Source organism: Paenibacillus sp. FSL L8-0663, assembly GCF_038008125.1.
Taxonomy (GTDB): domain Bacteria; phylum Bacillota; class Bacilli; order Paenibacillales; family Paenibacillaceae; genus Paenibacillus; species Paenibacillus polymyxa_D.
Genome location: NZ_JBBOYM010000001.1, coordinates 415,687 through 473,357, shown reverse-complemented (window position 1 = coordinate 473,357; position 57,671 = coordinate 415,687). Strand labels below are relative to the sequence as shown.

Sequence of the window (57,671 nt, the reverse complement as noted above, 5' to 3'; positions counted from 1 at the left end):
TAAATTCAGGGATAAACTGCACAGTCTGATTAGTGGTGCTCACAACCGGACGCACTTGAGATTGAGAGTTAGTCACGTTCCACTCGCGATTTTTCTTTTCTAGGCTCAGGTCAATGATACCCAGATCCTTGCCCCATGAGGAAGCTTCCACGGCTGGTACGCCATTAATGGTTCCCTTATCCAGATCTACACCCTTCATATCTTTAAAATCAGGGCCAGGGAAAGATTTATGAGCATGCCCAAACAGAATAGCGTTAATTCCGTCCACCTGGCTCAAATACTTAACGGCATTCTCCATCAGTGGCGTTTGTGGCACATCCTCATAACCGGTATGCGCAAGCACGACAATAATGTCAGCACCTTCCGTCTTCATTTGAGGAATAAACTTTTTCGCCGTTTCCACAATATCCTTCGTAACGACTTTATCCTTCAAATTGGCTTCATCCCACTGCATAATTTGAGGTGTGACCAGACCGATCACACCCACTCTGAGTGTATGCTCTTCGCCCTTCTCGTCCGTTACTGTTTTATCAAGAATCTGATAAGGGGTAAAATAATTCTTAGTAGCTTGGCCCCCTTTATCAACATAAACGTTCGCATTTACATAAGGAAAATCAGCTCCCTTGAGCGATTTGTCCAGAAAGTCGAGACCGTAGTTGAATTCATGGTTGCCCACTGTAGCTGCATCATAGCCCATCAGGTTCATCATCTTGTAGACCGGATGGACACCGCCTTCTTTCTCAAAGGTTTTGTTGCGGGCCATATAATCGCCTAATGGGTTGCCCTGCAGCAAATCACCATTATCGAACAGCATACTGTTTCTTGTTTCACTACGTGCCTTCTGGATCAAGCTAGCTGTACTAACCAAGCCATACTCGTTGGTTTCTTTGTCCGAATAGTAATCGTAGTTCATCAGGGACGCATGGATATCCGTTGTTTCCATGATCCGCAAATTCACCGTAGCGCTATCACGAGAATCACTAGCTGCCCAGGATGGAGCGGCTGAAAACACCAGCATGCTACAAGCTACAACTGCTGCTGTAAACCCTTTAAACCAATTTTTACGAAATAACAAAATATACCCCTCCTCATTAAGGTGTATGCCTCATATACATACTTTTGCACATATATGTAAGCCTTGAACCCACCATTTCTATTTTAATCCAACGCCAGACAAAAGAGTAGTCATTTACTTAAAATTATTTATGAAAAAATAATTAATTTTCTCAAACATAAAAAAACCAGCAAACCTCCTAATAAAAACTCGGAGATTCACTGGTTTATCCATTTATATTCGTACTATTTCTTCCACACCTGGCGCTCCGTTTGCTGACCCACATACTCAATGCAAGTCGGATTCACGTCCAGAATGACATAATCGGGATCGTCCGGTCCGGAGAACCATTCCTTCAAGGAATCGTTCCACACTTGTTTGCGCAGCCCCTCATCAGCTGTAATCTGGACGGTAGCCTCCACTTCTACAACTTCCTTCGTACCGCCAACCTCATAACCCAGCAGCAGGTAAGCATTCGGATTGTCCTTTAGCTCATCCACTTTATGCGTTTTGCGATCTGTCGCCAGATGAATGTTCATTCCATCGTTAAAAAGGGCCATATAGCGTACTTTCGGTTTGCCACCCTCTACCGTACCTAACGAACAAAATTTGTTGTTATCCAAAGCCTTCACAATGGCTTGTTCCAGTTGGTTGCGATCCAATGTTTCCGTTTTACCCACAGTACAACAACTCCTTTTCACGAATTAGAATTCTCTACGGCCATACCATTGGGCACCAGCCCATCTGAACCTACCTGCGCAGCTGTTCTGAAAATAACATGACCGGATCGAATCGGTTTGATTCATACTCATTTTCAGATCAAAGCTCACAGTAAAAGTGTACCCTGTCGTTCGGCAAATGAACCGTCATCTCTCCCTTCATGCTGGACAGACCCGCATTCAAAGCATATAATCGTCGTAGTAAACCCGAATAAATGACCCATTAAACCATACAATGCAGGGGTGCTGGAATCGGCCGGCTGAGAGTGTGTCCCAAGACACTGACCCTTACAACCTGATCTGGGTAATGCCAGCGTAGGAATGCTTAAGCAAGATGTGCCTTTTTTACATAGGACCATCCCTTACTTTGGTATATACAAGCGCAAGCGTCCCGGAAACTCGGGGCGCTTTTTTTGTTGAGGATTAAGTTGTTGGAAAGATCGCGTCCGGCAGATGTTATTTTTATGAAAATGGGAAACTTAAGCTGTCTGATTGGATGGATAACGGGTAATCAAAAGGAGAGAACACTAACGATGAAGCGCATGAAAATATTAACCCTGGGACTGATCAGTCTGTGGCTCATGGCCCTGACCCTGACCGCTTGCGGTGGAAGTCCCCCTACATCCCAAGAAGCGGCTTCCGCTACCGACACTCAAACGTCTACTCCGGCAAAGGGGCTCAAAGATGTTAAAATCGTGCTCGACTGGACACCCAATACGAATCATACGGGACTCTATGTCGCCAAGGACAAAGGATTTTACGAAAAAGCAGGTTTGAATGTCCAAATTGTTCAACCTGGTTCAGGCGGAGCCGATCAAATGGTTGCTTCTAATGCTGCACCTTTTGGTATCAGCTACCAAGAAGGCGTCACACAGGCTCGCACGCAAGGTGTGCCGCTTGTATCCATCGCTGCGGTGATTCAGCATAATACCTCAGGCTTCGCAGCCCCGGTAGATCGCGGAATTAAAAGCCCGAAAGATTTTGAAGGTAAAAAATACGGCGGTTGGGGCTCTCCCGTAGAAGAAGCGGTCATGAAATCCATCATGGATTCAGACAAAGGCGATGTGAGCAAAGTGAAGATCGTCAACATGGGCAATGCAGACTATTTTACAGCCGTGAAGCGGGATATCGACTTTGCCTGGATTTTCTACGCATGGACCGGAATCGAGGCCCAACTTCGAGATGAGCCATTGGATATGCTGTATGTAAAAGATTATTCCAAAAGCCTCGACTACTATACGCCTGTAATTGTGAGCAACGAACAAACGATAAAAAATGATCCCGAGCTGGTTAAAGCGTTCATGGATGCTACCGCACAAGGCTATGAATACACTATCGCTCATCCGGAAGAAGCCGCAGACATTTTAAGCAAAGCTGTACCGGAGCTGGATAAAAAACTGGTACTTGCCAGCCAAAAATGGCTGAGCCCGCGTTATCAGGACGATGCCGCACAATGGGGTGTGCAAAAAGCGGAGGTATGGCAAAACTATTCGGACTGGATGTACGAACGCAAGCTGCTCAGCAAGCCTTTGGAAGTCGATAAGGCCTTCACAAACAACTTCTTGCCCAAGCGCTGACCATTTGTTAAAACGCTAAATAAGACTGAACTAGAGAAGTGAACGAAGCCCTACTACGCAGTCGGATGGTGCTTCCCATCGCTGTTGTACCCAGATTTCTTTTATGAATATCCAGAGGTTGAAATCTGGGTACAAAGGCGAACGCTAACGCTTGACAGCACCATTCCGCCCACTTCGTTCTCGTTCAACTTGGTTTATTCTTTAGTTTCATATTATCTAAGCGCTAAGTAGGTGCGCTTGTGTGTTAAAAATGCCGCACAAACCAGCTTTAAAAATAGGGTGCTTTTAAGGCGGGCAGCAGCGGAGCGGTTCATTTGAATCTGGAGAAGCGGAGCGTTCGCCTTTGCAGGGGAATTCTTACCTTTGAAAACTTAAATAATCCAAGAATCCCCCTGCAACAGCGATCGTAAGACCAAATGAAACGCGGAGCGGTCTCAAACGCCTTAAACCACCCTATTTTCTCTAAAACACTCCAAATGAAGGACAGGTGAATTTGCATGGCTAATACACTGCTCAGTATTCAAGTAATCCCTAAAACTCCTAATAACGAGGACTCTTACCCGTATGTAGATAAGGCGATTGAGGTCATTCAGCGCTCCGGTGTCAAACATCAGGTGAACCCATTGGATACGACCATGGAGGGCGAGCTCGACGAGTTGCTGAAAGTGGTTAAAGAAATGCATGAGGCTTTGACGGAAGCGGGCAGTCCCAGCGTCATTTCACAGATCAAAATCGCACATAACCCACAAGGCATCAGCATGAACAAGCTGACCGAGAAATATCGCCCATGAATCCGAAAGGCAAGAACGCATCCTGGTGGAAAAGCGTATGGCCGCCCCTTGTGGCGGTCCTCTTCTTTTTAGCAGCCTGGCAGGGGGCGGTTTCCTATTTACATATTGAATCCTGGCTACTGCCAGCTCCATCCCTCATCGTACAGGAGGGCATGGCCCAGACGGCGCTGCTTGGTGCCCATACATGGGCTACAATTCGCCTGACACTTGTGGGATTCGCTATAGGGACAGCAACGGGACTGTTGATCGCCATCGTTCTTCATACCATTCCTTTTCTCAAATCCGCCCTGTATCCGCTGCTTATCCTGAGCCAAAACATTCCGATCATCGCCCTGGGGCCGCTGCTCATGGTGTGGTTTGGTTTTGGCATGCTGCCCAAGCTGATGGTCATTACCTTAGTATGCTTTTTTCCCGTGGCTGTAGCGACCATGGACGGGCTGACACGGACGGACCGTATGATGATGAACTATATGCAGATGTCGGGTGCAGGTCGCATGGCTATTTTTATGAAGCTGGAGTTGCCACACTCGTTGCCGCAGGTATTCTCCGGCATCAAGATTGCTGCCACCTACAGTGTGATGGGCGCAATTATTGCCGAATGGATTGGTGCGAGCGAAGGAATCGGATATTATATGCTGCTGCAAAAATCGGCCTATCGCACGGACCTCATTTTTGCCGCCATCGGCATCATTGTCGCGCTCAGTTTACTGATGTTTGTCATCATAGTACTACTGGAAAAATGGCTGGTTCGCTGGAAACCGGATCAGGAATAGCTTCCTCCTTGAATTAAATACAGCAAAGAAAGGACGTGGCACATATGAGTCTGCATCCGACTGACTTATCATCACACAACGTGGCTAATGAACAACGAGCCGGGGACCAGCAGAGTCCTTCGACTGCCCCTTCTGCTCTGGAATTGGACGGGATCAGCCTCGCCTTCCGCGAAAAGCGAAGCTTACTGCCCGTGCTGCAGGATGTATCCCTCACAGTCAAGCCGGGAGAATTCGTTTCTCTCATCGGTCCGTCAGGCAGCGGCAAAAGTACGCTGTTTCACATCATCGGCGGGCTACTCAAACCACAGCAGGGACGTATCCGTATGCACGGACGAGACATGACTGGTGAACGTGGGCATATCAGCTATATGCCACAGCAGCCCGCCCTTTTCCCGTGGCGCACCACGCTGGATAATGTACTGCTTGGGCAGGAAAATGCTCCACGTAAAAATACAGCAGTCCCCCCTCAGTACGCCAGTGAACGCGAACGTCGCAAAGAAGCCCTGCAATGGCTCGAGCAGGTTGGACTAGGCAAATTCGCCAAGGCGTATCCACATACGCTGTCTGGTGGAATGCAACAGCGTGCAGCCTTTCTTCGCGCACTGCTCAGCCCGCAGGAATTAATGCTGCTGGATGAGCCGTTCAGCGCACTCGACGCGCTGACACGTGCAGATATGCAGCAATGGTTACTGCGGATGTGGGAGAAGAACCGCCGCTCTGTGCTGTTCATTACCCACAGCATTGAAGAAGCGCTGCTGCTCTCCGACCGCATTTATGTGCTGTCAGCGCGACCTGCTTCGGTGGTGCATGTCGTAGATGTCCCTTTTCCCCGCCCGCGTAGGGAAGAAATCACCCTCGATCCTCTCTTTATTGAATGGAAGCGAACCATGACCGGCTGGATGCGTGAGGAAAAGTACAAACTGGACGGCGACATGGACAATGCTCAGAGCGTTCACAAGAATATCCCGGAAGATGGATTGAATCGGCATGAGTGACGTAAAAGTTCGATGTGCATCGAAATGGAACAGCCAAACAAAGCTAGGCTTGGATTTGACCACAACAAGACCCGCTCCATTAATCGACGCGCACATTCATGTAGACAGCTACCCGCCCGAACAACAGAAGCTATTGCTCGCTTCACTTGCTGATAGCAGCGTCCAAGCTGTGATAGCCGTGTCGATGCATCTGGACTCCAGCCGAGCCAATCTACGGTTAGCCGAGCGTTACCCTGGGCTAGTACGGCCAGCCTTTGGCTTTCATCCCGAACAGGCCCTTCCACCGCAAACTGAGCTTGACCTCTTGTTCGACTGGATGGACGAACATGTACAGCAGATGGTCGCCGTGGGTGAAGTCGGCTTACCCTATTACAATCGGCTAGAAGCCTCGCAGAGCGGAGCTCCTTTTGACCTCGCTCCCTACATAGTGCTACTGGAGCGTTTCATCCAGTTTGCAAGCAAGCATAGCAAGCCCATTGTCCTGCACGCCGTTTATGAAGACGCAGACATCGCCTGTGACCTTCTGGAACGTCACGGCGTCACGCAGGCGCATTTTCACTGGTTTAAAGGCTCTGCCGCCACGACCGAACGTATCGCCCGGAACGGCTATTATGTCTCCTTCACACCGGATCTCCTGTACGAAGAAGAGATCCGCAGCTTGGCAAGGCAGTATCCGTCTGATCAGATCATGGCAGAGACAGACGGTCCCTGGCCGTTTGAGGGTCCTTTTACCGGACAACAGACACATCCACGGATGACTGCCGACGTCATTCGCACGTATAGCAAGCTGACGCATCAACCTGAATCTGCCGTCCGTCAACTATTTTATGAAAATACGAGACGTTTTTACTCACTATCTGATTGATAAAGTCTTATCAGCAAAGAACCTCCTTATTTACGTATGTTGGAGTTCCGCGTAAATAAGGAGGTTCTTGTATTTTGTAGAGTTCTCTTGTCGCTACTCAGATTTTATTGCTTCAGGAAACCCTTCTGTTCCAAAAATGGCTTCAACTGCAAGCGTGCTGGCTCGGTCAATCTTCCGGCCATTTGCTCAGACCATGGCGTAGAGCGTTGACCGCCCGTACGTTCCTTCAAATATTCCGCTGATGTGTGATCGTATACCTCTACAGCTTTCATCGTCTGATTTTTGTCGTAGCCGTTCATATGCAAAACACCGGACAGCGGAAGGCGTGGACGCAAGCCCGTTTCCTGATCCGGTACACCAATACACATACCGAATACTGGATACACCAGCTCTGGCAACCCTAACAACTCAGACACCTCTGCTATGTTAGTACGAATGCCGCCAATGTAGACGATGCCCAAGCCCAGTGATTCAGCGGCTACCGCTGCATTTTGTGCAGCTAACGCGGCATCAATGGTCGCAACCGTATAATTTTCAACGGACCCCTCATAGGAAGGCTGACCTGGCTGATGGTGGAGCGTGACCTGTTTCAAGCGATACAGGTCTGCGCACCATACCAAAAACGCAGGGCATTGCTCAACGTAAGCCTGCCCTCCTGCCAACTCCGCCAGTTTTGTTTTCAAAGAAGGCTCGGTAACGGCGATAACGGTATATGCCTGCACATTGCTGGACGAGGAAGCCATTTGGCCAGCTGCCACAATAGCTGCGAGCTGCTCGTCGGTAATGGGGGCTGACTTGAATTTTCGCACAGACCGGTGATTCATCAACAAGGAAATCGTATCATTCATGACTGCTTCACTCCTAATCCATAATATAAGCTCTTTATCTACTTCAAGCTGTGAGTATACGAAGAAGTTCTTGCATGCTTGCATGGCACTCCTACAAATATTATGGAACTTTCGCGAATGATAAGCAACCTGACGTAATGAAAGTTGAATGGTTTTAAAAAACCAAACACAACAAAAAGCAAGCACGCAGAGAAACCAACCAATTGCGCGTACTTGCTCTATACTCTGATAATAACTTTATCTCGATACAGAAGTCCGACAGCACGTTATCCTGCCGATACATCCATACACTTACAGCTTTACTCGTTGGAGACGCAGCGCATTCAGCACAACTGAAACAGAGCTAAATGCCATGGCCGCTCCCGCCAACCATGGGGCAAGGAAGCCCAAAGCAGCTATCGGAATACCGATCACGTTATACCCGAGCGCCCAAAACAGATTTTGCCGTATGTTTGTCATGGTCCGGCGGCTCATTTCAATCGCGTCAGGAATGCTGTTCAGGTTGCCGCGCATGAGGGTAATATCCGCCGCCTCCATGGCCACATCCGTTCCCGTACCCATCGCCATCCCAATATTAGCAGTAGCCAGCGCAGGCGCATCGTTAATACCATCCCCAACCATAGCTACGATCATGCCTTGTTCCTGAAGCCGTTTCACTTCCTCAGCCTTTCCTTCAGGTAGCACCTCCGCCAGCACTCGTTCAATTCCGGCCTCGGCGGCAACAGCCCGCGCAGTCCGTTCATTGTCACCCGTAATCATGATGACTTCAATGTTCATCGCCCGCAGACGAGCAACGGCCTCCCGTGACGTTTCTTTAATCGTGTCCGCTACGGCCACCAGTCCGGCATAGGAACCGTCCACAGCGACCAGCATCGCGGTTTTCCCTTCTTTTTCCAGATTGTTCATATACTGCTCAGCTAAGTCATCTATTGCGATGCCTTCCCTGCTCATCAATCGGCGTGTACCGGCCAATACCTGTTTACCTTCCACATGTGCCTTCACACCATAACCCGGAATATTTTCAAAATCTGTCGGTCCTACCAGCTCAATGCCTCGATCTGCAATCCCCTTTACAATGGCTTCCGCCAGCGGATGCTCTGAGCTTTTTTCTGCCGCACCGAGCAACCGCAGCATATCCTTTTCAGCCATGCCGCTTGCTCCAACCATAACATCCGTCAGCTCGGGCTTGCCATTCGTAACTGTACCTGTCTTATCCAACACCACTGCGTTGACTGAACGGGTCATCTCCAAATGCTCGCCGCCCTTGAACAGAATACCATATTCAGCGGCACGTCCCGATCCTGCCATAATGGACGTTGGAGTTGCCAATCCGAGCGCACAAGGGCAAGCAATGACGAGAACTGCAATCATTTTCTCCAGTGAGCCTGCAAAATCAGTCGGCGTCACAAGGAAAAACCAGACGATAAAGGCCAACACAGCGATAGCAACAACAATGGGGACAAAAATACCGGAAATCTGATCCGCAATCCGCTGAATGGGAGCCTTGGAGCTTTGCGCATCTTCCACGACCTTAATAATACGGGACAACGCCGTATCACCACCCACACGCTCAGCCTGGATACGTAGAACCCCGTTTTTATTGAGCGTCGCCCCTGTAACTGCGGAACCGGCTTCTTTTTCAACCGGAAGACTCTCACCACTTAACATGGATTCGTCCACTGCCGAACGTCCGTCTACGACCACACCATCGACAGGAATTTTCTCGCCGGGTCGTACAATAAAGATATCCTTCACACGTACCTGTTCAATCGGAATATCAAGCTCTTGCCCATCACGTACTACACGTGCCGTTGTCGCCTGTAGACTCATCAGGCTCTTGATCGCCTCGGACGAACGCCCTTTGGCTACCGCTTCGAACCATTTACCAACCAAAATAAGCGTAATTAGCACCGCGCTTGTCTCGTAATACAGCTCTGGCATGGTCATGACAGGCATTCCCGCCATCCCCTCCATAACATCAGCCGGACGCAGAGTAAGGTACAAGCTGTAAAAATAAGCCGCAGACGTACCCAGTGCAACTAACACATCCATATTCGAACTGCCGTTACGAAGCGCTTTGTACGCGCCCACATAAAACTGCCAACCAATGACGAACTGAATCGGCGTTGTCAGCACTAGTTGGAACCATGGATTCAAGAACAGTTCTGGCACATAAATCCATGATGTAAAGGAAAAATGAGCCACCATCGCCCACAACAACGGCAACGACAGCACTGCGGACACAATCCACTTCCATTTTTTACGATGGATATCCTTACTGCGCACATCCGCAATGTTGTCCTCTGCGCTCTGCGGGATCGCTCCGTAGCCCAGCTGTTCGATCTTGCTCACCAGATCACCGACCGCAATACTCCCCGCGGCATATTCCACATGAGCGGTTTCCATCGCCAAATTTACCGTGGCACCTGTTACACCAGGCATCCGATTCAATCCCTTTTCAATCCGGGTTGCACAGGCCGCGCAAGTCATGCCCGTTACATTCAGATTGGCTTCTTCACTTACAGTTCCAAACCCAAGAGAAGCAATTTTGTCGCGGAATTCAGCGATCTCCACCTGCTTGGGATCATAGGATATCGACGCCTGCTCCAAAGCCAAATTCACATTAGCCTGTGCCACACCATCTATTCGCTTTAAACCTTTCTCAATACGGCTTGCGCAGGCGGCACAGGACATCCCTGTAATGTGAAGCGTTGTCTGCTTGTCACCGTCGGTCGCACGGTTTTCCATGGTATAACCCTCCTCCTATACCCCAGTGGGGTATATCATATCCAAAAAGAAAAAGCTTCTAATACGGAAGCTTCTCCTTCGAAACAAGTCTTTTCACACATAAAACACCTTCATTACTTAAACAACATCATAGCCTTGGTCTTCAATGGCTGTTTTCAGCGCTTCAACGTTCAGCTTGGACTCGTCATATTCTACATTCACTTGTTTCATTTCGAGGCTGACCTTGCCGGTAGCGCCAACTTTCTCCAAAGCTCCTTCTACTGCCTTCACGCAATGATTGCAGCTCATGCCTTCTACATTCAATGTAACTTGTGCCATTTTCTTTTCCTCCTCTGGGGTACTTCCGTACCCATAATGTGTATGAATACTACTCTTAACGGATTAGCTTTTTGACCGTAACCAGCAGCTCGTCAATCACTTCCTGCTCTCCTGCCTGCATGCGCTCAATGACACAGCTTTTCATATGCCCTTCCAGCAGCAGCTTACCGACACCATTCAGCGCGGACTGGACAGCCGCAATCTGGTTCAGTACATCGTCACAGTAGGTATCCTTCTCAATCAAGCCTTTAATTCCGCGAACCTGACCTTCAATACGGTTCAACCGGGATACGAGGCTGTTCTTGAACTCTGCCGAATGATGACTTTTTCTAATTGTCTTTTCCCCGTCTGTTCCACAGTGATTCTCATGGACTTCAGTGTGGGAAGCAGATTGCTCCTCAGCCATACATCAGCCTCCTGTGTGGTGTATATATGCATTTAAACATTTGTTATATCCCCATCATAATATACCCCCACGGGGTATGTCAACATTCCAGGAAAATGTCACTTTTTCGCCTTGATTTTCGCCACTGTTTCTACTCAAGCGAATTAAATTGATCAAAATAAGGCTGTAGCAACTCTAACTGTTCCTCATAATCTTTTCTATCCCTCTCAGATAAACGATCTGGATATAGTACACCTTTGGCCCCTGTAATGCGGGGTACATACTCGTAGAACTTCGTGAACAGTACACGAAACTTTACAAATTCATCCTCAGTCAGAACCTTTTTCGCATAGTCCAGCTCGACCTGTAAATCGATGCCTGCGTGGGCCTTTGCATCTAATGTGCCCGTAATGGCAGAATCACCGCCATCTTTTTTACCATCGTCCGTTTGGGTTAGCGCTTTCCCCTGATTCAACTTGTCATAATACGGCTCCAGCTTGGCAGATATATGATCGTATTCACGCTCTTCCTCTGCGCTTAAGCGCTCCTTGTGGAGTGCGCCGTTTTCATCCGTCATTTTCAGATTATAGGCCCCGAGTTCTCTCAATAACCCTATAAAAACAGTGAACTCCTCTTTCGTTAAATGCCCCTGCACCTGCTGCAACTTGGATTCTACTCTATTATATTCCTCTGACGATCCTCCCATTTCAATTAGCTTTTCCTGTGAACCATATATTGTATCCGCCAAATAAGTGTAAGTAGCAAAAGCACCTGTTGGAATTAGTAATAACACTACGAGAAGAGTTATCACAATATACCTTTTCATAGATTTAGGTCCTCCTTTTTCAAGCCGTTCAATTTGACCCATAATGTTTTCTTTTAATTCAGCCGGAGCCAATATGTGGTCATCATCCTGCTGCATCACCCTACGTAGTTCTTGCTCAAGCTTCATGGATCTTCTCCACCTTTCCGATTAGAAAATGTTCCTGCTGCTCTTTCGATCGAAGCTTTTGCAAAGCCGCGTGAATTCGTGATTTCACCGTGCCTAACGGTATCTCTAAAATATTGGAGATTTCCTCTTGGGAATATTCCTGCAAATAGTGCAACACAATTACCTGTTTAAGCTTGAACGAAAGCTGCTGAACTGCTTGGAGCAATACATGATTTGCAACCTTGTCCACAATTTCCTCAGAAAAATCATGAGATGTATGAAGTTCGAGCCTTTTTGCTTTGCTTGTGATTCGTAGCCTCATCCATTGTTTTCTACGGTAAGCCCGGATCTGACGCATAACGACCCCCATTAGCCAAGGATGAAAAGGACGTCTTTCGTCAAATTGCCCAAGTGATTTATATACATGAATATAAATTTCCTGCACCACATCATCAGCATCCACTTTCTCTTCCAACAAAAAATGCACCGTTCTATAGACTGTATGAATTGTTTGATCATACAGTTCTCTGTAAGCCTCACGACTGCCAGCCAGCGTCTCCGTAACAAGAGCAACCATCAAATCATTCTTTATCAAATTTGCCCGCCTCCTTGCGTTGTCCAATCCTGATCTCCCCCTTTCTTTCATCTCACATCTATATATTTGGCAGGAAACCAAAATATCGTTCGATTCTGTCTCAACATCAGGAAAATAGTCTCCGCATAATCATTCTTTAGCAGGACTACTCTTTTGGTAATATATTGATATAATATTAAAGTTGCAATTCCCATTTGTCTTGTATATATACAAACGAGCAATCATAACAAATCATACGTCGAAGGAGCTTATTAGAAGTCAATGAAAATAAAGATTACACCCTTGTTACGGCTTATCCAAGGCCTGTTGTGGTTTAAAATCCTTGTAATCATTATCGCAGGATGTGTATTTATTTCAGCCCAACCGACAGGTGGGGAGTCTCGGTTAATCCATATGGCCTCCCGCACGCTATCCATCACACCTCCACTTGAAGGTTCTACCGCTCATATGGTCGGATTTGTATTCGGAAAATTGCTCTTTCGATTACTTCCTACAATAATGATCTTGCTGTTTATTGCGACAAAAAAGTATAAACTCACCCTTACTTTACTGCTTTTCGTATCCATTTTTGGTTTGAACATCAACGGAATAGACCCTTTCTTTCCCGTTCATATCTGCATGCTTATTTCAATTCTGGTTCACAAACCATCTCGTATGTACTTAAAACAGATACCTCTGCCCGCAAAGGAAGCCGAAGATATCTCGATTGCAAAACGGTAAAAAACTCCCCTGGACTGAAATGGTTCACGTATCAGTCCAGGGGAGTTTTTTAGTTCAATTCGCCTAATTTCAAGCCTTCGCGCGTGTTTCCTTAGCAAGTACGGCAAAGCTTATTAGCGCACCAACCTCGGCTATAGCTATAACGACCGCCATGGGTACGGGGGTTGTTCCACTCCCCAAGCCTACTAGCGGTGAAGCGATGGAACCCAGCAATAGAGGCAGCAAACCAAGCATGGCGGACGCACTACCTGCGGAGCGCTGCTGACTCTGCATTGCCAATGAAGTCGTCGTTGTACTCACAATCCCTACGCAGGAAACGACAAAAAATAGCGGAACTAAAACAGCAAACAATTGGCCTCCAGTAAAGGCTACAGTAAGCAAGCTGATTCCGGCTACAGCCGCAATGACCAGACCCGACAAGAGTAACTGTCGTTCGCTGAAGCGACCCACAAGTCTACCCGTTAACTGGGAAAACAGTACAATCCCCAAACCATTCACTGCAAAAATGATGCTATACGTCTGAGGGGAAACCCCGAAAATATCCTGAAGCACGAATGGTGAGCCAGCAATATACGCGAACATCGCTCCCGTAATCAGCGCCTGTGAGAAGGCATAGCCCATAAAGCGTCGATCGGCAAACAAGTGACCGAGTGTCCCCAGCGTCTGCTTCAAACCACCGGATGAGCGGCGGTTCGTTGGCAACGTTTCTGGCAAACCCAATACGACGGCAATCAGCATAGCCACGCCGACCACACAAAGTACCATGAATACACCACGCCAGGAAACAAAGTTCAAAATGGCACCGCCCAGTACTGGTGCAGCAATGGGGGCCACGCCGTTCACCAGCATGAGTAGTGAGAAAAAGCGTGTCAATTCTTTGCCCGAGTATAGATCACGGGCTACAGCTCTGGAAATCACGATCCCTGCCGATCCTGTAAGCCCTTGAATAAAGCGAAGTGCAATGAGCATACCGATATTCGGCGCAAACACGCATAACAGCGAAGCAGCAGCGTACAGAATGAGCGAGATCACCAGCGGTCCTCTGCGCCCCCTTACATCGCTAAGCGGACCAGCAACGATCTGTCCAACGGCCAGGCCCAACAGACAGGCGGTCAAACTAAGCTGCGCCAACGAAGTAGTCGTATGCAAATTGTCGGCTAATGTAGGCAGCGACGGCAAATACATATCTATGGACAACGGCCCGAAAGCACTCAATGCACCCAGGACAAAGGCGATCCATAATATTCGCGATTTGGTCATATCTGCGGCAACCATAACAGTATTGGATAACCGGTTCATAATAATAATCATCCTTTTCACAAAAATATAAATAATCACTTCAATATATCATGATATCACTCATTTCGTCTGGCTTCGAATCATTACACGCTAATCCGCAATTTTTTTTCAAAAACTGCTATATATCAGGCAGGAATTTACCAATTTCAGGTCGAATTATACGGTAACCAAAACAAAAAATTTGTGGAATCTGGAGAATGATAATGGTCTATGATGGAGTGCTACTGGGTCTCATTGTAGGTCTGTTCAGAGGAGGCTGGCGGCAAGGTCTGATCCGTTTCAGTCAAATTCGCCTTATAGCCGGCTGGATGTTCCCCGTGCTGCTACTGGTACAATTCATTATTTTTTATTTCCAAGAAAAATGGACTGGGCTGGCAGCCATTAACGGGTATCTATTTATGGGAGTCTACGTGGTTGGATTGATATTTCTCTGGTTGAACAGACATCATAAGGGATTCAAGCTTATTATCATCGGCGTATTGATGAATTTTATCGTTATGGCGGTGAATGGCGGCAGGATGCCAGTCTCGTTGAGCGCTTCGGAGGTGCTGGGTCCCTATTATACAGATATGCTTAAATCCGGAAGTGTCATCTCGAAACATTACATGATGGATGCGAGTACGCGTCTATCATTGCTTGGTGACATTATTCCTCTCTCCAAGCCCTATCCCCGCACGCAGGTAATTAGTATTGGAGATGTTGTCATGAACTTCGGGATGTTTCTGTTTATCCAAAGCATTATGGTCGTGAAAAGAACCAAGGATAAGCAGCAAGAAACCAATCCCCGTCACGCCTAGTGCGTACCTTATTCCAAGGAAGGGAGGGAACCCTATGAAAAACTTGAAATACTCCCGTGTGATTATCAATGCTATTATTGTAGCTTCTGTCATAATTGCTTTGACTTCCGGTTACAAAATCGGGGGCTAGTCACCGATAAGAAAAAAAGGAAGCACAGGCTCAACAAAACAGGCTGGATTCCGGCCTGTTTTTTCATGTGAAATTTTCGATTATAAAATTGTAAATTATCCCATTCACCCCTGGTAGCTTTGACATCAAGATACGACAAGGCAGGAGAAGAAATGATGAGTATAATAAAAAAGCTGCAAGAACGGGTTACCGCGACTGGAATATATGTGTTTTTCATATGTTTGGCAGGCTTGATCGTTCTCCTGTATACGAATCAGTGGTCCTTTTTGCACTATACGACAACAGAGTGGGTCACGATCTATTCCCTATTGGGAGCAGTTCTAATTCTGGAGCATTTTACATTCCAGCTACCACCGGCCAGTAACAAGCAGTCCATGGATTCCTCCGTGTATCTGGCTTGTATTTTTGTGCATGGCACCGAAATTGCTATTCTGATTTTGCTGTTAAATGTAATCATTGCTATGTTCCGGCACACAGAACTGTCCTGGTGGAAGCATACCGTCAATTTTTCTATTTACGCCCTTTCCATTTTCCTGTCTTCAACAGTATTTGAACTAAGCGGCGGAACGCAGGGAGCTTTAAACCAAGAGCATTTCGCTTCCTACCTGCTGGCGTTAATTTGCTACTTTGCGGTGAACACAATCACACTGGGCATCTACTTTTATATCGCATACAAAGGGTCCTTCAATGAGCTTAAACAGGCTTTTTTGGCTGAATCCCTGCTCGTATACTTATGTACACTCATTCTGTCTTTGGTATTGACTACACTGATTTATAACAATGGCATTCTAGGACTTTTGCTGTTCCTTGGGCTAAGCATGCTCCTATCTCACGCATTCAAGCAAATGTTCACGCTGTATCGGGAAATCGAAGAAAAAGCAAACATGGATCGCAGAACAGGGCTATACAATCACAGCTACTTTGAAAATACACTTGAAGCTGAATTAAATATATCGAGATCCGAGAATACTCCCCTCAGTCTGGCGCTGATTGATATTGATGATTTCAAAAAATACAATGATCATTTCGGTCATCTTAAAGGCGATCAGCTACTGGGATTTCTCGGTGAGTTTCTTAAGAAGGAAACCTCCGACACCCCCATCACCGTATCCCGCTACGGTGGAGAAGAATTCACCCTGCTTATGCCTGATCATACCGCTGAACAAGCTTATGAAATAGTCAATGCTATTCGAAAAAGATTAAATGATTCTCGTTATGAGGGTGTCGAAATTTTTCCACATGGCTGTCTGTCCTTCTCCGCAGGTATTGCCCAAAGCCGCATTGACATCTACGACAAATCACAGCTGGTCGATCTGGCGGATAAAGCCCTGTACTACGCCAAGAAACAGGGCAAAAACATCGTTCATACGCATGGAAGCTTAAATGAAGTGGAGCGTGAGGTCGATCTGGGGCAGGATATTCGTGATCTTGAGCAGCAGCTTAATTTGTTCTTATACAAGGATATTAATACCTTCAAGCATTCAAAACGGGTGTTCAGATATGCAGCAGACATGAGCGATGTGCTTCAACTCGGACCGGAGGATAAGCGGCGTTTCATACTAGGAGCTCTCATTCATGACATTGGTAAACTGGAGATTCCCTGGAATATTCTCAATAAAAAAGAGAAGCTGTCCGGTGAGGAATGGCAGATGGTGCAAGCGCATGTCATGTGGGGCAAGCGTATTGTAGAAGCCAACGAACGATTCGTAGATTTGATTCCTTTTGTGGAGCTGCATCATGAACGTTATGACGGAGGAGGCTATCCGTTTGGCTTTAAGGGCGAGCAAATTCCACTTTTATGTCGGATGCTGACGATCATCGACTCTTTTGATGCGATGACAACCGAGCGTCCCTATCAACCCACCAAAACGTTCGAGGAGGCCATTGAAGAATTACGTGCTTGCTCGGGTAGCCAATTCGATCCCAAACTAACGGCTATTTTTATCCATTATATTCAACACAAGCAACCTGCTTTCACGGATCTCATGGAAACAGGGCTCTAATTCCTTCATAGGCTCTTCCTCTTTCCCCTAGCATGGTTGAAATCGTCCTGAATTCAACCACACTAGGGGTTTTCATATGATTGGCATTTTGTATAATGCTTATTATTTCAAATTTCATATAAATGTCATAATTCGCTCCATCTATTCGCGCTATATGCACTATGATTAAGATAGGAATGGATTTGTACGTCAGGCAAAATCCTCCTGTATAAAATGTTATAAATGGGGATATCCTCGCTTCAAGTAATCGAGAGAAGGTGACTTCACAAGCATGTTGTATCTGTCCAGACCAGCCCGTGTGGCTTGTCTTTTATTGCTGTGTCTCCCCCTTCTGGTCCTGTTTCCTCACTCTTCGTGGGCTCATGCATTTGTCATTGAATCCAGTCCGACCGAAAATCAGGTTTTGGACAAGTCGCCTTCTCAGGTGACCATTACCTTCAATGAAGATTTGCAATCTGCCTTCATGTCGATCAAAGTGACCGACGAAACAGGCAAGCGGGTCGACACAGGAAAAGCACAGCTTGACCCGAATCACAAAGCCACCATGGAAATCCAATTGATCCCAGGGATGAAAAATGGAATTTACTCTGTTAGTTGGAGAGCTTTATCCGCAGACGGACATCCAGTTAATGGAGTTATTCCATTTCAAGTAGGCAGCGGTTCCAATGCGCCTACCCATCAAGCTACCGCACCTGAAGGCTCAGGGACATCACGAATCGACTTAATCGCTGTCCGTTGGTTCCTTTACATAGGACTATCGCTGCTTTTTGGAGCGATTTGTTTCCGGCTGTTCATCCTACCGAGCATAAGCCAAGACAAGAATCAAAGTGAACAGCATAAGCAAAATCAGCGGCCCTTTGAAACATCGCCCCGCTGGAATAAACTGCTATGGAGCGGCTACGGCATAACGTCTGCCGCCATTCTGATCAGCCTGCCACTTCAGGCTTCATGGGATGCCGGGGTTTCCATCAGGGAGGGCTTCTCACTCCCGATTCTGGGAGAAGCTCTCCAGTTTACTGGAGCCGGACAAATTTGGTTTATCCAGATGATTCTCGTGCTACTCCTAAGCGTAACGCTGATTTACGCGCTGGATTACAGCATTTCGAGTCGCCAGCGCCGTCTTTGGGGCTACAGCTCGGCTCTCCTAACGCTATGCCTCATGCTGTCCAAGGCCTTTGTCGGTCATCCGGCAGCGGCTACGCATCCAGCTCCAGCTATTGCGGCGGACTTCGTCCATCTCGCGGCAGCAGCCTTTTGGATCGGCTCACTTGCCGTCATGGTCGTGTGCCTGCCGGTTGCCGGAGCAGAGTTGCCCGTATCCGAGCGGGCAACTCTACGACAAGCCGCCTTGCGCCGCTTCGCCGGCTGGGGCATTGCTATGGTGGCGGCGTTACTCGCCACCGGTATATATGGAGCCGTGCTGTACATTCCGGCTCCCTCCATGCTGCTGAACACGTCCTATGGACTCGTTCTGCTCGGCAAGGCAGCGCTGCTGCTAGTCATGCTGGCCTTCGCGGCCAGCCAGTTCCGCAGCGCACGGCAAGCGGCGCCCAGCAAGCAAGCCGCCCGGGGATTGCGTGCCGAGTTGTCCGTCGGCCTGCTCGTGATGCTGTTGACTGCGGTGCTCACTCACCTGTCACCCGGTCAGGCACCTGCTGTACCGTTTGAGGAGACTCGCACTACGGGTGGATATAACGTTACCCTGGCAGTCAGTCCCAATGCTGTGGGCAGCAATGAATTTAAGGTATCCGTTCAGGACAGCAAGGGTGCTGCCGTTTCAGGAATCCAGCAGGTTACATTAACGCTCACTCCAGCAGACCCTGACCAAGATCAACAGGAATTTGTTCTACCTGTGAAGCAGCAACAGCCATTCCGCAGTCAGGAATTGATGACCTCCGAAGGAACATGGGCGGTAAAGGTACATGCTCTGACGGCTTCACTCGATGCGGTTGATGCTGAATTCACCCTGCATGTAGGCGGTAAGAAATAATTATTTTATACTTCAGGATTTTGTGAAATCCTCAGTTAAAAGGAGCGAATAATTGAATATGAATACAACAATTCAAACAGCAAAATCCAGATTTTCCAGGTTTGCGACCTCTGTGGGTCTAATCGCAGCGGGTGCCTTACTTTTTGCAGGTATGGCCAGTGCACATGTGACAGTCAAGCCTTCTGTTTCACAACCTAATGCGTGGGAAACGTACACATTGAAAGTACCCGTGGAAAAAAACATTCCAACCACCAAAGTCGCCTTGAAAATTCCGAAAGAGGTCGTTTTCAAACAATACGAGCCTGTACCGGATTGGAAGGTAGCCACCGAAAAAGACAGCTCTGGCAAAGTAATCACCGTGACTTGGACGACTGAAAAAGACGGCATTCAAGTAGGTCAGTATCAGCGTTTCGGCTTTGTAGCGCAAAATGCAGACCAGAATACCGCAGCAGCCTGGGACGCCTTCCAGTATTACAGTGACGGAAGTATCGTGGAATGGACAGGCGACGAAGAAAGTAGCAATCCTCATTCCATTACCGAAATTACGACGGACGCCACGTCCGCAACCCCTACCCCTGCCGCAGACAGCGGACACGATTCAGCGGGTACGGCAGCAGGCCACGCCAGCACAGATACGGCTAAAGATAGCAACCCCGCACCTGCTTCGAACAATGCTGTAGAAGCTGCACCTGCCGCTTCTGCTCCAGCCAGCTCTGCTGCACAAACGACAGCACTCGTTCTCTCGATCATTGCAGTCGTTCTTGGTGCCGCAGCTGTCGGCATTGCACTCAAGCGCCGCAAGTAATCTGGGTTACGGATAAAGGTAATAATGTATTGTAAAATCACTAGCTACTAGTAATAAAAAACACAAAAATCCGCGCCGTTCAGGCCAGATTTTTGTGTTTTTTAGGTTATATCCCAACAACTTCATCTGGATTTATCTGTTTTTCATCTTGTAAAGAAGCGTTAGCGACACAATATAAGTTGTAAAAATGTCGTTTTTGCTGTATTAACTTATCAAATGCCCCCTGCTCCACAATTCGCCCATCACGCATCACAATTATTTCATCATAACGGCTCAATAGCTGTGGAATCAGTCTGTGTGTAACTACCACACAAGTCACATTCTCCAAATTCAAGATACTATCTTCCACTGCAACAGCAGTTTCATTATCAAGAGAAGAAGTCGCTTCATCAAGAACAAGCAACGGCATGCGTCGAATAACTGTACGTGCTAGTGCAATCCGTTGCCTTTCTCCACCAGATATTAGATTTCCATTCTCACCCACCAAACTATCCAAACCATACGGCAGCTTGTGTAATAATTCCTGTAATCCAGCAATCTTTATCGCCTCCGCAATCTCCTCATCCGTATATGGCTGAAACAAAGTAACATTATCTCTTACTGTACTATCAAATAAAAAAGGCTTTTGATGAAGAACAGACTGAAATTGATAAACATCTTCCGACGATATTTCTTTCAGATCGCATCCATCCACCTCAATTTTCCCAGTATAATTTTCATATTCCTTGCGCAAAAGTTTGAGAAAAGTTGATTTTCCCGAACCACTGACTCCTACAAAGGCATACTTTTTTGACTTTTCAATGACTAAGTTAATCTTTTCTAACGAAGGTGTCTTATCATCATAAGAAAAAGAAACATTCTCAAAACGAATAGAATGAAGAAACGATACCTCACTCAAAGCAGAATCGATCGGCTTAACTGGATTGACGGATGATACTATATTTGTAATCTTTTTAGAAATATCCTGCATAGATTTAATGCGTGTGATGTGCTGAATACTCATATATATAGGGTTCACAACACTATTAGTAAGCTGAATGCCGGCAATCATTGCACCAAGAGTAATCTCACCTTGCATAACCAAATATCCGCAAATTATAAAGATAGACATAAAAATAAAGCCGCCAAACACCTCACTTATGGCATCCACATAGCTGCTCCGAATGTTAAATCTATATTTTGTATTTTCCACATCTTCATTGACGGTTGCATGTTCATGTTCTATTTTTCTCTCAATACCAAAGCTCTTAACAACTTCAAAGCCAGAAAATATATCACTAACCTTAATTGTAAACTTTTCAAGAGTATCAGAACATTGCTTCTTTAAAGCGCTCAAAGTTTTGCCAAAACATCTCGGAATTAAAGCAGAAAGCAAAGCCATAACAATCAAATAAAGAACTAATTTATAGCTAATCGCAAACATACCAATTATAGCAAACACAAATGAAGAGACTGTCCCAAGCAATAAAAAAATATTTTTGAAATAGTCATCTTCTACCATCTTCAGATCATTTGTTAAAATAGATACATATTTAGCACTATTACTTGAAGCAAAGTGAGCTACATTTTTTCGGACTATATAATGAAATATTTCCTTTTTTACATGAATCATTGTGCTTTTCAAATATAGTGATTTCATATACTGCATCCACAATTTGATCAATGTACTGGCTACCATAAATAAAATTGAAAATATTGCAGTTGTATAGAAAACTTGCGCTGGTCTACTAATATTATCAACCAAATGTTTGAAAACAAAAGCCATATAAATGCTACACAAACTGCTTCCGATGACTCCAAAAACGACAAGCAGGAGCTTAACCTTGTACCTTAATACAAATTTCAACATACATGTTCACCCCGTTTTAATTATTGCAAATGCAAAGTACTATTATTCGCTAAAACGCTCCTTCCCCCAAATAAAAATCTATCGACTTCCTTCTGAATATTATTTGAGAAAACCCTCATATTCACTCTATTCTCAGAAAATAAAAAATTAGCGAACATCATTTTTGAATTAAACTTAGTAAATATATAATTTCTCAAAATACACTCTACTTTTATATCCTGTGTAGAAAATTGTATATCTTTATTAAGATGATTATGAATAATCCCAAAATGTAATTGTGAACTTGCACAGTATGCAAGAGCGCTTTTTAAAAATCGGGGATCTAGCTGCACGTGAAATTGATTAGGAACTCCCATTGCTTTAGAAGGTACATAAATTATTTTCTTCAAAGTAATAAAAATGGTCCTATCCTCATTAGCAATACTAAAAGGAATTAATGCAATTTTTTCATACTGCTCTCCAATGAAATACTTTTTTAAAAGGATTTCCAATGGCGGATTCATTTCAACAACTAAATCATAATTACTCATAAGTCAATTCCTCGTAATTTAAAGTCTTCTTTTAAATCTTTAATACGATTAATAAGAAGATTGTACTTGTTCTTATCTAAATAAATACCAAGCGCAGAATCCATATATTGCTCGTTAATTCGTTTTCTTTTAGCACAATAGTCAGGTGAACAAGGTGCTAACACATTGTTTTTTTCAAATATAGTTGCTATACAGCAATCACATAAACGTCTCTCCGGGCACTGTTTACATTTGGGTGAGTTCTGTTTGCTATTCTTAATCAGTACTTTTTGAACATTTTTAAAACTCTCATTGTATACTTCATCCTCCAAGATATTGCCCATTGAAAATCTATTATTATCAAGGCCGATAAATAGCTGACAAGGATATACCTCCCCTGTAGTATTTACAGTCAATTGCTGTATGCCGGCATTGCAGTGATATGATGAAGACGCAGATTCTACTTTATTATGCAGAGAAGTAATAAATCTCAAAACGCCCGTATGTTGAATTCCTTGTTCTAAAAATTCATTGAATTGTTCTGGGATACTGCTAACTCTTTTTTTCATTTGTGATTCATTAAGCAGTAATGTTTTTGAAGTTGCATTCTTCCCACTAACCTCAACCGGATTAATAACGACTGTTTTAACACCGAAGCCCTGATCAAAATATGTAAGCAATTCTTTGTTTGTATATTGATATTCTGCATGTAGAGAGGTATAAGTACATTCAATCATAGAAGGCTGGGGAGTAGACTGCCGTAGTCGATTTATATTGGATTCGATGCGTTGGAAACTTCCAAATCCCGCCTTATCAACGCGGAGCTCATCGTTTATTTCTTTTGGACCATCTAAACTTATTGTAGTATATATTTTGTATTCATTAATCAGCTTAATAATTCTGTCATTCATAATAGTACCGTTTGAAACTATTGAAAATCTGGGAAAGAAAGAGGTTAAGCCGTCCCTAAACTTCTCACTTAAATATTTACATACAAATTCTATTGTATCGACATTAAGGAGAGGCTCCCCTCCGAAAAAGCAAATTTCCTCAATTCCGTTGTATACACTTAATATTTTATCAATAATTATTTTTGCATCTTCTTTAGTCATGTATCTTTTCTCAGAGTGGTAAGTACCTTCATCCGCGTAACAGTATTTACACTTCAAATTGCATATATTTGTTACTACTAATCTAAGTATTTTCAGACTACTTTTTAATTCACTATCATCTTTATTTTGTAAGTGTTCTGGTGAATTGGGGATTTTGCTTTTAAAGCGTGCAAGAATTTGTTTAAATTGATCAGTACTAATATTGAATTTTGAGCAAACCAAATCGACATCCTTAACATTTTTAAAATATTCTAGTATTCCCCCTATATTATAGGGAATTCTAAATATGCCGAAACTAATCTTATCTAAAACAAGACATTGTAAGTTATTACTACTATTAAGATAGAAATGATACTGATCCATTAACTTCTTTTCCAACATATTATCACACCCTCCCAATGAATAGAGGTAGTAATGAATTTTCACTACTACCTCCTTTATTAAGTAAGCCGATTATTGAGTACCGCTACTTCCACCACATCCAATGCCACACGAAGCAAAGATAACTTCAGAAAATTGTTTTACTTCTTCGACTGATAATTCTTCCATTTCCCAATTTTCTAATTCAAATGTAGTAACTTCCTTCACCACAAACACCTCCCTCATTTTTTTCATTTTCTTTAAGGATATATAATATGTTGAATATAATCCCATTTATATTTTATAGATTCCTAAAAACAAAGAAAGTGATTTTCATCTCACTAAACCAAATAAATCCACTTTTTTTCCAATAAATCGACGAGGTATCTTCATTTCACATTCACCTTTCTATCATTTTTTTGGTAAAATAGGTAGAACCCTCACGATTCTAACATGATAGCATTGCAATCTATTGAGCATAGGAGATCATAGGATGAAAATCGTAAATAAAGCTCTGTTATCTAGTGCTATTTTTCTGAGTACCACAGTGGGCATCTATAGCCCCTTGGCACAAGCTGAAGCCGGCAAGATCAGCATTATGCTGGACGGATATGCATTACCGTTCCCTGTACAACCTGCCATGATGAACGGCACGACCATGGTTCCCTTTCGTGCGATTTCTGAAGCTCTTGGCATTACAGTGAAATGGGACCAAGCCAGCCAAAGCATCACCGCTACCAAAGCGCAAGGTTCTGCTACCAAGCAGGTGATTCTAAAGATGGGTAGCCGCAATGCCACAGTGGACGGACAAGCGGTTCAACTAACAGCCGCTCCGCAAACCGTGCACGGCAGCACCATGATTCCGCTGGGCTTTTTCGGGCAGCAGTTTGGAGCCACGGTGAACTGGAACCAGGGAACACGGACGGTCTCCATTACATCGCCTCGTGAATCGATGTATACAGTAGGCTTCTATGCGCTGTCTTCCTTTGACCAAAAATCCAAAATACCGGATTTTAACGTCGTTGCCTTCGGCTGGAGTCGAATTGATACGAACGGACAATTTACCACAAACGGCAAAGAATACAAATGGCCTCAAGCCGCTGGAACTGTAACGCCAGAGTCCATTGTGCAGGAGGCAGACAGCCAGGGGACTTCCCCTTACCTGATGGTCTATTCCGGAGATGGCAATCACGAGCTGACCAAAGTTTTGGAAAATGCGCAGCTTCAAGAACAAACCATTTCCCAAATTGTCAGCACCGCCACCGACAAACAATTTAAAGGCATTTCGCTAGACCTGGAAGGATTGGGCTGGAGCGGCGACAAAGCCAAAGCTCGTTCAGACTACAACACCTTTATTAAAAAGCTATCGACCAAAGCGCATCAGGCCGGGCTCAAGCTCACCGTCGTTCTGCATCCGCTGAACAGTTCTTACTCTGGCTATGACTACAAAACGCTGGGCAATCTGGCGGACGATCTGATCATCATGGCTTATGATTACGGACAAAAGGCTACACCTGAGCCTTTGGAAAAAGTGGATGAAGCCATCCAACTGGCCTTGAAGGAAACCTCGCGGGACAAGCTCATTTTGGGGATTTCGATGGGTAGCGAAAAAGACAGCACCGTTAACGCCAAGATCGGTTTAGCCAAACGTTATGACCTCAAAGGAATCGCTATCTGGCGCTTGGGCATCATTGGAGAAACGGCCTGGTCACAGATGAACGAAGCCATCGAGTTTAAATAAGTGTACATTTTATCCAAGTAAAACCGACCTTATTTCGCCCGCCAGATGATTTCTTATGAGTCTTCTATGAAATCATCTGGCGGGCTTTCTTCATTCCCTTTAACAAAAGTGCTTGCCTGATTTGGAAGTTGTCGTCACAGGCTCGCAACCCTGTTCTCCATAGAAGATCCCCCAGTCTCTCATAAAATCCAGCAATGGCCTTAACGTATCTCCTAACGGGGTAAGCGAGTATTCCACACGCGGTGGGTTCTCGTTATAAATTTCACGGTGCACAATGCCATCTCTCTCTAATTCACGCAACTGCAAGGTTAGCATCCGCTGTGTAATATTAGGCAAGGTCCGTCGAATTTCGTTATAGCGCCGCGGTCCTGTGGTCAAATGATACAAGATGACTCCCTTCCATTTGCCGCCTATAACCCCGACGGTTTTCGCTACCGGACATCCAAAATTAACGCTAACTGCATGTTCCATCTCCTGTGCCATGTATACCCTTCTTTCTGTAGAATGTGTAAACCAATAGCCTCAGACGTATGACAAGAAACAAATATGTGCGTACTTGTTCCCTGCAAAAACTTTCTATATGATAACTATATATTCGATATCAGCTCTCATTATAGTAGCAGAAAACCCATAGAGCACCAACTAAACCCATACCCAAAGGAGTACATTTTATGTCTAATACATCAGCTAAAAAACAGGAAATTCTGGACGCCTTTCTGTTCAGGCACGCCACGAAAGAATTTGATCCCAATCGCATCATACCGGAAGAGGATTTTCAGTTCATTCTCGAAACCGGGCGACTTTCTCCAAGCTCCGTCGGTTTTGAACCATGGCAGTTTGTAGTTGTACAAAATCAGGCATTAAGAGAGAAGCTGGCTGCGGTTTCCAGCGGTGGCCAAAAGCAGATTCCTGCGGCTAGCCACGTCATCCTGATTTTGGCGCGCAAGGATGTTCGTTATGATTCTCCTTACGTGGAGTATATGTATAAAGAGGTTAAAGGTATGTCTGAGGAGGAATTTGCCTCACTGCCAGGCCGCTATAAGATTTTCCAGGGTGAAAGTCAACACCTGCTGGAAAACGAACGTACGCTATTTGACTGGGCTTCCAAGCAAACCTATATTGCCTTAGGCAATATGATGACCGCGGCGGCTCAGATCGGTATTGACTCCTGTCCGATTGAGGGTTTTAACTACGATCAGGTGCATGCCATTTTGGAGGAAGAAGGACTGCTGGAGAACGGGCTGCTCGATATTTCAGTCATTGCTGCCTTCGGTTATCGCGCTCATGAACCCAAACGTGAAAAATCCAGACAACCCCTGGAAAAGGTCACACGCTGGATTCTGTAATCTAATATCCCGATTCTCTCCCAAACGATGAACATTGAAGCATCAAAAAAGCGGGCTTGCGGCACTTCATCTGAATGATGAACCTACCACAGCCCGTCTTTTTTAGGTCACTTAAATTTCTATTAAAATCCCCTTGGAAGCCAGGTTATCCAGGCACTCCTTCATATACTCATCGTCATGCTCCACATATGCACCCGCGCCTGCCAGTTCCTCACCCAGCTCTGCCTCCCAAGGCTCACACTGCTTACCGCGATACAAAGGCTGTTCCCATAGTGGGTCAACATTGTACCCTCTGCTTTTCATTTCGTCCATAATGAGCCTATGATAGCGCACCAGCAGCATGGGGTGATAATCGAACACATAATTCACCGTGGCGTGTGGCTTGCCCCACCCATTCCCGCGCAGGGCACAGCACTCTCGATGTTGCCCCAGCAGTTGCGGACGGGGTAACTTGTCGATTAAATGTTCATGCCAAAGCCTCATGCTTCCACAACCCTATCTGTAGCTTTTTCTGATCTATTGGATTAGCATACGGATACCTGTCAGCACAATGCCGATCAGGAAGCCTGTAACTGCGCCATTAATACGTATCCACTGCAAATCCTGTCCCAGTTTGTCCTCCATCAGTGCAATCAGGGATTTGTTATCCATTTTGTCTACATTTTCGCGCACCAAGTTACCAATCCGACTATGGTTGGCTTCCACCAGTCCAGTAATACCTTCCACAATTCGCACATTAATCTTGTCCAGCAGCTCGGTATTCCCTCTTAAATCAGTCAACATTCGATCCAATAGCGGTAAAATATAGGTCTGCACATAGCTTCCGTCTTCCATGTAGTCCAATAAGCGTATACGCAGTTCCTCCATTTTTCCCAGCACCGACGCATCACCTTCCCAGGCTTCAACAAGGCTATCCTTCCAGCCGTTCAACCCTTCCTGAACCGTATCTTTCGTCGCCAATCGGGTCACCTGTGTTCTTAGACCATCCAGCACGGCCTGACGGCGCGGGTGCTCTTCCCTTTGCAGTTCTGCTACCTGATCCAGCAAAAAATGACGAATCATTTCACCCATACGCTCTTCGTTCAGATAGCCGAGGAATGCGTTCAAGGCAAACTGCATCAGTCCGCTCACCTGCAAACCGCTGACAGCCTGCATACCTAAGGTACCCAGCGTATAGCCCGTTTCGGGTCGCAAAAGCCAGGACTCGGCTTGTTCCAGCGTGTAATCCAGCGCGCGGCGATCATAACCCTTCTCGCTGGTCTGACGAGCAAGCGCCTCCAGCAGCGGTCCGGCGTCAAAGTCAGTCATCTGCCGCTTGAGCTCTGCCACGATGACCGGAGCCAATTCCGCGAGCGGGAGCGACTGGACGAGCCGCTTGGCAAGAACATCTATGGATGCCGCCGCCTCCGGCGTGCGCAAACCTTTTTCCACACCACCCAGCACCAAATCGGCCAAACGAATATCTGCAATTTTAGACGCGATGCTGTCTTTGTTTAGCAAGTTATTTTCCACCGTACTCACCAAGGCATTTGTGAGCTTGTCCCTATTTTTAGGAAGCAGCGCGGTATGTGGTATCGGAATGCCTAGCGGATGACGGAACAAAGCAGTGACAGCGAACCAGTCCGCCAGTCCCCCTACAAGTCCTGCCTCAAAAGCTCCGGCTAACAAACGAGCCCAGCCATATTGCTGGAAGGGCAATGTGGCTGCAAAGCCTGCCCCTAGAATAACAAGCGACCAAGCCGCTGCGGTTTTCGTATTTTTGGGTTTTCCCATCCTGTAATCCTCCAAACTGACTGTCGAGTAAGTAAAGCACTATACCTGTATTACCCATCATATCATTGCCCGTGTCATTTCCAAAGTTGAAAGCACTCTTGATGAAACGCGTAAGGCCACTTTTTGCGTAATTTTTTATGCATATATCTCTCTTTTTTACATTCATGTTCGTGAACTAAATCACAACACTAGGCCCAAAATCTCATTTTTAATAATAAGCCTTACGAACCATTTTATCAGAACCAAGTCCTAAATTTCTTAAACCGAAAGGAGAAGTGAAGGGAAAAGTTGAATGGGCATGTAAGATATCTTTTTCAGCACTAATTCTATCTTTGACCCCAGAAAGGATTTGAATCCATGATGACCTCAGAATTCTTTCAACAATATTCGACCTTTTATACGGATGATCAGGTTAGATGTCCATAAGAGCGAGGCTTCTATAAAACTTACAAACATATTTTGATATATAGACATATTTCATGTGATAAAATAAACTTTTATATATAGTAAATCATGTTTAATCAGCCATTATATATTGGTTAAATCAAACCAAGATAAGCTAGATAAAATTGCTTCTTTGTAAAGGAATTGAATATGACAACAGACCAAAAAAACAACGAGGGCCTCTGGAACGGCGAACCTGTCGTAATTGTGCGCACTCCCTCCGCTTTTGCCAAGCAATCCCTTTTATATATTCAGGAATTAGGCTACTTCCAAAAAACTTCTGCTTTTACGGTGGAAAGAAAAGAACTCGCCTCTTTTTTGCTTGTTTTTACGTTGTCTGGTAAGGGAGAATTACTATACCGGGACAAGAAATATATTTTAAAGCCTCATGATTTGTTTTTTATTAATTGTGAGGAGTATGTGCAATATAGCACCTCCGGTCATGAAGCCTGGGAGTTTATCAGCTTATACCTGTACGGCAACCTGATCGGAAACTTTTACGAACAATTTGCCAAGCATAATAAACCGGTAATATCCATGCATAATCCGTATATTATATTGGACAAACTGCATGCTCTGATTTGTGGGCAGTCTGACAGAAGTCTTTCCGCTGAACTGCTAACGTCCAGGCTCATTGGTGAAATACTGATGTGCATCTTGCAGCATCCCTATGATCACCAGCATGTGAATGCTGAAACCCTCAGCGAAGTACGTCGGGTACAGCAATATTTGGATCAGTCCTACTGTGAGCGAATAACACTGGACTCGCTGGCAGATATGTTTGAATTAAACAAGTTTAATCTGGCTAAAAATTTCAAAAAGCAGATCGGTTTCTCTCCGATTGATTATCTCATTAATGTCCGTATCACGGCCGCTCAAAGCTGGCTTAAAACCAGTGACATGTCCATTGTGGATATCGCAAGGTACGTAGGTATTCCCAATACGAGCCATTTTATTAACCTGTTCAAGGAGCATGTAGGAGAAACACCTCATTCCTTCCGCAAAAAGTGGGGGAACCGTTCCAAGCTGTAAATGAGAGGTTACATGAAACCAGTTTGATAGATGATAGACGCACAAGCTATTCAAGTTAATGGCAAAGCTGTCGAAAGGCAGTGATGCAAAACTATAGGGCCTTCCTATCCGGATGGCAGCCAGCTACCAGATGAACGAGCTTTTTATTATGCCCTTTTTTACATAGATCCACCACAATTTGCTATGCCTATCTCGAAAAAAGCCCTGATCGCTATGATCAGGGCTTTTTTTTCTATTGGGATAGTCATGTCAGCCTAGCATGCTGAATATACTAATTTCGAACGAAGCATTGCCATATTACGATGAATAGGAGAATCACTTGGAGCATGAGAACAAAAATAAATGTAATGATCATTGCCTTATTGCTCATTGTCCAAAGCTTTTTCAACGCAACACTGGCTTACGCAGATGCTCCAGCCCCAGAACTGCCGCAGAGTGCTGTATCTGATCCTACACATACCGTTACGGATGCTGTATACGGTGTCCCAAACCTTGAACCTCCCAGGGAGATTCCTTCAAACACGCCCCCCTTCGTTCAAGGAGCAGTCAGTTCAAAATCTCAACATGATGCAACTCCGCAGAGCATACTAACGAAGTTGAGCCTGACCGACGAATCAGGGCATGTCATTGATGCAGTATATAGTCCCGACAGCCAATTCGACATCGGATCAGCCATCCAACTAGGCTATGAATGGGAGCTTCCTGACAATACCTATAAGTCAGGAGACACTTTCACCTTTCACTTACCAGAACAGTTTGTCATCTACACTGATATCTCATCTCCGTTAGTCACTACCGACGGAACCGTGGGATACTTCACAGTAGATCGTCAGGGCAAGGTGATCATGACCTTTAACCCATATGTAGAGACTCATTCCAATGTCAGCGGCAAACTGCAAATCAAAACCGAGTTTACAAAAGAAATAGTGAAAGGTAGTACAGAGGTCATCATTGCGATTCCGATCAAAGGCGGGGTGCAAACGGTCATCGTGAATGTAAAGCCCCAGTCAGGGCCGACCCTAAGCAAACAAGGGAAACTAGCTGGCACAAATCAGATCGACTGGACCATTGATGTGAACAAACAGCTAAACACCGTAAAGCATGCCTTCATCACCGATCCAATTCCTTTAGGACTGGAACTCAGAAGAGACTCTATCCGGCTCTATCATCTCCAAGTCAATATCGACGGATCGACCGTTGTTCGAGACCTAGTAAATGCGAGTGAATATGCCATTGAAGCAGATCAAGCCGGGACAGGGTTTGTGATTCGTTTTCAAGACGATAGCATGAACACGGCCTACCAGATTCAATATTCCACGCGCATTACTGGCGACGAAACTCGTTTTTCCAACACAGCAACGCTTTCAGGAGATGCGATAGAGAACGTTGCTGCTACCGGTACTGTTCAGGTAGAACGTGGTGAGTTTTTGTCCAAAAAGGTTGAAAAATATGATCATGCCACACAAACACTCTCGTGGGCCATACGATACAACTTCGGCGAGACAAAAATCCCCGAAGCCAAAGCTCTTTTAATTGATCATTTCAACAAAACTCAAGAATTGCTACCCGGTTCCTTGAAAGTATTTAAAGGAAACACGCTGGAGGAACTCCCATCGTGGGCGTATACTGTCATCCCAGTTGATTATCCGGACCGCAACGGCTTCAAACTTCAATTTAACTTCGACGTAGATTCAGCCTATACCATCCGATACCAGACTCAAGCCAGAGGCCGTGTCTATGAAAATGGAAAAGTTATAAACATCATAACCTCAGATGGAATCCAGAAGATCGTATCGACAGAAATCACAAGCGGAGTTATGACTAAAATGTATGACACACCCAATTACAACACCAAAATCATACCTTGGGTGATTACCATTAATACAGACTTATACACCATGAAAAATATTGTCATTCACGATGTGTTTCCAAACGGGGGCTTGGCCTTGTTGCCGGACACCCTGAAAATTCAAACTGTTGACGGAACAACGGAGCTACGTGCCCCCACGGATTATGAGCTGATTCCGCTATCACAGGACTATAAACAAGGATTTACGCTCAAATTTCATAAAACCATTCATAAAGCTTATACGATCAAGTATTCAACCACCTATAACAATGACTGGAAAACGGATACGACGAAGCCTGAGTTTCGTAATAAATCCATTATAGAATACCAGTTTGAAGACGGAGAAACATCATCGCATGCCGTGGAGTGCCCGATCTGGCCGGACTTTATGACACAACGAAACGGTGCCAAGCAAGGAAGCTATAATGCGACCTCCAAGCTCATTACCTGGGACATTAAAGCCAACTACAATCGCAAGATCCTAAACCACGCGGAAGTGAGAGACCCCTTGCTGCAAGGTCAGAAGTTACTGCCCGGCTCCGTGAAAGTACACGATATGACCTTGCTGGGATGGTGGGATGGCGTACAAAAAGGGGCTGAAATCCCGGCAGATCAATACACCATTATCCCTCCCTCCGAGCAAAATGGGAATGAATTGCGTATCCAGTTCAAGGAGCAGATACAGACTCCCTACTGGATTACCTTTCAAACTTCATTGGAAGGAGAACTGATTGACAAGGAAATTCATAATCAAGCCCTTCTACTGGATGGACAAAAAACAGTCTCCAAATGGGCAGCGCAAGTCACGGTACCTCATGGTGGAGAATATGTATCTAAAGTCGGTACACAAAATGGAAATAAGATCGACTGGAGCATCCGCATCAATGAAGGACAGTCACATGTATCCAACGCTAAAATTATAGATCAGCCTAGCAGCAATCAAATCTTAATCGAGGATTCCTTTCATTTGTACTCTACAATCATCGCTGCCAACGGAAATACCACCAAGGGCACCGAGTTGATTAGAAACCAAGATTACAAGCTGTATATCAAAACAGATGCTCAAGGCCAGCAAACTTTTGAACTTGCTTTTGCCAAGGATATTTCCTCTGCTTTTATTCTTGAATACCAATCATTCATTCATGCTGAGGACAAAGCCAAAGTGAGTAATAAGGTTGCCTTTGAGGGGGATCGCTTGACGACAGAGATACGGGAAACCAGCCAGGAAATCATTGTACGAACGTCTTCCGGCTCCGGTTCCGGCGGGGGTGTGACCGAAAGTCTTGAGTTGACCAAGGTAGACCAGGATATGCCTGAGAAGGTACTGCCTGGCGCACAGTTTGCACTCTATGATAAAGGTCAAAAAAGAGCCCCTCTCATTCAGACCACCAATCAGGAAGGCAAAATCATCTTTTCCTCCTTGCTTCATGACGATTACATCTTGGAGGAATTGGCAGCACCGGAGGGCTATAAAATCACCGAGAGCAAGCTTGAGATCAAAATAGACGCAACACTGCGACAAAGCTCTGGTGTAAAAAAGATTGTGATCACCAACCGTAAAGAAAAGAAAAACGAACCAGGAACGCCTACTCATCCAGACCCGTCACCCCCGTCTGGAGGCTCAGGTAAGAAACATGACAGAGATCCGGAAATACCCGATACTCCGTCTGTAACCGTTCCTCCGTCATTGCCAATGTCTCCGGAGGACATAGCCCTTCTACAGGAGGAACCTGCACCTATACCGCCGGAGCCGCCAGCCGTCATGCCTCATCAAGATCCTTCTCCTCCGGTGGATTCGAAAGACGATCCCAAACCTAAGATCCGTGTCAAGGTTCCCGGGAAAGAGCCAGAAGAGCCAGAGGATCCACCTGCGGTACATCAGTTGCCCCAAACAGGTGAAAGCAGCCCCGTTCCGTTCTATTTGACAGGCATAGCGTTGGTTATGTGGGGCGTATTGTTGAAATTCACACGGACGAACAAAAAATAAAATGGATCACCTGCCCTGATCTCTCGCCTCATTCCATTTCCGATTGGAATGAGCCGGGAATGGGGATTTTTCAAAAAAATATGTATAATCCGTACTTTGCTTAGGGGAGGCGAGATTGCTGAGTCTGCGTAAACTTTCCTACGTATTTATTTTGTTAGGCTTACTTTTTATTTTGTTTCCTAAAGCGACGGAATGGAATGAGGATCGGGAACAAAGCAAGCTATTAAAAGCAGCAGAACTACCATCAGGAAAAAGCGATGCGCTATGGCCCCCCAGTCTTACGGACAGCTATGCTCGCTTGTCCACTACTCTTACGGAAGTTCCGGTTAGTGAAGCACGACAAAATACTTCCACACCCCCTGTTACCATTGGAAGCGCTAATGAACAAACTCCCATAGCCACTATTAGTATAAGTCGTATTGCTTTAAAGCTCCCTGTATTGGAAGGCGCAACGAGGATAAATATGAGACACGCGGCTGTACATATGCCGGAAACGGGGACGCTGGGACAGGCGGGGAATGCCGCCATTGCTGCTCATCGAGCCCGCACCTCTGGACGTTTATTTAATCGTCTAAATGAATTGAAGATCGGGGATAAGATTGTTGTTAACACTCGGGGTAACCAATATGTATATAGCGTTTATAGCCTGAAGATGGTCGATCCTACGGACGTATCTGTTCTGAAAAGCTTCAAAAAACAAAAGCTGCTCACCCTGATTACATGTGACCCTCTCATAAATCCCACCCATCGTCTCATTGTTCAGGCCAAACTAAGCACCTAAAGCCATTAAAGCGCCTATTTTTATGAGTAAAAATAAATCAGGCGGGCCATTCCTGTTCATTTACAGAAATACACCCGCCAATGTTCACATTACGATTCAGTTGGATTCTTGGCAATCAACTTGAAATCATCAAAGTGGAATCCTGGTGCAACCACACAGGTTACCAGTACGGGCTCATCCCCAAGCGGACGTGCCGTTTGCCATACTGCTCCTGGGACGAGTGCTTGTGGATGCTGTCCTGCCTCCACATCTGCACCAACAATAATCACAGTTTCTTCACCAGGCTCTTCTCCGCTTCCACCCAATTTCAACTCTACAGGGCTTCCGCTATGATATAACCACAGCTCATCAGAATGGACCACATGCCACTCGGAGAACTCACCCGGATGCAGCAAGAAATACGTAGACGAAGCTGCAAAGCGCGGACCAGAATATACATCCGGCAATACAGGCTTCGGAATTTGAAAATTGGCCTTCCACATCTCTTTGTACCAGCCGCCTTCTGGATGGGGCTCCATGCCCAATGCCGTGACTAGCGGTGAAATAGCTTTCGTCATTGTCTAACCTTCCTTTACCCTAAATTCCTTCTTCCCTACTGTAAAACATAGCGTTGCTTTTGTCACGTTTCTCCCTTGGCTTGTCGGGGATCAATAATTTATGTGAAATTTAATAACATAAAAATACGGATGTTTACTCATTTTCATCATATAAATAATAGTTCACTAGTAAAAATCACACCAAAATACATTACACGTGAAGTTTTATGACATAAAATCTTGTTTTTTATTGTAAGCTTATAGTATCATGAGAGAAATTTTTAAATTCTAATAGAGCTTGGTCATGTCATTCCGTCTACTAAACTATGTATCCAAGCCTAAAAGGGGTGAGCTCTCTGATCCAGTTTCGCAATGTCAACAAGCATTACGGTCACTTTCATGTACTCAAAGACATTAATCTTCAGATTAAGGAGGGCGAGGTCGTCGTCATCATCGGTCCCTCCGGCTCGGGTAAAAGCACCCTGCTTCGCTGCATCAATCGTCTGGAAACGATATCGGATGGGGAACTGATCGTTAACGAGATCCCTGTACATGACAAAAAGATTGATATTAATGCCTTCCGTCGCAATATCGGAATGGTGTTCCAGCATTTCAATCTGTATCCCCACAAAAAGGTAATTGAAAACATTGTACTGGCACCTATGAAGGTACTGGGCATCTCGAAAGAAGAAGCTACTCAAACAGCCATCACTTATCTAAAGCGCGTCGGAATCGAGGAAAAGGCACAGAGCTACCCCGCCCAATTGTCTGGTGGACAGCAGCAGCGGGTCGCGATCGCCCGCGGGCTCGCGATGAATCCAAAAATTATGTTGTTTGACGAGCCTACCTCAGCTCTTGATCCCGAAACGATCGGAGAGGTACTGGATGTTATGCGCTCGCTCGCCCATCAGGGCATCACAATGGTCATTGTCACTCATGAAATGGGCTTTGCACGTGAAGTGGCGGACCGCGTGATTTTTATGGACAAAGGACAGATTTTGGAAGACGGCCAACCTGCCGAATTTTTTCAGAATCCGGGTGAAGAACGGGCCCGCCTGTTCCTGAGCCGTTTGATTCATCATTAAACAGACTTACCAATGTAGCGTAAATCGAAAGGGGAATGTTCTGATGAGAAAAAGATTTCAATGGAGTACTTTGGTGCTGGTAGCTTTATCTTGTCTGCTCGTCTTGGCAGGCTGCGGAGGCAAAGAAGGAGCGGCAACGTCGGGAAATGAGCCGGCAGCAGCCAACGGGCTGGAAGCGATCAAACAGCGTGGCAAACTAGTCATTGGTGTGAAATACGATACCAAGCTGTTCGGACTGAAAGACCCGGCTAGCGGAAAAGTAGAAGGCTTTGATATCGACATCGCCAAGGCTGTAGCCAAACATATTTTTGGCGATGAAACCAAACTTGAACTAAAAGAAGTCACGTCCAAAACACGAATCACCTTATTGCAAAACGGGGACATCGACGCCATTATCGCGACGATGACCATTTCGGATGAACGTAAAAAGCAGGTTGATTTTAGCGACGTCTATTTTAACGCCGGGCAATCTCTACTCGTGAAAAAGGGGAGCCCCATCACCGGGCTGGAGTCCCTGACCCCGAATACCAAGGTGCTCGCCGTGAAAGGCTCTACTTCCGCCAAAAATATCCGTGAAAAAGCACCAGAAGCGACGATATTAGAATTCGAAAACTATCAGGATGCTTTCAATGCCCTCAAAGCAGGTAAAGGAGAAGCGTTAACTACCGATAACTCTATTCTGCTCGGCATGCAGAAGCAAGATCCGAATTATATTCTTGTAGGCGGGAACTTCACAGAGGAACCTTACGGCATTGCAGTAAAGAAGGGACAAACCGAACTGCTACAAGCCATTAATGATACGATCAAGGAACTGAAAAGCAACGGTGAATACGATAAGCTCCACGAGCAATGGCTTGGGGTTAAGCCCGAATAGTATTCTTGTGAAGGAGCCGCGCTTGCGAGCTCCTTCCTTTCTTAAGTCTGGATAAGGAGGTATACCTGTAGATGCTTACTTTTGATATCAACGTACTTTTCGATCATAGCGACCGTTTCAGAGAAGGCTTGCTTCATACGGTTCAAGCTAGTGTCATTGCCTTGATCGGAAGCTTTATTCTGGGAGCTATTATTGCCATCCTCCGAATTGCGCCTTTTAAATGGCTAAACTGGATCGGTACCGTCTATGTAGAGGTCATCCGCAATATCCCATTGCTGATCGTCGTGCTGTTTTTTTATCTGGGGCTTCCCACTTTGGGCATCCCTTTGGACGGATTCGTATCTGGAACGCTTGGATTGACCGTATACACAGCCTCCTTTATTGCTGAAGCCATACGTGCCGGCATTCAATCTGTGCCCAAGGGGCAATTTGAAGCGGCAAGGTCCTCCGGGTTGAGTTACAACCAGACGATGATCAGCATTATTTTACCGCAAGCCATCAAAATTGTGCTGCCTGCGATCGGCAACCAATTCATTAATCTGGTCAAAAACTCTTCCGTGCTGGCTATTGTGGCCGGGCTGGACCTCATGTATTACTCGGACCTCATTAACTCGGATACCTTCCTGCCCATCACAGTCTACGTCATCACGGCGTTGTTGTATCTTATCTTGACAGTTCCGCTTAGCTTTCTTGTACTGTACATGGAACGGCGTCTGTCCAAAACATCCTAAGGAGGGAAGCCTGTATGGATTTCGGTGGATTGTTTGTGTGGCCTAATGTGCGTTTTATACTGGAGGGCTTCCTGCTCACGCTGGAGGTTGCTATTTACTCTATCGTGTTCAGCTTCGCTCTCGGTATCATGTTCGGCATCCTGCGCTATACCCGCTTACCTGTCATTTCACAGGTTGCAGCCTTTATCATTGATCTCATTCGCAATCTTCCATTATTGCTCATTATTTTCTTCATCGGCATGGTTTTACCATCTATCGGTCTTTCCATTTCCCTCAAGTGGGCAGCCATTACAGGCCTGTCGATCTTCGAGGGAGCCATGATTGCTGAGATTGTGCGTAGCGGTCTGAATTCGGTCCATAAAGGACAGGTGGAAGCCGCACGTTCCTCTGGTCTAAGCTATTCTCAAACCTTATGGCATATCATTCTGCCCCAAGCGCTTCGTCGCATGGTGCCCCCGATTGTCAGCCAGTTCATTTCCCTATTCAAGGATACCTCACTGGCTGTCATTATCAGTTTGCCGGAGCTGACGCATAATATTCAGATTGTCGGTGGGCAAAATCAATCCTTTGTCATTCCAGCCCTGCTGTTCGCAGCTTTCCTGTACTTTGCTGTCAATTACAGTATGTCACTGATTGCACGCAGGCTGGAAGTTCGTACACATTAAAGCTCGTGATACTCATCAGGGTTGCCACTAGTTGGAACGCACGGTTAGTACAGCTTGTATCTCTTTAATCAATTGCTTCAACGCTTCTCCCTGATAACGGCCAGACCGATAAACCAGCTCTAGCTGACCCTGGAGCACGTCGCACAAAATAGGTACAGTGCAAAATTGTGAGTGATCCAATTCTGTTGCAAGGGACTCCGTCTGTAGGGTTACGGCAAGTCCATCCTGCACCCAGCGCAGGATGGAAGGTATGGAATTGGTCTCCAAGACAGTTGCAAAGGGATACCCGTGATCACGGAAGCACTTCTCAATCAGTTTCCTGCCGGGATGACACTCTGGCTGCATCCCCCAGGGTACATGCCTCAATTCGTCCAGCGTAATGGAAGAACGGTTGGAAAACACATGCTCTACCGGAACAACAAGACAGTAGTTCTCCGTACGAAGAGGAAGCTGGACAAGCCTTTCATCCGTACCCGAATGCAGCGTGATGCCAACATCCACTCGGTTATCCAGCAGCTGTTCTGTGACTTCAAATGATGGATGGATGTGCAAGCTGACTCTAGGAAATGACTGATGAAAATGGATAAACATTTCTTGTAATGGTTCCTCCAGCTCCGGTAATGCGATACCAATCCGCAAACTCCCGCGTTGCTCGGTGCGCAACTCCTCAATGGAAGCCTTTGCTTGCTGTAAATCCTTGAGCGCATGTGCACTGTGTTGCAGCAACAATTTCCCGGCATCTGTCATCTTAATTTTCTTGCCTGCACGGTCAAAAAGAGTCATGCCCAATTCCTCTTCCAACGCCTTAATTTGCAAGCTAAGTGTGGGTTGGGAGATTCCGATCTTTTCCGAAGCTTTCGTAAAATGCAGTTCCTCGCATACCGCAATGAAGTATTGAAGCTGACGTATCTCCGTCTTCCTTCTCTCCCTTCGAGAATCCCCAGAATGATTGCATAAAAGGTCAAAAGAAGCGCAAAATCGGATCAAACCGGTTCGCGCTTCTTCTTCAGGTTATTGCGCTTTTTTAGATTATTGGGCTACTTCTGCTTTTTCCGCAGTCAACGTAATATTCGCAAACGTGTCTGCATCATACTCCTTGCCACGGGTAATATCGTAATTGGCTACCCGATTATTCACTGCCTCCAACGAGTAACGGAATAACGTCGGTACAATGGGTGCCTCCTCGCTCATATACGCCTGCCACTGATTGTATATATCTTTACGATAATTGTCGTCAAAGGCTTTCACAGACACCCCTTCCTGCAACAGCTTATCATTCTCTTCACTGGTAAAGCGCGAGTAGTTAAAGCTGGCTCCGCGTCCATACAGCCCACTAGGGTTTACATCTGTACCTGTACTCCATGCGCCGCCAAAAATATCAATGCCAGGGTCATCCTTCTGCACACGGTCATAGAAAGAATTGAACTCAAGCAGACGGCCGTCCACCAGCTCGACATGAAGCCCGACATCCTTCCAATTTTGCAAATAAAACTTCGCCAGCGATTCGGCTGTCGCATCCCCGCTCATTGCCGCATAATGGAGCACCAGTTCCTTGCCCTTAGGGTCCTCACGGTATCCATCTCCATTGGTGTCCACATACCCTGCCTCGTCCAGCAGCTTTTTTGCCTTGTCCGGATCATACGCAATGCCCTTCGCATTCACATCATGATATCCCTTAAAGGCGGGCGGGACCAAGGATGTCGCAGGAGTCCGAAGCCCATGATAGAGCTGCTTGCCAACCTGCTCGTTATTCAGCGCATAGCCGAGGGCCTGACGTAATGACTTGTTCGCCAGCTTGGCGTTCGGGTCCATGATATTTAGACTCTTGGCCTGATCGAATTTGCCCATCTTAAAGCCTACATAGCTATAAGATAATTCCTCCTGACCGAGAAACTGTACATTTTTTGGATTGCTGGCCTCATTGTAACGGGTGGTTGGATAGCTGGCCCAGTCGACTTCTCCACTTTTCAGCGCCTCGGTAATGACATTCGGGTTCACCACCTTCAGATGAAGGCCATCCAGCTTGGGTACACCGTGAAAATAATCCTCATTTTTGACAAATTCCACAGATTCACCTGTAACCATGGATTTAATTTTGAACGGCCCATAGCCAATCGGATTTTTACGGACAGGGTCTGATCCGGCCATATCTTTCACGGGGATATTCTGAAACACCTTTTTCTCCAGGGGGGTAGACCAAAGTCCCGATTTCACCGAAGGATTAGGTTCCTTGAAATGAATGGTAACCTCTTTCTCATTGAGCACTTTGATGCCAGAAATGGTTTTGGCCTTACCCGAGTGATAATCTTCCATACCCATAATATTCGTCATAAAACTATCATAACGCGGACCTTCGTAGTCTTTATGACCGATCACTTCATAGGAAAAAGCATAGTCCTCCGCCGTTACGGGATTACCATCCGTCCAGTTCAGTTTGGGATCAATTTTCACAGTCACCGCCTTATTGTCTGGAGAAAAGGAAATCGTCGCCGCCCCTTTATTGTCAATATTCAGATTGGAGTCAATCGAAAACATAGAAGGGTAAAAAAACTGGAAGACTTCAAAATCAGGATTGCCATCATAAAATACAGGATTCAGAATGCCTTCAAAGGGGGTATCAGACACGAGTGCATAATTGATGATGCCACCCTTAATCGGTGCCTTATCGTTCTTGACCGCCTTCGCCAGCGCTGTCGCATTCACCTGTTTGCTGTCGGACCCTGAGCCGCCTGTACCGTCAGACGATTTCCCTCCATTTGAAGCGGAAGGCGAACCGCTGCATGCCGCCAATGAAAGTACTAAAATTGCAGATAGAACAGGCAGAATCCCTTTTTTCCAGTGTTTAACCATTGTAAATCCCTCCTTGTCATTGTCCTTATCCTTGAACTTCAGTTAACCCAATCGTTGTCTGGCATCCGTGGCGCGTTTGAGCGCCTGGCCAATAAAGTTAATCGCCAGCATTAACACCAAAATAAGCAGTGAGGCAGGTAACCACATCCACCAGCTATTCTGCAAAACATCCGGGTCATTGGCATAACTCACCAGTGTACCCAAGCTTGGCGTAGATTCCGGTAAGCCAAAGCCGAGATAAGAAAGCCCGGTCTCAATCCCGATATTTCCCGCGAGACTGAGGGTCAGATTGACGATCACGACCGAGCTAAGATTGGGCAGCACGCCAAACCAGATGATTTTCCAATTGGGTGTGCCAAGGGTTTTGGAAGCCTGCACATAATCCAGTTCGCGCTCCGACAACACTTTGGCCCGGATCAGGCGTGCTTTTCCAATCCATAAAAAGGCAGTCATGATAAAAATAAAGGACCCTATGCCGCTTTTGGGTACAATGCTGACAAATACGATAACCAGCATCAAGAATGGAAGCACCAGGATAAAATCAATGATTCGCATGATGATGTTATCGACCATTCCCCCATAAAAACCAGCCAGTAAACCTAATGTTAAGCCAATAGCGGCGGATAACAATGTAATCGTAAAGCCAATAGTGAAGGAATTGCGGGCTCCAATGACCAGTTGGCCGAAAATATCTCTGCCCGCTCGATCTGTCCCCAGCCAATGCACTGAGCCTGGAGCTTCACGAATCGCGCCCAAATCGACCGTCGTGACTACATCCTGATTTACAAACAGGACAGAGGCATATATAAAGATCAAGAACAGAATCACAAAGCCAATGGAAACCAAGGCCATTTTGTCACGCACCAGCTCACGACGCAGTACAGACCAACTGGATGGTGATTTATGAATGATTTCCGGCGTGAAGACCTCCTCCACCTGTATAGACACCATAATCCCTCCCTTTCTCTAGACTTGTTCGCTATTCAATTCGAATGCGGGGATCGACCTTGCTCAGGATGACATCAGATAAAAGGGTCCCTAATAGTGCCAAGAAGCCAGAAATCATGACCAGCGCGTTCACGACTGAAAAGTCCCGTTGAGTGATGGACTGAAGAAATAATTGGCCCAACCCCGGATAACCGAAAATAGATTCAAGAAAAATGTTGCCTGCAATGACTCCCGTCAGGTCATAGCCCAAAAAGGCAGCAATCGGCAATAGAGAGTTTTTGAAAATATGTCGGGAATAAATTTTACCTTCGGGCACCCCTTTGGAACGCGCTGTTTTCACAAAATCCTTCAGTCTTGTGTCAATGACCTCATTGCGCAAATACTGAATCGTAGCCGTTGTACTGAGCAATGCGCCTGTAACCGCCGGTAAAATGAGATGATACGACTTGTTCACGTAATATGACCATGCCCCCGGCTCCACACCTACATCCACACTGCCGCTGGTTGGAAACCAGCCGAGCCTGAAGCCGAATACATACAGCAGCAGCAACGCGAGTATAAATAGAGGTGTCGCAAAGCTGAGATAGGTATAGCCCACTACAGTTTTGTCCAGCAGACTATGCTGATAACGACCGCTGAGTACGCCGAGCGGGATGGCGATCAGATACGTCAGAACCAGAATGACTACGCCCAGAAAGAACGTGTTCCCCAGACGGCTGCCAATCAGATCGGTAACGCTAATTTTATGTACATAAGATTTGCCCAGATCCCCGTGAGCAAGCTGGACGAGCCAGTTCCCATACTGCATCCACACCGGGTCATTCAGTCCCAGTCTTTGTCGCTGCTCTTCCAGTGCGGCCGGATTCAGATTGGGTGTCGAAGTAATAAGTCCTGTCAGGGCATCCCCCGGCATAGCCTTAGCCAGGAAAAATATAAGCACGCTCAGTGCAAAAAGTTGAGGGATCATAACCAGTAGCCGACGCAGTGTAAATTTCCACATTTCTGTACCCCCCTTATGGTAGCGCGACTTGATGGGATGGACTTACTGATTTTAGTGCAAACGGTTTTCCACTCGCGTCTAGATGTTTGGGTAGCTCTGTTTTGTAGGAGGATAAAAGCATTCGCCTTTTCTTGGCATTTTCCAGTCGTTTTGTAGGATCAATATTGGGAATGGTTGCAATGAGGCGCTGGGTATACAGATGCTGTGGACGCTCATAAATGTCTTGCTCGCTCCCCTGCTCCACTAGACGTCCCCGGTACATAATACCGATTTGGTCACACATATGGCGGATAATACCCAAGTCATGACTAATGAACAAATACGTTAAATTAAACTCCCGCTGCACATCCTTCATAAAATTAAGCACCTGTGCCTGCACGGAAACGTCCAGCGCCGACACCGGCTCATCTGCAATGATCAGTTTGGGGTTTAATGTCAGCGCACGCGCGATCCCGATCCGCTGCCGCTGCCCCCCGGAAAATTCATGCGGATATTTGTAGGCTTCATCGGCGTTTAAGCCGACCCTTTCCAGCAACGTCTGTACTTTCCTTCGTTCTTCCTCACTGCTCAGCCTTTCAAAATTTCGCAGCGGTTCAGCAATGACATCCAATACGCGCTTACGCGGGTTGAGCGAAGAGTATGGGTCCTGAAAAATCATCTGAATGTCTCTACGCAGTGGATGGCGATTGTTACGGCTCAGAGCTGCAAGGTCCTTTCCTTTAAACAGAATCCGTCCGTTCGTCAGCTTATTTAGACCGATGATCGTCCTGCCTGTCGTCGTTTTTCCACAGCCGGATTCTCCCACCAGCCCGTATGTCTGGCCTGCCTCAATGCTGATCGACACGCCATCCACTGCTTTCACCTGATCGATAACACGCTGGAAGAAACCACCGCGCACCGGATAGTGGACCCTCAAATCATTTAACTCCAGTAGTGCCATGAGCAGCCTCCCCCTTTGCCTCGTCTTCAAAATGAAAATGCTGATAACATGTACAACGGACCCAATGTCCAGGGGAAATTTCATTTAGTTGGGGATGGTCTTCATGCGCTCTCTCCTGAATCCAAGGAATACGCGGAGCAAAGCGGCAGCTATTGCGGGGGATATCTTGTAATGAGGGAACAATACCGCTGATGACATGCAATGATTCCCCCTTGGTATGCGATCCCGGCATAGAAGCAAGCAAAGAACGCGTATACGGATGCTGTGGATGCCTGAATAATTCAAAAACATCAGCGCTCTCCACGATTTCTCCGGCATACATGACCACCACGCGGTCGGCTACTTCTGCCACAACACCAAGATCGTGCGTAATCAGTATAATTCCGCTCCCAGTCTCCTGTTGAAGCTGTTTGAGCAAGTCGAGAATTTGCGATTGGATCGTTACATCGAGCGCAGTCGTCGGCTCATCTGCAATAATAAGAGAAGGTCGGCAAGCTATGGCAATCGCGATCATCACACGCTGCCGCATCCCTCCTGACAGTTCATGCGGATACTGCTCATACACACGCACAGGATTCGGTATATCTACACTTTCCAGCAACTCCAGCACACGTTCCCTTTTTTGCTTCGTAGATAGTGACGTGTGATAATCAAGATTTTCCTCAATCTGCTTGCCAATGCTCATCAACGGGTTGAGTGCTGTCAGCGGGTCCTGAAAGATCATGCCAATGCCCGCTCCGCGGATTTTGTTCATTTGCCCTGAAGAAAGACGGTTCAGGTCCGTGCCTTTAAAAAGGACCTCTCCCTCTACACGCGTGCGTTCCATGTCATGCAGTTGCGGGATCGAAAGCGCCAGCGCGCTTTTGCCACAGCCGGATTCTCCAACTACAGCCAGCACTTCATTGGGGTTGACCGTCAGATCTAGATGGTCGACTGCGGGGTGATATTGATCCTTGATGCGAAAAGATACGGATAATCCTTTAATTTCCAACACGGGTTCGGTATTCAATGCGTGCTTCCTCCATTCTCCATGGTCTTGTCCCGCTTATTCTCACCATGTTTGATGTTTAAAACCTCTCATGAACATTACATACCGTTTTTGTCGGAATAATTTGAATACATCCTATCACCAGTATATGGATATATCAATTAAGATTATGCTATCAACATCATTTAAAAAATCAATGATCCAGCAGTAGCGCGGTCTTTCTGGCACAAAATGTAATGAAATAACCAACCACAGGTTAATTTTCATCACAAAAAAAGTCGTTTGATCCCTCTGCAGGGATCAAACGACTAACTAACACCGGCTCACATTGAGCTCCTGACGATAATTACGAAGCCGCTCCATAGGAGCCAGACTTGAACGTTCTAGGATCATACCATTTGTAGCCTGCTGCCGGAGCAGCCCAAGGCTCAGCCTGCGGTTCCGTGGAAGCCGCAGGCTCCTCGAATGGCAGAAGCTTCGTTGGTTGATCCAGAGTCAAACCTGCCACATCGGACAACTTCGTGTAGTCCTGCTTCCATGCAAGCCATTGGACCGTTTGTACCAGGAAGGTGGAATCATCCACTTCCTTGAAACCATCATATGTCTTCTTCGACTGTCCATTTTCCTCACGCACATATTTCGGTGTAGCATCTTCTACAGGGGAAGAATCACCGATAAACGCTGCCTTGCCTTGACCTACCTTGGAGATAGCGGCATAAGGTCCTTCCGCACGGCCCCCGCCGTTATAAACTCCCTGATCTACAGCATTCCCCCATTTTTTCGTGCCTGAAGGGATATAAGCAATGCCTTTAGCTTTGGTAGGATCAATAATAGCCAGCGTAGATCCTGCATGCATCGCAATCGAGCGCACACCCTTGGTAATGCCGAAAGATTGATCTGCGGCTACAATGTCGGTAGCATTCACGTCACCAAGCGCATTATAACGGAAACGAACGCCAAAGTTGGTCGCCAGCCAATCGGAGCTTGTTAATCCTTGCATCGCCGGTGATGCAGCCTCTTCTGCAGTCATGCCTTTGGCTGGATTAGTATAGGCTCCACGACGGTAGCCATTCATAACTTCGGAGGAATCCCAACGGTTTTTGTTACGGTCCGCATTATAATGATCGGAGATGAAGAAGACGCTCCCCCCGTTATTCACGTATTGCAGCAGGGCAGCCTGCTCGGATGCCTTAAAGGCAACATTCGCTTCACCAATAATGAACACATCATATTGGCGCAACTTGTCATATGTTATGGCCTGCTCTCCATAAGTAAAAGGAATGGGACGATTCAATTGGTCTACCGTAAAGCCTACATTACGCAGTCCATTGGCAAAGTCGGAGAAGGCGCCTTCAATGACCCAATCTGCTGCACCAGCGGTCTGTGCGTGCGTATTATCGAACAGCACCTTTTTGCCTTTTCCATCCGGCAGTGTAGTACCGGGTTGACCCGGGTTGCCAGGTTCAGGTTCGCCAGGTTCACCTGGTTCCCCCGGCTCGCTTCCGCTCACCAGTTCAACAGCGCTCGGGCTTTTGACTCCACCAAAATTATTGTAGGCGCCGAGTGTACCCGTCACACGAATTTTGCTGCCGATCAGCTCAGGATGGCCTGATAGCCCATATTGCCCTCTGTACGCTGAAGTCAGCTGTACATCCAATAGATTAGACGTATTACGTTCATTTGCCTGGTCGGCAATCAGTACGTTAAAATCATTCGCGAACGGAGAAGAAAAGTTAGCCGTTTTCGATCCGGTAGCATGTCCGACGATGTAGCCTTCCACCGTCACCGTACCTCCACTGCTTTGGCCCTGAAGTGCTTCGGCTACTGTCAATGCTCCCTCTGCCTTGACCTGACCGAATGGAACGAAGATCCCGATCAGCAGTGATGCGATCGCTGCTAGATGCAGCATCCCTTTTAAGCGTGAACCTGTTAACCGCAAGCCTTTTACCATACGTCAATATCCCTCCTATGATTTCCATAAATGTACTTGTCCTCTATCAGATTAGCCGCCAATCTTCTAATTCCTTCCTGATTTCATCCATAATTATGTAAACTTTAATCTTTTTTATTGGAAATGCACCTGTTTCAGGATTTTGCAAAATTCGATTCCAGTCGCTCCAAAGCGCAATATCTAGACGAACTAGGCCATTTCGATCTATATATTGTTCATTGGAAGTCGCTTATTGGATTTTTGCAAAATCCTCGTTTATGTAAAAATTGAACCCTGTGATTGACACCGAGCACGTCATACATTACGCTAAGAAAGACATGTAGAACGGTATACGCGAATGAAGATGACGGGAGAGTCTGTCCAGGAGGCTTACACTCTGGCGGCACCGAAGGAGCAAGACGCCAGCACCCGGCTGGCGGATAATCTCTCAGGTCCATGTATCGTCATCTGACGCAACTCTGGAGAGAGCGCAAGCCACCCAAGGGGTAAGGCGGTAAGAACACCGCACGAAACTCTCAGGTAACGAGGACAGAGATAAGGGAAACTTCCTTATCCTGTCCTTTTTTGTGCTCACATTGTGCGTCAGCATTAGGAACCGTCATAACCGCGCAAAGACGCGGAAATACCATATAGTATGGTATTAGAACATACAGGGGGCCACACCATGCGTTTCAAAGATGTATTTTCTATTATCGGCCCGGCCATGACCGGACCTTCCAGTTCACACACCGCAGGCGCGGTGCGACTCGCACGCGTTGCCCGGCACTGGCTCGGGGCGCAGCCTGACCGTGCCCGTATGACACTGTACGGCTCCTTTGCCGATACGTATAAAGGACACGGTACGGATCTGGCGCTCATCGCAGGACTGCTTAATTACGATACGGACGATCACCGGATTCCAGATGCCGAGCAATGGGCCGAGCAAGCCGGGATGACCGTGGAATTCGCCGTCAGTGGACTCCCCGCTCCTCATCCGAACACCGTCCGTTTCGAGTTGTGGAAGGGCGAGGATCAGCGCACACTGCTGGGCTCCTCCATCGGCGGCGGCAGCATCCATGTCCAGCAACTCAACGAATTCCGGGTCAATCTGACCGGGGAGCTGCCTACGCTGGTGCTTCTCCACTCGGATAAGCCCGGTACATTGGGCGCAATAACTTCAGCGCTGGGCGCGGCCCACATTAACATTGCCTATATGCACGTAGATCGCAAAGGCCGGGATGGTGAAGCACTCACCGCCATTGAAACGGACAGTTCTGCTCCAGCTGAACTGATTGCGGAACTGCGTTCTTTACCTCATATGTATGAAATTAAGATGATTAATTTGAAAAAAGGAGCTGAATCCGATGCGGTTTAGCCATCTGCATGAGATCAGCGCTTTATGCGCTGAAGAATCCACCACGATTGGCCGCTTGATGATTCAAGAGCAGGTACAAGAAACGAATACAACGGAGGAAGAAATCTTTCGCCAAATGTCTGATTATTATGAAATCATGAAGGAAGCCGTTCATCGCGGTCAGACACAAGACACCGTATCCCGCAGTGGATTGACGGGCGGCGACGGCAAGCGCCTGGCCGAGTATCTGCGGTCAGGGGAGACCTGCTCCGGTGATGCCTCCGCGCTCGCCATGGCTTATGCCCTCTCCGTGTCGGAGGTTAATGCATCCATGGGTCGCATTGTCGCCACTCCTACCGCAGGCTCATGTGGGGTTATCCCTGGTGTGTTCATCAGTGCGCAGGAACGGTTCGGCTGGGATGATGAGCATATGGTGAACGGCCTATTCGCCGCTGGAGCCATTGGCTACGTGATCGCCAACAACTCCTTCATTTCTGGCGCGGAGGGAGGCTGTCAGGCTGAGATTGGCTCAGCTATCGGGATGGCCGCTGGCGCTATGGTCGAGCTACGCGGTGGTACGCCTGAACAGGCTGTTCACGCCGTGGGCCTCGCTCTTAAGAACACGCTCGGCCTGATTTGCGACCCCGTCGCCGGACTCGTGGAGATTCCGTGCATCGTGCGCAACGGCCTGGGAGCCGTGACTGCGCTTGCCGCAGCGGACATGGCTTTGGCGGGTGTGCGCAGCGCTATTCCGTCTGACGAAGTCATTGACGTGATGCTTGAAGTCGGCAGCGCGATGCCGTCGAAGCACCGCGAGACCGCCAAAGGCGGCTTGGCTCAGACGCCGACTGGCAAGCGTTTGACCGAATCACTTACACGCAACGCATCAATCAAGAAGAATAAGTCGTAATTTCTAAGCTTTAAACCAATTACTTTTCCTCTATAAAACAAGGCGACTACCTCTCCCCTACATTGTCCTAGGGAAAGAGAATTCGCCCTTATAAAGAAAAGAGCAAGCATATCGTCGCTGGACGTATGCTTGCTCTTTTTCTTTTTAGTCGGGTTACAGATTACTGAACGGTTACCTGTATCTTCGTCATTTTACCTGCATATTTCACAGTAATTACTGCTTTGCCCTTGCCCTGTGCCTTAATGTTACCGTCTTTGACGGTCGCCACAATAATTCTGGACGAGGACCAGACAGCAGGTTTGGAAACATCCTTCTCCGACTCATCCTTATACGTGGCTGTAGCCGTAACTTTGGCCAGCTGCCCTGCCTTCAAAGTCAAGGCGACTTCGTCCGTTTGCAGGTATTTAAGCGTATCAACATCAACAGGTACGCTAATCACCTTACCGCCAAACTTCGCCTGAATGTTAGCCTTACCGTAGCTGACCGCGGTAACCTGACCCTTTTTGACGGTGGCTACCTTATAGTTGGACGTTTTCCATTCAGCTTGGGTTGTAACATCCTTTTCTTTGCCGTCACTGGATTTAACTACAATCGCAATCGTTTTTTGATCCCCGGATTTTAGTGATAACGCAATGGCATCCGCTTCAATCTTTTGCGCTACGTCCACTTCTACCGTAAACGTAATGGTTTGCTTGCCATATGAAGCAGTGACCGTTGCCTTACCGCTTGCATTCGCTTTAATCAAACCTTCGCTAACTTCAACTACTTTTACATTACTAGTAGTCCAAGTGGCGTCCTTGGTTACGTCTGTTTTTGTGCCACCACTCTTAACGCCTGTTACTTTCAGCTGCTTTGTTTCCTGAGCACCAAGCGCAATCACACGCGAGTCTGTTTCCAGACGGTCCACAAGGCCCACTTGTACGTTTATTGTCAGTTTTTTGCCGTTATAGGTCGCTGTAATAACCGCTTTACCGGCTGCTTTACCCGTAATCGTTCCTTTGGATACAGAAGCAATATCTTCCGCGCTTGAAGCCCACTCCGCATCCTGTGTCACGTCTTCCTTGCGTCCATCCGCATAAGTAGCCGTCAGAGTTGCAGTATAGTCCTCATTAATATCAATCGTTGCCGTTTTGGAAGACAAAGACAGATCACCAGGCACATTTACGGATACTGTAGCTGTAGCTGTTTTGCCGCCATAAGAAGCTGTGATCGTAGCCTCACCTGTTTTATAACCTGTGACTTCCCCCGCGCTGACAAAAGCGATATCTTCATTGCTGGATTTCCACTCTGCCTTACTTGTGATATCTTCTTCCGTACCTGTTACGTACGTTGCAGTCAGCTTGAGCTTTTTGGATTCCTTGGCGTTCAAGCTCAGCTTGTCCTCGCTCAAATCCAGAAATCTAGAGGTTTCGACATCTGTCTTGATCGAAACTGTCTTATCTCCATACTTAGCAGTCACTGTAGCTGAACCCGCTCCAATGGCCATAATCGTTCCTTTATTCACCGTTGCAACTTTTTCATCGCTTGATGCCCAAGTAGCTTTATCTGTGATATCCGTTACTGTTCCATCCGGGTAGACAGCAGATACCTGAATTTTTTTAGATTCATCCAAACGGAGAAAAATATTGGTTTCGCTGGCTTTCAGCTTATTCGTCTGATCTACATCCACCGCAATCGTAGCGGACATCGTGCCATATTTACCTGTGATCGTCGCCTTACCCGCGCTATAGCCGGTAATAGTGCCTTTCAGTACATCTGCCACAGCTGCATTGCTGGAGCTCCACTCAGCAGACTCTGTCACGTCCTGTACCGATCCATCCGGGAACGTTGCTGTCAATTTAACCTTCTCTGTATCCTTCAACAAAAGAGAAACCTCTGATGAACTGACATCGAGACGTTTAACCTGCTCTACCTGTACAGCAATCGTTACAGTCTGTTGACCATAAACAGCCTTAATATTAGCTGTACCTGCTCCCTGAGCAGTAACCAATCCGTTGACTACAGTCGCTACCTTTTGGTTATCCGAGGTCCAGGTCGCATCACCTGAAACCTGAGCTGTCGTATTATCACTATAAGTCGCTGTCAAATCAATCTGTCCTGTGCCGCTCGAACGTAAGTTCAGGCTTTGTACATTGGATGTCAGCGCCTTAACCTTTTTCGTAACATGTACCTGAACCGATTGTACCTTCTCTTTATAGGTCGCTACCACGGTCGCTTCCCCTTCAGCTTTGGCTGAAACCGTACCGTTATACACTGTAGCGATAGCTGTATTATCACTTTTCCAATCCGTGCTTACGGTTACATTCGAGGTCGTCCCATCGCTAAAAACAGCCGTAGCCGTCAGCGCAGCCGTATCTCCCTGCTGCAAAGTTACCTCGTTAGAGGAAAGGACAATCTTGGAAAGCACCGCATCTGCTGCAGATGCAAACCCTGCATATGATGTAAAACTTGAAATCAGGATGACCAACGCCAGAAATCCGGACCATCTATTCTTCAAAATCTAATTCCCTCCCATTTCAAAACTTAAATTAAGGATTTCGCAAAATCCTTATACCTACGTTTTATGTCGTCATATGGAAAAGAATAGTTTAGGCTTCAAGGGAAATTTGGTCCTTATTAACTAGATCATTTCTGATAAAGATTTAGACATTACAATTTGTGTATCTTCAGGGCCATAGTGAAGAGTTTTCACAACAGATCCACAATCCCGCATTTATAAACAGCTATAAGCTGCCGCGCGAACTCTCAAATGATGATACTCTTCCATATTGGGATCGAGCTGATGCATATATACGACGGAGAATTGTTCGCTCGGATCTATAGAAACCCAGGTGCCTGCCATTCCCGTCCAGCCAAATTCTCCAATCGAGCTGTTTGCATGCCCAACCGCTTTATCCATTAACGTGCGCACACCAAGTCCATAGCCATAACCTGTATGGTATGAATTGGTGAAATCCGATAGTTGAGCTGTATTCAGATGATTGGTGCGCATTAAATCAATGGTTTTTCTCCCCAATAAGTTCACACCGTTTACCGTGCCGCCATTTGACATCATTTGTGCAAATGTGAGGTAATCTTTGACTGTCGAATATAAACCTGCGCCTCCGCCTTCATATATAGCATCTGGCTGATGATATTCATCCAGGAAACCCTCCATTTTTTCAAGTTTTCCGGCGTCTTTCCGTTGATACATGGAGGCCATCCGCGATTCAATATCTCCACGATAACGGTAACCTGTATTGTTCATTCCAAGTGGATCAAAGATTTCATCCTTTAAAAATTGTCCTACTGATTTACCTGAAATCACTTCAATAAGGCCTGCAACAAAATCATGTCCATATCCGTATAACCAGCGTGTTCCGGGCTCAAACGCAAGTGGAACTTCAGAAAGCGCTTCAATTTCTGTGCGTAGGTCATATTTCCCCTGCTTTTCCTTTAATCCTGCAATGGCCTTCTGCATAGCCTTTCCTGTTTCTGAAGACTCGGAAGCGTAAGGAAGACCCATACTCATATTGAATATATGCTTAATTAAAATGGGATTCTCTGCCTTATCCACGTAGGTGTATCCGTTAAGAGCGGTTTTGAATACATGCGCATTACGATATTCGGGAAAATATTCATACAAGGGTTCATTCAACAAAAATTGCCCACGTTCGTACAGCATAAGTGCAGCCGCACAGACAACAACCTTTGTCATGGAAAACAAGCGATACACTGTATCCTCAGTGATTGGCTTTCCGGCTTCCAGATCAGCATATCCATGATACCCTTCATACAACACTTCACCATTCTGGGCAATGGCACAACCGCAACCTGCCGGCCCATTTACTATAAATTGTTGCAATAGCTGATCTACCTTGTCAAAACGAGACATATTCATCCCTCCTATTTTTCCTTCAAAAGAAACAAGCTTCCCCTCGCGCTCTAATTCTTGTTCCAACAAGTTCAGCCTGATTTCTTGTAAGCGCTTATTCCCTCGCATTTATTTTAACGGTAAACTTGGTAAATACATAGATTATTTATCATAATCAGATGGCTTTACATTAACAGCTCAGCCACCGTTTCCTTCCAGCGATGAATCACCGATTCCGGTTCCTTGAGACGAACCGTGACACCTGTCAAAATATCCGCATATTGGGCCGAATCCTCTCTGGCTGCAAAAACATGAGCCGCAAATCGCTCACGTACATGCTTGGCTCCGGGCAAAGCAGGCAGATGTTCCAGTGACAACCGCACATAATGCGCCTTCCCCCCGGTAAACACCGCAAGCGTCGCCTTCCCAGTGCGGATCATGTTGCCCGTCGTGGTTGTACCCGGCCATAGGGCCAGACGCAAATTCCCCTCGTCCAGCGCTACAACTTCGCCCACACTAATCATCGCTATGTGCGGCCACTGATCTTCCGTGACCGTCAGCAGCATCATGGCTTCATGCTGCTTGTTCTCCAATGCCTTGCCGTCCAGTAGCGTGAACAGTTCCTTACCGATCCTTGGTGTCTGCATGAAGTATAATCCCCTTTACTTTTGGCCTATAACTTCAAAGTACCATAATTTACGGCTACTTACGAACGACCCTATAACCGCTCTGGAATAGGAGGAACATGAGCAGCATTCGGAATATCTTTGGGGTTTACCTTGAACGCCGATTTATACTTTGCTGGATCCGTAATGCTATCCGGTTCTGAGGTTCGCCATGTGAACAGGCATACAGGGCACAACAAAACCTCCCAGGCATCTTTAACCGGCGAATGGGAAACAACTTCTGAACGATTGGACTCACAACGGGGACAAATATGCATCTGTCAGCACTCCTTTAATCTTTCTTTGTTTTTTAAAAATATTTAGCGAAGCATTTGGCTCAACTTTTTCTCCCATTCCGCTACACCCAGCGGGGAATCGAGCGGCTGCGAGTAATGGCCTCTAATATCCGGTGCTACAGGTGTCGTCGCATCCAGTATCATTTTGTGCGTCATACCTGCCGGATCAGAGCCGGGGTCAAGCGGTAAAATAGACAAGCCAGGAACAATGACAGCATCATGCTTTGGATGAAGCTTGGTGGATAAAGCCCACATGACTTGCGGCAGATTGAACGGATCGACCCCCTCGTCCACCACAATCACCAGCTTGCAATACCCCAATCCATGCGGAGTCGTTAACGCACGCATTCCCACAGCCTTCGCAAAGCCGCCATACCGGGTTTTCGTGGAAATAATAGCGACCAGCCCATGCGTATACATAGCATTAACGGCTACGATTTCATTAGGAAAAGCATCCTTAAGCTGCTGAAACAACGGTACACTTGTATTCACACCGATCATATAATCCGTTTCCGTCCAAGGCATCCCGATGTACAGATGCTCAAAGATAGGCTGTTTGCGGTGATATACACGATTAATCTGGATGACTGGCATCGCGCGACCGCCGGAATAGTGACCTGTGAATTCACCGAATGGACCTTCATACTCACGTTCACCTGCCAACACTTCGCCCTCCAAAATGACCTCGGCTCCCCAAGGCAGATCCAGATCTGCGTCCTTCGCTTTGACCACACGATAAGGCTCACCCTGAATGGCCCCAGCCATCTCATATTCGGATTGATCGTACAGCAGCGGTGTAGAAGCAGCCGTTGTAATCACAGGCTCACATCCGAGGGCAATAGCCACCTTCAGATTTTCGCCGCGTTCCTCAGCCTGACGGATATGGATCGCAATATCATGCTGTGGTACAGGCTGGATGCCCAAACGGTTCTTGCCTTTCACCTGCATCCGGTACAAGCCGACATTTTGCTTACCGTAGGTGTCCGGGTCATCCAGATCGCGTGAAACTAAAATCGCTTTGTCCAGATAAAATCCTCCGTCCCCCTGGTTCAAACGAAACAACGGCAAAATATCAAACAAATTAATATCCTCTGTAATCTCGACTTCATGAAAAGGAGCGGTTTCTTCCCGCTTCACGGGCACCGGAAATTGTTCATAGCGTCTGGCGAATTCAAAAAACTGCTCCTTCAGCGGCGTATTTTTTGGCATTCCCATCATAAGGGCATGATTGGGCCAGGAGCCCATCACATTCATTGCAATACGAGCATCCGTATATCCATAGATATTATTGAAAAAGAGAGCAGGTGTCTTATCTCCAAGATTGCTTAATGCTTTGTTAGCTGCCGCCAGGTCTGGCTCCGGCTTTACCTCGTCGCTGATCGTGAGTAGTTGTCCCTCCTTTTCCAAGGTGTTTAGAAAATCGCGAAAGTCTTTATAAGCCATCATTCATTCTCCTTCGTCTTTCGATTTCTCAATTCTGGTGCAGTCTGGAGTCAGTTTGCTTCATTCCATCCCATCGTTTGGCTGCGGTTGTGACGATACCGAACTGATCTAATACGCGAAAAACAATATGATCTACCAATTCCTCGATACTTGCAGGATGATTATAAAAGGCAGGCATCGGCGGCAGGATCGTCACGCCCATACGTGACAGCTCCAGCATATTTTCCAGATGGATACTGCTTAATGGTGTTTCCCTGGTCATGAGCAGTAGCTTCTTTCGCTCCTTCAGCATCACATCCGCTGATCGGGTGAGCAGGTTGTCCGCCATACCGATACGAATAGAGGCAAGAGTCTTCATGCTGCAAGGAGCGACGACCATACCGTCTACCCGAAAGGAGCCGCTGGAAATACGCGCAGCCTGATCCTTATACGAGTAGACTGCATCCGCCATTGCCTCCACTTCCTTCACCGTATAGCCTGTCTCATAGGGAATGTTCGCAATAGCCCACGGGGATAGTACCAGATGGCTTTGAACTCCAGCCTCTCGTAATTGTTGCAATATACGGATACCAAAGATCGACCCTGTCGCTCCCGATATTCCTACAATCATTTTTTTCATATGTCCCCTCCTTCCACTCCATCGTTTTATGTTCACCCATGCATTACTGTCAAAAATTATACGCCTGTTCCCTGCACACGAAAAATATATATAATATATGTAATACATACTTTAAAAGTATCCTAATTGAAGCGTTGTTTAGAAATAAGGAGGAATCCCAATGGATATGAAGCATCTGCATTACTTTTGTGTCATCGTGGAGGATGGGCAAATCACCAAGGCTGCCAGAACGCTCAACATGGCCCAGCCTCCACTGAGTCAACAACTCAAAAATATGGAGGACGAGCTTGGCGTAAAGCTGATTTACCGTGAAGGAAAGAAGTGGGAAGTTACCGAGGCCGGGTATACACTGTATACACGCGCCAAACGATTATTGGCTGAAATGGAGGACACCTGTAGAGAAATTGGGGAGTTTGAAAACAAAGTAACCGGCACACTTGCTATAGGCACGTCATCCGCCTGTATGTCTCTGATTACTGAACAACTCAGCCGCTTTCATCAGGATTATCCAGAGGTATACATTAAAATAGGACACGGAGACACACATCATCTGGAAGAGCTGCTGCACCAAAATAAAGTGGATCTGGCCCTGTTGCTGCTTCCGGTAGATGACAAATCGTACCATTCAATTGAGTTGGAGGGCGTTTCCTTTGTTGCCGTACTTCCGTCTGAATGGGCAGATCGTCATCCCAGTGGGGAAATTACGTTACAAGAAGCTGCCAACTATGACCTCTTGCTGGGACGCCGAACAGAGGGACACGGACTATACGAAACCGTCATACGCAAATTTCAGGAACACCATCTTGTTCCGCGCGTCGTATTGGACTGTCCTGAAATATCGACCATTCTCTCGCTCGT

At 46.4% G+C, this 57,671-nt stretch carries 52 protein-coding genes and 3 riboswitches (2 of these 55 only partly in view); of the genes, 22 read left to right on the top strand and 30 right to left on the bottom strand.

All coding sequences use genetic code 11. From position 1 onward, the window contains the following. Together MKY75_RS02105 and MKY75_RS02100 are read right to left on the bottom strand one after the other, a co-directional pair. Nucleotides 1–1,075: the 5' portion of a bifunctional 2',3'-cyclic-nucleotide 2'-phosphodiesterase/3'-nucleotidase gene (locus tag MKY75_RS02105; RefSeq protein WP_340884155.1), read on the bottom strand. 1,028 nt of this gene lie to the left of the window's left edge; the window shows 1,075 of its 2,103 coding nt (coding positions 1–1,075); its start codon is at nt 1,073–1,075; its stop codon lies beyond the left edge, outside the window. 224 nt (nt 1,076–1,299) lie between these two features. Then, entirely contained in the window at nt 1,300–1,734 is a 435-nt protein-coding gene (locus MKY75_RS02100) for a pyridoxamine 5'-phosphate oxidase family protein (protein ID WP_340884154.1), read from the bottom strand. A gap of 268 nt (nt 1,735–2,002) precedes the next feature. Next, nucleotides 2,003–2,113, top strand: a riboswitch (TPP riboswitch). A gap of 193 nt (nt 2,114–2,306) precedes the next feature. Between MKY75_RS02100 and MKY75_RS02095 the strand changes: the two genes are divergently transcribed. The 5 genes from MKY75_RS02095 to MKY75_RS02075 all read left to right on the top strand — a co-directional run bounded on the left by MKY75_RS02095 (nt 2,307) and on the right by MKY75_RS02075 (nt 6,774). After that, nucleotides 2,307–3,350, top strand: a complete 1,044-nt coding sequence (locus tag MKY75_RS02095; RefSeq protein ID WP_340884152.1) for an ABC transporter substrate-binding protein — start codon at nt 2,307–2,309, stop codon at nt 3,348–3,350. Nucleotides 3,351–3,847: 497 nt separating this feature from the next. Beyond that, the gene (locus tag MKY75_RS02090; RefSeq protein WP_016818835.1) at nt 3,848–4,141 is read left to right on the top strand and encodes an MTH1187 family thiamine-binding protein; all 294 of its coding nucleotides are present in this window, start codon (nt 3,848–3,850) and stop codon (nt 4,139–4,141) included. Continuing rightward, nucleotides 4,138–4,914 carry an ABC transporter permease gene (locus tag MKY75_RS02085; RefSeq protein WP_029514693.1) on the top strand — a complete coding sequence of 259 codons (777 nt, stop codon included), beginning with the start codon at nt 4,138–4,140 and terminating at the stop codon, nt 4,912–4,914. Before MKY75_RS02090 ends, MKY75_RS02085 begins: the two co-directional genes overlap by 4 nt. A 44-nt stretch (nt 4,915–4,958) precedes the next feature. Beyond that, a complete protein-coding gene (locus MKY75_RS02080; protein WP_069010756.1) occupies nt 4,959–5,909 on the top strand; it encodes an ABC transporter ATP-binding protein in 951 nt (316 codons plus the stop codon). Nucleotides 5,910–5,964: 55 nt separating this feature from the next. Next, nucleotides 5,965–6,774 carry a TatD family hydrolase gene (locus MKY75_RS02075; RefSeq protein WP_340887052.1) on the top strand — a complete coding sequence of 270 codons (810 nt, stop codon included), beginning with the start codon at nt 5,965–5,967 and terminating at the stop codon, nt 6,772–6,774. 104 nt (nt 6,775–6,878) lie between these two features. Here MKY75_RS02075 and nfsA read toward each other — a convergent pair whose 3' ends face one another. From nfsA to MKY75_RS02045, 6 genes are all read right to left on the bottom strand, one after another. Further along, on the bottom strand, nt 6,879–7,622 hold the full coding sequence (nfsA, locus tag MKY75_RS02070; RefSeq protein WP_318627665.1) for an oxygen-insensitive NADPH nitroreductase: 744 nt from the start codon (nt 7,620–7,622) through the stop codon (nt 6,879–6,881). A 291-nt stretch (nt 7,623–7,913) separates the two neighbouring features. After that, entirely contained in the window at nt 7,914–10,370 is a 2,457-nt protein-coding gene (locus MKY75_RS02065; protein WP_318627666.1) for a heavy metal translocating P-type ATPase, read from the bottom strand. A 117-nt stretch (nt 10,371–10,487) separates the two neighbouring features. Next, complete coding sequence (locus MKY75_RS02060) at nt 10,488–10,688, bottom strand: copper ion binding protein (RefSeq protein ID WP_165147930.1); 201 nt, start codon at nt 10,686–10,688, stop codon at nt 10,488–10,490. Between the two features lie 55 nt (nt 10,689–10,743). Beyond that, nucleotides 10,744–11,094 (bottom strand): metal-sensitive transcriptional regulator, encoded by a 351-nt coding sequence (locus MKY75_RS02055; RefSeq protein ID WP_029514687.1) that lies wholly within the window; start codon nt 11,092–11,094, stop codon nt 10,744–10,746. Nucleotides 11,095–11,224: 130 nt separating this feature from the next. After that, nucleotides 11,225–12,025 (bottom strand): DUF3600 domain-containing protein, encoded by an 801-nt coding sequence (locus MKY75_RS02050; RefSeq protein ID WP_165147927.1) that lies wholly within the window; start codon nt 12,023–12,025, stop codon nt 11,225–11,227. Next, nucleotides 12,015–12,596 carry a sigma-70 family RNA polymerase sigma factor gene (locus MKY75_RS02045; RefSeq protein ID WP_238794844.1) on the bottom strand — a complete coding sequence of 194 codons (582 nt, stop codon included), beginning with the start codon at nt 12,594–12,596 and terminating at the stop codon, nt 12,015–12,017. The genes MKY75_RS02050 and MKY75_RS02045 overlap by 11 nt, the downstream gene beginning before the upstream one ends. Nucleotides 12,597–12,860: 264 nt before the next feature. On the opposite strand from MKY75_RS02045, the gene MKY75_RS02040 reads away from it, so the two are divergent. Continuing rightward, entirely contained in the window at nt 12,861–13,319 is a 459-nt protein-coding gene (locus tag MKY75_RS02040) for a hypothetical protein (protein ID WP_069010752.1), read from the top strand. 69 nt (nt 13,320–13,388) lie between these two features. Here the strand turns inward: MKY75_RS02040 and MKY75_RS02035 are convergent, their stop codons facing one another. Further along, nucleotides 13,389–14,618: a multidrug effflux MFS transporter gene (locus MKY75_RS02035; protein ID WP_340884150.1), complete on the bottom strand. Its 1,230-nt coding sequence runs from the start codon at nt 14,616–14,618 to the stop codon at nt 13,389–13,391. 203 nt (nt 14,619–14,821) lie between these two features. Between MKY75_RS02035 and MKY75_RS02030 the strand changes: the two genes are divergently transcribed. The 4 genes from MKY75_RS02030 to MKY75_RS02015 all read left to right on the top strand — a co-directional run bounded on the left by MKY75_RS02030 (nt 14,822) and on the right by MKY75_RS02015 (nt 20,343). Continuing rightward, on the top strand, nt 14,822–15,415 hold the full coding sequence (locus tag MKY75_RS02030) for a DUF5317 domain-containing protein (protein WP_029514685.1): 594 nt from the start codon (nt 14,822–14,824) through the stop codon (nt 15,413–15,415). A 282-nt stretch (nt 15,416–15,697) separates the two neighbouring features. Then, on the top strand, nt 15,698–17,548 hold the full coding sequence (locus MKY75_RS02025; RefSeq protein WP_049816859.1) for a bifunctional diguanylate cyclase/phosphohydrolase: 1,851 nt from the start codon (nt 15,698–15,700) through the stop codon (nt 17,546–17,548). A gap of 271 nt (nt 17,549–17,819) precedes the next feature. Beyond that, nucleotides 17,820–19,538, top strand: coding sequence for a copper resistance CopC/CopD family protein (locus MKY75_RS02020; protein WP_069010748.1), 1,719 nt, complete (start codon nt 17,820–17,822; stop codon nt 19,536–19,538). 58 nt (nt 19,539–19,596) lie between these two features. Next, nucleotides 19,597–20,343, top strand: a complete 747-nt coding sequence (locus tag MKY75_RS02015) for a YcnI family copper-binding membrane protein (RefSeq protein WP_340884147.1) — start codon at nt 19,597–19,599, stop codon at nt 20,341–20,343. A gap of 106 nt (nt 20,344–20,449) precedes the next feature. On the opposite strand, the gene MKY75_RS02010 is transcribed toward MKY75_RS02015, so the two are convergent. The 4 genes from MKY75_RS02010 to MKY75_RS01995 all read right to left on the bottom strand — a co-directional run bounded on the left by MKY75_RS02010 (nt 20,450) and on the right by MKY75_RS01995 (nt 24,401). Beyond that, a complete protein-coding gene (locus MKY75_RS02010; protein WP_340884144.1) occupies nt 20,450–22,192 on the bottom strand; it encodes an ABC transporter ATP-binding protein in 1,743 nt (580 codons plus the stop codon). Between the two features lie 20 nt (nt 22,193–22,212). Beyond that, on the bottom strand, nt 22,213–22,722 hold the full coding sequence (locus MKY75_RS02005) for a hypothetical protein (RefSeq protein ID WP_340884141.1): 510 nt from the start codon (nt 22,720–22,722) through the stop codon (nt 22,213–22,215). After that, entirely contained in the window at nt 22,719–24,194 is a 1,476-nt protein-coding gene (locus MKY75_RS02000; RefSeq protein WP_340884140.1) for a radical SAM/SPASM domain-containing protein, read from the bottom strand. The genes MKY75_RS02005 and MKY75_RS02000 overlap by 4 nt, the downstream gene beginning before the upstream one ends. Nucleotides 24,195–24,266: 72 nt before the next feature. Further along, entirely contained in the window at nt 24,267–24,401 is a 135-nt protein-coding gene (locus MKY75_RS01995; protein WP_256026043.1) for a hypothetical protein, read from the bottom strand. 265 nt (nt 24,402–24,666) lie between these two features. Between MKY75_RS01995 and MKY75_RS01990 the strand changes: the two genes are divergently transcribed. Further along, nucleotides 24,667–25,914, top strand: a complete 1,248-nt coding sequence (locus tag MKY75_RS01990) for a stalk domain-containing protein (protein WP_340884139.1) — start codon at nt 24,667–24,669, stop codon at nt 25,912–25,914. A 99-nt stretch (nt 25,915–26,013) separates the two neighbouring features. On the opposite strand, the gene MKY75_RS01985 is transcribed toward MKY75_RS01990, so the two are convergent. Next, entirely contained in the window at nt 26,014–26,397 is a 384-nt protein-coding gene (locus MKY75_RS01985; protein WP_023986690.1) for a winged helix-turn-helix transcriptional regulator, read from the bottom strand. A gap of 188 nt (nt 26,398–26,585) precedes the next feature. On the opposite strand from MKY75_RS01985, the gene MKY75_RS01980 reads away from it, so the two are divergent. Continuing rightward, a complete protein-coding gene (locus MKY75_RS01980; RefSeq protein WP_029514680.1) occupies nt 26,586–27,260 on the top strand; it encodes an NAD(P)H-dependent oxidoreductase in 675 nt (224 codons plus the stop codon). 111 nt (nt 27,261–27,371) lie between these two features. Here the strand turns inward: MKY75_RS01980 and MKY75_RS01975 are convergent, their stop codons facing one another. Both MKY75_RS01975 and MKY75_RS01970 read right to left on the bottom strand, forming a co-directional pair. Then, complete coding sequence (locus MKY75_RS01975; RefSeq protein WP_340884138.1) at nt 27,372–27,743, bottom strand: TIGR02328 family protein; 372 nt, start codon at nt 27,741–27,743, stop codon at nt 27,372–27,374. Between the two features lie 33 nt (nt 27,744–27,776). Beyond that, entirely contained in the window at nt 27,777–29,033 is a 1,257-nt protein-coding gene (locus MKY75_RS01970) for a DUF445 domain-containing protein (protein ID WP_069290903.1), read from the bottom strand. A gap of 594 nt (nt 29,034–29,627) precedes the next feature. On the opposite strand from MKY75_RS01970, the gene MKY75_RS01965 reads away from it, so the two are divergent. The 3 genes from MKY75_RS01965 (at nt 29,628) to MKY75_RS01955 (ending at nt 35,126) form a co-directional block, all read left to right on the top strand. Beyond that, complete coding sequence (locus MKY75_RS01965; protein ID WP_029514677.1) at nt 29,628–30,509, top strand: AraC family transcriptional regulator; 882 nt, start codon at nt 29,628–29,630, stop codon at nt 30,507–30,509. A 50-nt stretch (nt 30,510–30,559) separates the two neighbouring features. Further along, nucleotides 30,560–30,640: riboswitch (cyclic di-GMP riboswitch) on the top strand. Nucleotides 30,641–30,835: 195 nt separating this feature from the next. After that, nucleotides 30,836–34,345 carry a collagen binding domain-containing protein gene (locus MKY75_RS01960; protein WP_069010737.1) on the top strand — a complete coding sequence of 1,170 codons (3,510 nt, stop codon included), beginning with the start codon at nt 30,836–30,838 and terminating at the stop codon, nt 34,343–34,345. A 115-nt stretch (nt 34,346–34,460) separates the two neighbouring features. Continuing rightward, on the top strand, nt 34,461–35,126 hold the full coding sequence (locus MKY75_RS01955) for a class D sortase (RefSeq protein WP_340884137.1): 666 nt from the start codon (nt 34,461–34,463) through the stop codon (nt 35,124–35,126). Between the two features lie 89 nt (nt 35,127–35,215). On the opposite strand, the gene MKY75_RS01950 is transcribed toward MKY75_RS01955, so the two are convergent. Continuing rightward, on the bottom strand, nt 35,216–35,683 hold the full coding sequence (locus MKY75_RS01950; protein ID WP_029514674.1) for a cupin domain-containing protein: 468 nt from the start codon (nt 35,681–35,683) through the stop codon (nt 35,216–35,218). Between the two features lie 305 nt (nt 35,684–35,988). Between MKY75_RS01950 and MKY75_RS01945 the strand changes: the two genes are divergently transcribed. The 4 genes from MKY75_RS01945 (at nt 35,989) to MKY75_RS01930 (ending at nt 39,017) form a co-directional block, all read left to right on the top strand. After that, nucleotides 35,989–36,747, top strand: a complete 759-nt coding sequence (locus MKY75_RS01945; RefSeq protein WP_069010735.1) for an amino acid ABC transporter ATP-binding protein — start codon at nt 35,989–35,991, stop codon at nt 36,745–36,747. A 43-nt stretch (nt 36,748–36,790) separates the two neighbouring features. After that, nucleotides 36,791–37,621, top strand: a complete 831-nt coding sequence (locus tag MKY75_RS01940) for a transporter substrate-binding domain-containing protein (RefSeq protein ID WP_069010734.1) — start codon at nt 36,791–36,793, stop codon at nt 37,619–37,621. A 71-nt stretch (nt 37,622–37,692) separates the two neighbouring features. Then, entirely contained in the window at nt 37,693–38,352 is a 660-nt protein-coding gene (locus MKY75_RS01935; RefSeq protein WP_307351781.1) for an amino acid ABC transporter permease, read from the top strand. A 14-nt stretch (nt 38,353–38,366) separates the two neighbouring features. Continuing rightward, on the top strand, nt 38,367–39,017 hold the full coding sequence (locus MKY75_RS01930; RefSeq protein ID WP_340884134.1) for an amino acid ABC transporter permease: 651 nt from the start codon (nt 38,367–38,369) through the stop codon (nt 39,015–39,017). Between the two features lie 27 nt (nt 39,018–39,044). Here the strand turns inward: MKY75_RS01930 and MKY75_RS01925 are convergent, their stop codons facing one another. The 7 genes from MKY75_RS01925 to MKY75_RS01895 form a co-directional block, all read right to left on the bottom strand. Next, entirely contained in the window at nt 39,045–40,004 is a 960-nt protein-coding gene (locus MKY75_RS01925; RefSeq protein ID WP_340884133.1) for a LysR family transcriptional regulator, read from the bottom strand. Nucleotides 40,005–40,046: 42 nt separating this feature from the next. Next, nucleotides 40,047–41,867, bottom strand: a complete 1,821-nt coding sequence (gene opp4A / locus MKY75_RS01920) for an oligopeptide ABC transporter substrate-binding protein (protein WP_165147903.1) — start codon at nt 41,865–41,867, stop codon at nt 40,047–40,049. A gap of 42 nt (nt 41,868–41,909) precedes the next feature. Further along, a complete protein-coding gene (locus MKY75_RS01915) occupies nt 41,910–42,818 on the bottom strand; it encodes an ABC transporter permease (RefSeq protein ID WP_029514668.1) in 909 nt (302 codons plus the stop codon). 28 nt (nt 42,819–42,846) lie between these two features. Beyond that, on the bottom strand, nt 42,847–43,815 hold the full coding sequence (opp4B, locus tag MKY75_RS01910; RefSeq protein WP_029514667.1) for an oligopeptide ABC transporter permease: 969 nt from the start codon (nt 43,813–43,815) through the stop codon (nt 42,847–42,849). 13 nt (nt 43,816–43,828) lie between these two features. Then, nucleotides 43,829–44,755 carry an ABC transporter ATP-binding protein gene (locus MKY75_RS01905; protein ID WP_340884131.1) on the bottom strand — a complete coding sequence of 309 codons (927 nt, stop codon included), beginning with the start codon at nt 44,753–44,755 and terminating at the stop codon, nt 43,829–43,831. Continuing rightward, nucleotides 44,733–45,764 carry an ABC transporter ATP-binding protein gene (locus tag MKY75_RS01900; protein WP_340884129.1) on the bottom strand — a complete coding sequence of 344 codons (1,032 nt, stop codon included), beginning with the start codon at nt 45,762–45,764 and terminating at the stop codon, nt 44,733–44,735. The genes MKY75_RS01905 and MKY75_RS01900 overlap by 23 nt, the downstream gene beginning before the upstream one ends. Before the next feature lie 325 nt (nt 45,765–46,089). Further along, nucleotides 46,090–47,694 (bottom strand): DUF6359 domain-containing protein, encoded by a 1,605-nt coding sequence (locus tag MKY75_RS01895; protein ID WP_340884127.1) that lies wholly within the window; start codon nt 47,692–47,694, stop codon nt 46,090–46,092. Between the two features lie 337 nt (nt 47,695–48,031). Continuing rightward, nucleotides 48,032–48,147, top strand: a riboswitch (glycine riboswitch). Nucleotides 48,148–48,358: 211 nt separating this feature from the next. Here MKY75_RS01895 and sdaAB point away from each other — a divergent pair. Then, a complete protein-coding gene (gene sdaAB, locus MKY75_RS01890) occupies nt 48,359–49,048 on the top strand; it encodes an L-serine ammonia-lyase, iron-sulfur-dependent subunit beta (protein WP_069010729.1) in 690 nt (229 codons plus the stop codon). Beyond that, nucleotides 49,038–49,937, top strand: a complete 900-nt coding sequence (sdaAA, locus tag MKY75_RS01885; RefSeq protein ID WP_069010728.1) for an L-serine ammonia-lyase, iron-sulfur-dependent, subunit alpha — start codon at nt 49,038–49,040, stop codon at nt 49,935–49,937. Before sdaAB ends, sdaAA begins: the two co-directional genes overlap by 11 nt. A gap of 160 nt (nt 49,938–50,097) precedes the next feature. Here sdaAA and MKY75_RS01880 read toward each other — a convergent pair whose 3' ends face one another. The 6 genes from MKY75_RS01880 to MKY75_RS01855 form a co-directional block, all read right to left on the bottom strand. Beyond that, a complete protein-coding gene (locus tag MKY75_RS01880; protein ID WP_340884126.1) occupies nt 50,098–52,434 on the bottom strand; it encodes an Ig-like domain-containing protein in 2,337 nt (778 codons plus the stop codon). A 216-nt stretch (nt 52,435–52,650) separates the two neighbouring features. Beyond that, nucleotides 52,651–53,811, bottom strand: a complete 1,161-nt coding sequence (locus MKY75_RS01875) for a serine hydrolase domain-containing protein (protein ID WP_340884123.1) — start codon at nt 53,809–53,811, stop codon at nt 52,651–52,653. A 164-nt stretch (nt 53,812–53,975) separates the two neighbouring features. Beyond that, a complete protein-coding gene (locus tag MKY75_RS01870; RefSeq protein ID WP_029514659.1) occupies nt 53,976–54,437 on the bottom strand; it encodes a hypothetical protein in 462 nt (153 codons plus the stop codon). A gap of 71 nt (nt 54,438–54,508) precedes the next feature. After that, on the bottom strand, nt 54,509–54,733 hold the full coding sequence (locus MKY75_RS01865; protein ID WP_029514658.1) for a non-oxidative hydroxyarylic acid decarboxylases subunit D: 225 nt from the start codon (nt 54,731–54,733) through the stop codon (nt 54,509–54,511). Between the two features lie 42 nt (nt 54,734–54,775). Continuing rightward, on the bottom strand, nt 54,776–56,194 hold the full coding sequence (locus MKY75_RS01860) for a non-oxidative hydroxyarylic acid decarboxylases subunit C (RefSeq protein WP_029514657.1): 1,419 nt from the start codon (nt 56,192–56,194) through the stop codon (nt 54,776–54,778). A 28-nt stretch (nt 56,195–56,222) separates the two neighbouring features. Beyond that, on the bottom strand, nt 56,223–56,813 hold the full coding sequence (locus tag MKY75_RS01855) for a flavin prenyltransferase UbiX (protein WP_340884121.1): 591 nt from the start codon (nt 56,811–56,813) through the stop codon (nt 56,223–56,225). Nucleotides 56,814–56,973: 160 nt separating this feature from the next. Here MKY75_RS01855 and MKY75_RS01850 point away from each other — a divergent pair, with 160 nt between their 5' ends. Beyond that, a protein-coding gene (locus MKY75_RS01850) for a LysR family transcriptional regulator (RefSeq protein WP_029514655.1) crosses the window boundary here: on the top strand, nt 56,974–57,671 show its 5' portion. The gene runs 208 nt beyond the window's last position; only the first 698 of its 906 coding nucleotides appear in the window; it begins with the start codon at nt 56,974–56,976; the stop codon falls past the right edge of the window.

What these genes read in the sequence shown, in the direction of transcription:
- MKY75_RS02055 (WP_029514687.1), bottom strand. Translation starts at nt 11,094, where the DNA reads ATGGCTGAGGAGCAATCTGCTTCCCACACTGAAGTCCATGAGAATCAC.
- MKY75_RS01960 (WP_069010737.1), top strand. Translation starts at nt 30,836, where the DNA reads ATGAGAACAAAAATAAATGTAATGATCATTGCCTTATTGCTCATTGTC.
- MKY75_RS02035 (WP_340884150.1), bottom strand. Translation starts at nt 14,618, where the DNA reads ATGAACCGGTTATCCAATACTGTTATGGTTGCCGCAGATATGACCAAA.
- MKY75_RS02095 (WP_340884152.1), top strand. Translation starts at nt 2,307, where the DNA reads ATGAAGCGCATGAAAATATTAACCCTGGGACTGATCAGTCTGTGGCTC.
- sdaAA (WP_069010728.1), top strand. Translation starts at nt 49,038, where the DNA reads ATGCGGTTTAGCCATCTGCATGAGATCAGCGCTTTATGCGCTGAAGAA.
- MKY75_RS01990 (WP_340884139.1), top strand. Translation starts at nt 24,667, where the DNA reads ATGAAAATCGTAAATAAAGCTCTGTTATCTAGTGCTATTTTTCTGAGT.
- MKY75_RS01930 (WP_340884134.1), top strand. Translation starts at nt 38,367, where the DNA reads ATGGATTTCGGTGGATTGTTTGTGTGGCCTAATGTGCGTTTTATACTG.
- MKY75_RS01950 (WP_029514674.1), bottom strand. Translation starts at nt 35,683, where the DNA reads ATGACGAAAGCTATTTCACCGCTAGTCACGGCATTGGGCATGGAGCCC.
- MKY75_RS01895 (WP_340884127.1), bottom strand. Translation starts at nt 47,694, where the DNA reads ATGGTAAAAGGCTTGCGGTTAACAGGTTCACGCTTAAAAGGGATGCTG.
- MKY75_RS02000 (WP_340884140.1), bottom strand. Translation starts at nt 24,194, where the DNA reads ATGTTGGAAAAGAAGTTAATGGATCAGTATCATTTCTATCTTAATAGT.
- nfsA (WP_318627665.1), bottom strand. Translation starts at nt 7,622, where the DNA reads ATGAATGATACGATTTCCTTGTTGATGAATCACCGGTCTGTGCGAAAA.
- MKY75_RS02060 (WP_165147930.1), bottom strand. Translation starts at nt 10,688, where the DNA reads ATGGCACAAGTTACATTGAATGTAGAAGGCATGAGCTGCAATCATTGC.
- MKY75_RS02020 (WP_069010748.1), top strand. Translation starts at nt 17,820, where the DNA reads ATGTTGTATCTGTCCAGACCAGCCCGTGTGGCTTGTCTTTTATTGCTG.
- MKY75_RS01940 (WP_069010734.1), top strand. Translation starts at nt 36,791, where the DNA reads ATGAGAAAAAGATTTCAATGGAGTACTTTGGTGCTGGTAGCTTTATCT.
- MKY75_RS01860 (WP_029514657.1), bottom strand. Translation starts at nt 56,194, where the DNA reads ATGGCTTATAAAGACTTTCGCGATTTTCTAAACACCTTGGAAAAGGAG.
- MKY75_RS01855 (WP_340884121.1), bottom strand. Translation starts at nt 56,813, where the DNA reads ATGAAAAAAATGATTGTAGGAATATCGGGAGCGACAGGGTCGATCTTT.
- sdaAB (WP_069010729.1), top strand. Translation starts at nt 48,359, where the DNA reads ATGCGTTTCAAAGATGTATTTTCTATTATCGGCCCGGCCATGACCGGA.
- MKY75_RS02015 (WP_340884147.1), top strand. Translation starts at nt 19,597, where the DNA reads ATGAATACAACAATTCAAACAGCAAAATCCAGATTTTCCAGGTTTGCG.
- MKY75_RS02025 (WP_049816859.1), top strand. Translation starts at nt 15,698, where the DNA reads ATGATGAGTATAATAAAAAAGCTGCAAGAACGGGTTACCGCGACTGGA.
- MKY75_RS02040 (WP_069010752.1), top strand. Translation starts at nt 12,861, where the DNA reads ATGAAAATAAAGATTACACCCTTGTTACGGCTTATCCAAGGCCTGTTG.
- MKY75_RS01970 (WP_069290903.1), bottom strand. Translation starts at nt 29,033, where the DNA reads ATGGGAAAACCCAAAAATACGAAAACCGCAGCGGCTTGGTCGCTTGTT.
- MKY75_RS02080 (WP_069010756.1), top strand. Translation starts at nt 4,959, where the DNA reads ATGAGTCTGCATCCGACTGACTTATCATCACACAACGTGGCTAATGAA.
- MKY75_RS02065 (WP_318627666.1), bottom strand. Translation starts at nt 10,370, where the DNA reads ATGGAAAACCGTGCGACCGACGGTGACAAGCAGACAACGCTTCACATT.
- MKY75_RS02085 (WP_029514693.1), top strand. Translation starts at nt 4,138, where the DNA reads ATGAATCCGAAAGGCAAGAACGCATCCTGGTGGAAAAGCGTATGGCCG.
- MKY75_RS02005 (WP_340884141.1), bottom strand. Translation starts at nt 22,722, where the DNA reads ATGAGTAATTATGATTTAGTTGTTGAAATGAATCCGCCATTGGAAATC.
- MKY75_RS01965 (WP_029514677.1), top strand. Translation starts at nt 29,628, where the DNA reads ATGACAACAGACCAAAAAAACAACGAGGGCCTCTGGAACGGCGAACCT.
- MKY75_RS01865 (WP_029514658.1), bottom strand. Translation starts at nt 54,733, where the DNA reads ATGCATATTTGTCCCCGTTGTGAGTCCAATCGTTCAGAAGTTGTTTCC.
- MKY75_RS01915 (WP_029514668.1), bottom strand. Translation starts at nt 42,818, where the DNA reads ATGGTGTCTATACAGGTGGAGGAGGTCTTCACGCCGGAAATCATTCAT.
- opp4B (WP_029514667.1), bottom strand. Translation starts at nt 43,815, where the DNA reads ATGTGGAAATTTACACTGCGTCGGCTACTGGTTATGATCCCTCAACTT.
- MKY75_RS01935 (WP_307351781.1), top strand. Translation starts at nt 37,693, where the DNA reads ATGCTTACTTTTGATATCAACGTACTTTTCGATCATAGCGACCGTTTC.
- MKY75_RS01870 (WP_029514659.1), bottom strand. Translation starts at nt 54,437, where the DNA reads ATGCAGACACCAAGGATCGGTAAGGAACTGTTCACGCTACTGGACGGC.
- MKY75_RS01905 (WP_340884131.1), bottom strand. Translation starts at nt 44,755, where the DNA reads ATGGCACTACTGGAGTTAAATGATTTGAGGGTCCACTATCCGGTGCGC.
- MKY75_RS01985 (WP_023986690.1), bottom strand. Translation starts at nt 26,397, where the DNA reads ATGGCACAGGAGATGGAACATGCAGTTAGCGTTAATTTTGGATGTCCG.
- MKY75_RS02050 (WP_165147927.1), bottom strand. Translation starts at nt 12,025, where the DNA reads ATGAAGCTTGAGCAAGAACTACGTAGGGTGATGCAGCAGGATGATGAC.
- MKY75_RS02090 (WP_016818835.1), top strand. Translation starts at nt 3,848, where the DNA reads ATGGCTAATACACTGCTCAGTATTCAAGTAATCCCTAAAACTCCTAAT.
- MKY75_RS01975 (WP_340884138.1), bottom strand. Translation starts at nt 27,743, where the DNA reads ATGAGGCTTTGGCATGAACATTTAATCGACAAGTTACCCCGTCCGCAA.
- MKY75_RS02010 (WP_340884144.1), bottom strand. Translation starts at nt 22,192, where the DNA reads ATGTTGAAATTTGTATTAAGGTACAAGGTTAAGCTCCTGCTTGTCGTT.
- MKY75_RS01875 (WP_340884123.1), bottom strand. Translation starts at nt 53,811, where the DNA reads ATGTCTCGTTTTGACAAGGTAGATCAGCTATTGCAACAATTTATAGTA.
- MKY75_RS01945 (WP_069010735.1), top strand. Translation starts at nt 35,989, where the DNA reads ATGTATCCAAGCCTAAAAGGGGTGAGCTCTCTGATCCAGTTTCGCAAT.
- MKY75_RS02030 (WP_029514685.1), top strand. Translation starts at nt 14,822, where the DNA reads ATGGTCTATGATGGAGTGCTACTGGGTCTCATTGTAGGTCTGTTCAGA.
- opp4A (WP_165147903.1), bottom strand. Translation starts at nt 41,867, where the DNA reads ATGGTTAAACACTGGAAAAAAGGGATTCTGCCTGTTCTATCTGCAATT.
- MKY75_RS01980 (WP_029514680.1), top strand. Translation starts at nt 26,586, where the DNA reads ATGTCTAATACATCAGCTAAAAAACAGGAAATTCTGGACGCCTTTCTG.